We start from the raw sequence: 55,817 nt of genomic DNA, 5'->3' as shown, positions 1-55,817 counted from the left end.
GAGCCGGGTGTACAAGCGCCCGGTCGGCGTGGTCGGCGTGATCAGCCCGTGGAACTTCCCGCTGCACCTGTCCAACCGCTCGGTCGCGCCCGCGCTGGGCTGCGGCAACGCGGTCGTACTCAAACCCGCAGGGGACACCCCGGTCACCGGCGGCCTCCTGCTGGCCCGCATCTACCAGGAGGCCGGGCTGCCGCCCGCCGCGCTGTCGGTGGTCATCGGCCGCGGCAGCGAGATCGGCGATCCCATGGTCGCCCACCCGACGCCCCGGCTCGTCTCGTTCACCGGCTCCACGCCGGTGGGTCAAGGGATCGCCGCCAAGGCCGGGCTCAAGAAGCTGTCCCTGGAGCTGGGCGGCAACAACCCGCTGCTGGTGCTCCGCGACGCCGACCTGATCCCCGCGGTGGACGCGGCGATCTTCGGCAGCTACCTGCACCAGGGCCAGATCTGCCTCGCCCTCAACCGCATCATCGTCGACGCCGCGATCCACGACGAGTTCGTCGACCTGTTCCGCAGCCGCACCCAGCGGCTGGTCGCGGGCGACCCCCGCGAGCAGGGCACCCAACTCGGTCCGATCATCAACCCCAGCCAGCTGCAGTCCATTCAGGACACCATCGCCCAGGCCCGAACCGACGGCGCGACCCTGCTCGAAGGTGGCGACCCGACCGGCCCCACCGGCCGGGTGCTGCCCGCCCACGTGCTCACCGGCGGCAACCACGTCGCCACCGCTGCCCGTGAGGTGTTCGGCCCGGTCGCCACGATCATCCCCGCGGACGGCGACGATGCCGCCGTCCGGATCGCCAACGACACCGAGTACGGGCTGACCAGCGCGGTGTTCAGCGGGGACGCCGAGCGCGGCGTCCGCGTCGCGCACCGGCTGCAGGCGGGGTCGACCCACGTGGGCGACATGACCGTCAACTACGAACCCAACACGGCCTTCGGCGGGGAGAAGGCCTCCGGGCTGGGCCGCTTCGGCGGCGAGTGGGGCATCGCCGAGTTCACCACCGACCAGTGGATCAGCGTGCAGCACAGCCCACGGGCGCTGGAATTCTGAGGAAGTAGAGGTCGTCATCGAGCTGCCGTGAGGCGACCCGTAGACCGAAGGAGGAGCCGTGCGCGGCCACATCACCGACCCCGGCGCCGAGGGTGGCCTCGCGCTGCGCGAGCTGCCCGAGCCCGAACCGTCCCCCCACGATGTGGTGGTGGGCGTGGGCGCCTACGGGCTCAACCGCGGTGAGCTGGCGCTGCTGCAGCAGCGCACCGACGGCTGGCGCCCCGGCCAGGACGTCGCCGGCACCGTGCTGACCGAGGCCGCCGACCGCAGCGGCCCACCGGAGGGGTCCCGAGTCGTCGGTATCGCCGACGGCGGCGGCTGGTCGGCGCGGGTGGCCGTGCCCAGCCACCGGGTCGCGGTGCTGCCCGAACAGGTGACGTTCGAGCAGGCGGCGGCGCTGCCGGTGGCCGGTCTGACCGCGCTGCGAACCCTGCGTCAAGGCGGTGCCCTGCTGGGCGCGCGGGTGCTGGTCACCGGGGCCAGCGGCGGTGTGGGCAGCTTCGCCGTGCAGCTGGCCGCCGCCGGCGGCGCCGAGGTCACCGCCCTGGTCAGCGGCAAGCACCGGATCGGCGCTCTTCGCGGACTCGGCGCCGGAAACGTCGTCACCGGGATCGGCGAGGACGCCGGCCCGTTCGATCTCGTGCTCGACGGCGTGGGCGGCCCGGTGCTGGCCGAGGCGATCCACCGGCTCGCGCCAGGCGCCACCCTGGTCGCCTACGGGATCGCGGGCGGGGCCGACCGCACCCCGCTCGCCTTCTACGACTTCGCCGCCGCACCGCTGGCACGCCTCGTCGGGTTCTTCGTCTACGCCAGCGGCGAGGACACCTTCGGCCGCGACCTCGGCGTCCTCGCCACGCTGGTCGACCGCGGCAGGCTCGACCCGCAGCTGGGCTCGGTCCGTGACTGGGCAGAAACCACCGACGCCGTCGAGGCGCTGCGCCGGCGCACCGTCACCGGGAAGACGGTACTGACCGTGCCGAACTGACCGTGCCGAACTGACCGTGCCGAACTGACCGTGCCGAACTGACCGTGCCGAACTGACTGTGCCGAACTGACAGCGCGGAAGGACGCGGAACGAGTAGTGAACAGCAGGGAGGAGGGATCTCTGTCATGTCAATCCAGCAGGAGTCGGTCCCCCCTCCGTCGTCGACGCGGGCGGCTACCGGCGCCCTGACCGCGGATGAGGGGCGCGGCGTCTCCCGGGATGTCGCGGCCGGCATCCCGCCCGAGGACACGGAAGGGACGTGATCGCGGATGCGACGGATCGCGCTGGCGAGGGGGGAGTCCGTGCCCGTGCTGGGCCAGGGCACCTGGGGCTGGGGCGAGGACCCCGATCGCCGCGGCGACGAGGTCGCGGCCCTGCGCACCGGCCTGGACCTGGGCATGACCCTGGTCGACACCGCCGAGATGTACGCCGACGGCGGCGCGGAGGAGGTGCTCGGTGAGGCACTGGCGGGCCGCCGCGACGCGGCGTTCGTGGTCAGCAAGGTACTGCCCTCGAACGCGTCCCGCGCCGGCACGATCGCGGCCTGCGAGCGCAGCCTGGAACGCCTGGGCACCGACCGGATCGATCTCTACCTGCTGCACTGGCAGGGCCCGCACCCGCTGGAAGACACCCTCGAGGCCTTCCAACACCTGATCGAGGTCGGGAAGATCCGGTACTGGGGCGTCAGCAACTTCGACCACGCCGCCCTCGCCGAGCTCCGAGACCTACCGGGCAGCGGCGGGCTGGCCACCGACCAGGTGCTGTACAACCTGTCGCGGCGCGGACCGGAGTACGACCTGCTGCCGTGGTGCGCCGACCACGAGCTGCCGGTGATGGCGTACTCGCCGATCGAGCAGGGCCGCATCCTCGGCGACGCGACACTGGGCGAGGTCGCGGCCGCCCACGCCATCAGCCCCGCGGCCGCGGCCCTGGCGTGGGTGCTGCGCCGCGACTCGCTGTGCACCGCCTCCAAGGCGAGCAGCCCGCAGCACGTACGCGACAACGCCACCGCACTGGACGCGGAACTGACCCGCGAAGACCTGGACGCTCTCGACCGTGCGTTCCCGCCGCCGAGCGGACCGCGACCACTGGAAATCCTGTGATCCGGCAAGTCGGCGACCTTCTGGCGGATGGTGCGGACCTGGTGTGCTTCGCGAACGACACGACCAGGTGCAGGCCCGCCCGGCGCAGGATGCTGCCGGGCCCGGTCGCCGCCCGCGCCGATGCTCGATCGGGGTTTTCCCGTGCGGGCAGAGGGTAGGCCGACAGCCATGGCGAGCATCCCGGGCATCACGCTCAACGACGGTGCGACGATCCCCCAGTTCGGTCTCGGCGTGTGGCGGGTCCGGTCGGACGAGACCGCCGGCGTCGTGCGCACCGCAGTCGAGGCCGGCTACCGCCACATCGACACCGCACAGATGTACCGCAACGAGACCGGTGTCGGGCAAGGCATCCGGGACGCCGGCGTCGCCCGGGAGGACATCTGGGTCACCACGAAACTGGGCGGCGGCGACCACGGCTACCGACCCGCGATGGACGCGCTGGATGAGAGCCTGCGCCGACTCGGCATGGATTACGTCGATCTGTACCTGATCCACTGGCCGGGCCGCGACGGTGACGTGGACACGTGGCGCGCCTTCGAGAAGCTGCGCGACGACGGTCGGGTGCGTTCGGTCGGGGTGTCCAACTTCGACACGGCGCAGCTCGACCGGCTCGCCACCGAGACCGGCACCGTCCCAGCGGTAAATCAGGTCGAGCTCAACCCACGCAAGCCGCAACGCGCGTTGCGCGAGTACCACCAGCGCGCCGGCATCGCCACCGAGGCGTGGGCGCCACTCGCGGAGGGCGGACTGCTCGGTGACCGCACCGTGCAGGAGATCGGGCAGCGCCGCGACCACACCGCGGCCCAGGTCGTGCTGCGCTGGCACCTGCAGCACGGGTTCATCGTCTTTCCCAAGTCGGCGACCCCGGCACGGATCCGCGAGAACATCGCCATCACCGACTTCGAGCTCTCCGACGACGACATGGCCGCGATCGACGCGTTGGGGCCCTGACCCGGCCTGTTTGCCCGTAAGGGGTAGCGGGCGACACGTCCAAGCCCATCGAGATCACGCCGCGGCACCAACACCGCACCGTGGGATAAAGGAGACACCGATGAACAACCGTGGGCTGGCGTCCCCCGTCGACGCCGACGACCACAGCCGCGGCCCGGCCACCGCACCGGTGACCCTGGTGGAGTACGGCGACTACGAGTGCCCGTACTGCGGGCGAGCGTATGCGGTGCTGGAGGACCTCGTGGACCGGGCCGGGGACCGCCTGCGGTTCGTGTTCCGGCACTTCCCGCTGGTCGACCTCCACCCACACGCCGGTCCGGCCGCGCTGGCCGCCGAAGCCGCCGCCGACGCGGACCAGTTCTGGGTGATGCACGAAATGCTCTACACCCACCAGGACCGGCTGACCGAGGACGACCTCGCGCGCTACGCCCAGCGGCTGGGCCTGCCGGACGCGGGAGCGATCGGCTACCGTGCCCGCGACCATCGCCAGCGGGTGGAGCGGGACCTGGCCAGCGGGGAAGCGAGCGGTGTCCCGGGCACACCCGCGCTGTTCCTCAACGGGCGGCTCCATCGCGGTCCGGTCGACCTCGACAGCCTCACCGAGGCGGTACGGACGGCACCGGCCGGCTGACCGGCGGGTTCTCCCGCGCCGGCCATCGACCCCCGAGCATCCAGGCCAGGACCCGAACGTCGCGGGCCAGGCATCCGCGACGCCTTCGCGCAGGGCCGCGTAGGGTCGGCGACCGGTACCCGGATTTCGGCCGGGTGCTTCCTACCCGACTCACCCCGGTGGTGGCGGTCGTCGCGGCCGTGGTCGTGTCCTCTCGCTGCGAGTTCGGCGGGGTGCTCGGGCGGCTGACCCCGCGCGCCGGACACACTGACGTTGGTGGGGTCAGTGCTCGTGATCTGGTGGGGTGTGGGCTGCATCGACGGCCCGGGACAGGTGACGGTCGAGCCACCCGCCGATGACCGACGCCGTCGAGCTTCGGATGTCCTCCACCGATCCCGCCGCGACCACCCGGCCGCCTTCGTCACCGCCGCCGGGCCCCATGTCGACAATGTGGTCGGCGTTGGCGATCAGGTCCAGGTCGTGCTCGACGACGATCACCGTCGCGCCGGAGCGGACGAGCTCGGAGAACACGCCGAGCAGGGTGGCCACGTCCCGCGGGTGCAGGCCGACGGTGGGCTCGTCAAACACGAACAGCGTGCCCCGTTGCCCGCGTCGTAGCTCGGTGGCCAGCCGCAGCCGTTGCGCCTCGCCACCGGAGAGCTGCGGGGTCGGCTCGCCGAGGGTGAGGTAGCCGAGTCCGACGTCGTCGACGCTTTCCAGGATGCGGGCCAGCCGGGCGCTGCCGGACAGCGCGCCGCGGGCCTCGGCGACGGTGAGCGCCAGCACGTCGGCGATCGAGTGCTCGCCCAATCTCACCTGCAGGGTGTCGTCGGTGTAGCGGCGTCCCTTGCAGGTCGGGCAGGGGATCGGCAGGTCCGGCAGGTACTGCAGATCCAGCGCCAGCTCGCCCAAGCCCTCGCAGTCCGGGCACCGGCCGGCCGGGGTGTTGTAGGAGAACCGGCCGGCGTCCCAGTCACGGCGGCGGGCCTCCTCGGTGCGGGCGAACATCCGGCGGATCTCGTCAAACGCGCCGGAGTAGGTCGCCGGGGTGGAGCGGGCGTTCGCCCCGATCGGGGTGGCGTCGACCAGCACGGTCCGGGTGATCCCGGCCGGGTCCAGCGACACGACGTGACCCGGTAGCGGCCTTCCGTCCACACGGGCGCGCAGCGCGGGCACCAGCGAGTCGAGCACCAGCGCGGTCTTGCCCGCACCGGAGACCCCGGTAACCACGCTCATCCGGCCGGCCGGGAACGCTGCCCGAACGCTGTGCAGGTTGTACAGGTCGGTGACCGCGACGGCGAGCGTCCCCAGGCCGGGATCCGGGGGCCTGCGCTCGCGGACGACGATGCGGGCCTGGCCGGACAGGTACGGCCCGATCAGCGACGCCGGGTCCGCCGCGATCCGCTCGGGGGTGTCCTGGGCGACCAGCCACCCGCCACCGGCGCCCGCGTCCGGGCCCAGCTCGACGAGCTGCTCGGCGCGCTCCAGGACGTCGACGTCGTGGTCGACCACGACCAGCGAGTTGCCGCTGGCGACCAGCGACTCCAGCACGTCGACCAGCCCGACGACGGCCGACGGGTGCAGCCCGACGGTGGGCTCGTCGAGGACGTAGAGCATGCCGGTGGTCTGGCGCATGGCGGTCGAGGCCAACGAGATCCGCTGCCGCTCGCCGGTGGACAGGCTGCCCCCGGCCCGATCGGCCGACAGGTAGCCCAGCCCCAGGGTGAGCAGCGGCCGGGCCGCGTCGGTCAGATCGCCGGTCAGCTGCGCGGCGGCCTTCTCCAGGTCGGCGGGAGTCCCGGTGACGACGTCGTCGGCCAGCCCGTCGAGGTCGCGCAGCGGCAGCGCGGAGACCTCGGCGAGATCGTGCCCGCCCAGGGTGGAGGCCCGCGCGGTCAGGCTGAGCCGGCTGCCCTGGCAGGTGGGGCAAACCTGGGAGACGAGGAACCGGTCGGCTGACTTGCGCCCGGTGGTGGACCGGTCGGAGCGAGCCATCATCTGCACGCTGCGGGTCGCGTTCTCGTAGTCGGCGTTCAGCGGGAACGGCCGTCCGCTGCCGCTCTGGATCACGATGTGCTTGGTGACCTCCGGGCCGTGCAGCACGATGTCGCGCTCGTCCTCGGAGAGGTCCCGGTATGCGACGTCGGTGCGGACGCCGAGCTCGCGCGCGATCAGCGACATGTGCTGGCGGCCGAGCATCCGCCACGGGGCGACAGCGCCGTCGTCGATGCTCAGGTCCTCGTCGGGCACCAGCGTCGCCTCGTCAACCTGCTGGGTGATGCCGAGCCCCTCGCAGGTCGGGCAGGCGCCGAGGGTGTTGAACGCGAACGACTCCGCGCTCGGCAGCGCCGCGGTGGCACCGCAGGCCGGGCACGTCATCAGCTCGGTGACCGAGGCTTGCAGCGAGGCCGGCACCGGATGCCCGTTCGGACACGGGTGGGTGCCGAGCCGGGACATCGCCAGCCGCAGCACCGCCAGCACCTCGGTCATCGTGCCCACCGTGGAGCGCGGTCCCGGCACGGGCGGGCGCTGACGCAGCGCGAGCGCCGCCGGCAGGTAGCCGACCGACTCGACGTCCGGCCGGGCCTCCTGGCTGATCCGCCGGCGGGTAAACGTCGGCAGCCCGTCCAGGTACCGGCGGGAGCCCTCCGCATAGAGCACTCCCATGGCCAGCGACGACTTGCCGGACCCGGACACCCCGGTGAGCGCGACGAACCGGCCCAGCGGCAAGTCTACCGACAGGTTCTGCAGGTTGTTGACCCGGCCGCCGCGCACCTCGATGCAGCGGGACCCGTCGGTCCGGCGAACAGTCACGTGCCTACCGTCCCGCCCAGACGGCCGCCCCGCACAGCGACCTCGGAACGCGCTCAGGAGCGGCCCCGCGGCCAGGGACGCAGTCGCGTCGGCTCCGAACCCTCTCCCGGGCACACGCGGCGACCGGCGGACTGGAGGAGCCGCCTGTCCTCACCGCCCCAGCCATTGCCACCGGACAGGACGAGACCAGGACCCACACTGCCGAAAACGGGCCGTACAAGCTCTTACCTACCCCGGCAACGCGAGCTGGCAGGTTCGCTCGTCGACCGGCGCCGCGGCCACGGCGGCTCGGACCTGGTCAACATGGTGGAGAACTGGTGATACGCGCACAACGCACCCACCGGGGACGTCCCGGCAGCGGGGTCGATACCTGCCGTGGCTGCCGGCGTGGCCACGATGTCGCTGCAGCCGTCGGACCAGAGCCGCGCGGTCAGGATCTCGGTGTCGGCGGTGGTCGCCAGATCGAGTTGGCCGTTGACCCGCGCGAAGACCTCGACGAGCTCGACACCTGTTGTCGGGCTCGTTGAGTAGCTGGCCGGGTTCGCGGCCTCGACGCCGGCCTCGATCGCCTCGGCGAGTTCGCTGCCGGTGAGCGCGAGTGCGTGCCCGAGCCGGCCTGCTGTGGCAGCGAGTACCGCGAGGTCCTGCGGGGCGACCTCGACGAGGCGCAGCGGTCGGTGCTCGTGCTGGCCGTCCGGCCCAAACAGCCGCGGCAAATCGGCGGCCGACGGGTTCGAACGGGTCTGGGTCGGTGTCAGCTCGTCCTGAAGGTGGTGCAGCGCGTCGAGCGCGGGTCCGTGTCGGCCAGTGGCGCGGGGCGCTCTACACAGCCGTCAGGGTCGTCCTCGGCCCACGTCGCCAGGGTGAGCAGAAGCTCCTCGATCCGCCAGAGCGCGGCGACCAGCTCGTCGTCCAGGTCCGAGATCAGGCGGGTCACTGACGACGCGGTCGCCGGGTCCGGCCGCTGCTGCGGCTGTTCGGTCACCGACAATCGCCCCTGTCCATGTTGGTCTCTCGCCGCGCGGCGAGCTGCTGGCACGGTAGCCGTCGGCACTGACAACCCGGGCGAGATCCGGAACTTCGGGAGAACCGGGCCTGGTGGGGAAGCACCGGTCACCGACCTGCGTTGAGGTAGCCGACCCGGCCGCGACCAGCGGCGAGCAGCGCGCTTTGCAGCCCCTCTGCTTCGCAGCGCCATCGGATAGCTCAACGCGTGCGGGACCGATCCAACCACTCGTAGGCAGCCGACGTCGCGGCCGCGTAGACGGCGTGGTGCAGCACGTCAGTGGCGGTGGCACTCGCCCCGTAGGCCGGGGTCGGCCGGCCGGCCCCGGTGAACGGCATCACCACCTGCTCGCCGCCCCAGACCAGGCCAAAGTGCGCCAGCGTAGCGGCCGGGCCGCGCAGCCCGGCCGTGCTGAGCAGCCCACGCACGGCGCCCCACGCGGTTCCGTAACCCCAGTGCACCAACGTCCCGAAGCGCTTCTGCCCGGCCTCGCTCGACGGCTGGACCCCGAGCACTGTCCCGGCCGCATCCTCCGGGGAGGAACTCGCCCCGCGGCCGCTGATCGTCATTTCGGTCGTGCTGGACAGCGTCATCGCGACGGTGCCGAGGGCACCGGCCAGCACGCCGACGCCGATGTCGGCAGCGGCGTCCGCGGACCGTGCGAGCATCGTTGATCTCATGCCGGGGCCTGTACCCGCATCCGGGCCACCGACTCCCTCGCGGCGGCACCGGTCCGCGGACGGGACCGGCAGCTCCGGACGGTCACCGCTGGCCGTGGTGCCGGGTTCCGGCGGTGATCTCGGCGCAATGGGCGCCTTTCGGGGCGGCCGGGGATCTGGCACCCGCCGACCCGGCAAGCCGGGGCCCGGCAGGCCGGGACCCCGGCCGGGGCCCGGTCGGCCCGCCTGCGGCCGCGCACGGTGGCCTGATAGACGTGGAACAGGGCTTAACGGCGGGCGCCCGCTGTTGATCTTCAGGCTTGCCCGGTTCAAACCCGTGAGCCGGGCAAGCCGCCCCGGCCAGGCCGCCAGATCACCAAGCGGCCGCTGTACCGGCGCTCAGCATCGTCGTTGCCCGCCGCAGCCTGGCTCCCGTCGCCGCGGGTCGAGCGGGGCCGGTCGGAACGAGTGGGCGTGTGCGGCTCATGAAGGATCGCTCCGCGTTCGGGACCCGGCATGGGCGCCGGCCCGCGGGTCGAGGAGCCGGGAGGGGAGGCAGGCCGCGGACCGGCACCATCCCGTGGCCTGTGCCGGTCGGGGCGAGCAGGGTGGTGACCCGTACCGCCAGCGTCATCGCCGCGTTGGCGACCTGGTGCTGTTCGGGGTCGACGATCTCGGCGACCAGCGCCTGGAACGTGGGCTACAGCCTGCACGTCACCGCGCTACCCGAGCTACCCGAAACCCACCGCGCGCTGCTCGTCGCCGCGCGGCAGTGCTCGGCGACGTTGTGGCCTCCGCGGCCCAGCGCAAGGCCTACCGGATCTACGCGGAACGACTGCACAACGCCGCGGTGAGAGTGACACCTTGATTTGGCCCCACTTGGGGCCGGAGTGATGGCCTGATCTGGCCCCACCTCCGTCCGTCCGTTCCTACGTTCCGTGACGTCGCGCAGCGCGGCGTCACGGAGGCAGGGACGTGATGAAGAGGAGACAGAAGGTGGAGCTGTTCGAGCGGATCCGGCGGGACAGCCGGTTGGAGGAGTTGTCGATCCGGGCGTTGGCGCGCCGGCACGGGGTGCATCGACGTCTGGTGCGGGAGGCGCTGGCCAGTGCGGTGCCGGCGGAGCGCAAGACACCGGAGCGGACGCCGACGGCGTTGACGGCGAGGCATCGGGCCATGGTGCGCGGGTGGTTGGTCGCCGATCGGGTGGCGCCGCCCAAGCAGCGCCACACTGCCCGGCGGGTCTGGCAGCGGCTGGTCGACGAGCAGGGCGCGGTGGTGGCCGAGTCCACGGTGCGCGCCTATGTGGCCGAGGTGCGCCGCGAGCTGGGTGGTACTGGGCTGGTGACGGTGCCGCAGACCCATCCCCCGGCCGAGGAAGCCGAGGTCGACTTCGGCGAGTTCAAGGCCTGGATCGCGGGTGTGCTGGTGAAGCTGTGGATGTTCGTGCTGCGGTTGTCGCATTCGGGCAAGGCGGTGCACGTGGCCTATGCCAACGAGACTCAGGAGAGCTTCTTCGACGGGTTCGTCACCGCGTTCGAGACCCTCGGTGGGGTCCCGGGCCGGGTCCGGTTGGACAACCTGCGCCCGGCGATGGTGCGGGTGCTGCTGGGCCGGGCGCGGCTGGAGAACACCCGGTTCGTGTTGCTGCGCAGCGCCTATGGCTTCGACGCGTTCTACTGCCAGCCCGGCATCGACGGCGCGCACGAGAAGGGCGGGGTGGAGGGCGAGATCGGCCGGTTCCGCCGCCGGCATCTGGTGCCGGTGCCGGCGGTGGAGTCGCTGGCCGAGCTGAACGCGCGCCTGGTGGCGGCGGACGAGGCCGATGACGCGCGGCGGATCGCCGCGCGGGCCGAGACCGTGGGCCAGGCCGCGGCCCGGGAGCGCCCGCTGCTTGCGGCGTTGCCCGCCGAGCGGCTCGACATCAGCGCGACGCTGTCGTGTCGGGTCGATCCGAAGGCGCGGGTGTGTGTGCGCCAGTCCTACTACTCGGTGCCGGTGCGGCTGGCCGCGCGCAAGGTCACGGTCCGCCTCGGCGCCCGCGAGTTGCGGGTGCTCGACGGTGCCCGGGTGGTCGCGGTGCACGTGCGTAGCCTGCACAAGGGCACCGAGGATCTGGTGCTGGATCACTACCTGGAGGTGCTGGCCCGTAAGCCCGGGGCGCTGCCCGGGGCGACCGCGCTGGACCAGGCCCGCGCCGCGGGCAGCTTCACCGCGGGCCACCAGCGCTACTGGGACCTCGCGCGGCGCCGTCTCGGTGACGGGGCCGGGACCCGGGCGTTGATCGCGGTGCTGCTGCTGCACCGCAGCCTGCCCGCCGCCGCGGTCGCGGCCGGGATCAGCGCCGCCCTGGACGGTGATCGGATCGACGCCGAGCTGGTCGCGGTCGAGGCCCGCCGCCACCTCGAACACATCCGAGAGCCCAGCAGCCCGCCGACCACGCCGACCCCGGCGGGGACGACGGCGGGGACGACGGCGGGGACGACGGCGGGGCAGGGGCTGGCCTCGGTCGAGGTGCTCGACGCGCCGCGAGCTGGGTGCGGCGCAGATCCCCGGCCCGCGCCCAGCCTGACCGGCTACGACGAGCTGCTCGCCGCCGGGGGAGCCCGATGAGCCCGAGCGCACCGTCGGCCAAGACCCGCGCCACCGGCGCGGCCCGCGGCGCTGCTGAAGGTGGGGCCGGGCCGGCGGTGACGCGGCTGGCCGACCCGGCCGCCGAGGCCGCGATCGGCGCGGCCTGCCAGGCCCTGCACCTGCCCACGGTGCGCGCCGAGGCCGGACGTCTGGCCGATGCCGCCGCCCGCGAACGGCTCTCGCACCGGGCGTTCCTGGCCGAGGTGCTGGCCGCCGAGTGCGACGAACGTGACGCCCGCCGCCGGACCCGCCGGGTCCAGGAAGCGCGCTTCCCGCGGCTCAAGCGCCTGGCCGAGTTCGACCTCGCCGCGTTGCCCGAGCTGCCCCCAGCCACCCTGGCCGGCGGCGGCTGGATCGACGCCGGACAACCGGTGGTGCTGCTCGGCGACTCCGGCACCGGCAAGACCCACCTGCTGATCGGGCTGGGTATCGCCGCCGCCGAGGGCGGCCGCCGGGTCCGCTACGCGACCACCGCCGCGCTGGTCAACGAGCTCGCCGAGGCCGCCGACGAGCGTCAGCTGTCGCGGGTGCTGGGCCGCTACGCCCGCCTGGACCTGCTCTGCCTCGACGAACTCGGCTACGTCCACCTCGACCCGCGTGGCGCCGAGCTCCTGTTCCAGATCATCACCGACCGGGAAGAACGGGCCTCGATCGCGTGCGCCTCCAACGCCCCGTTCTCCGAGTGGGGTCAGACCTTCACCGACCCACGGCTGGCCGCCGCGGTGGTCGACCGGCTCACCTTCCACGCCCACATCATCAACACCGGCACCGCGTCCTACCGACTGCGCAGCACCCGCGCCGCCCGGCCCGGGCCGGGCGGAACCGAGCAGAACCAGGCGCGGTCATGACCGCCGACAAGCTGCCCGACCGCCGCACCGACGACGACACCTTCCACGTCATCGACGACGCCCTGGCCGCGCTCGCCGAGCGCAAGCAACTCTGGCTCGGCGACGACCTCATCCTGATCCACCTGCTCGACGCCCTGATCGTCCAGGCCGAACGCTGCCTGCCCGAAGCCGTGCACAACGCCCTCGAGGGCGGCGCCGACTGGGACGACATCGCCGCCCTGCTCGGCACCAGCCCGCACGAGGCCTGGCTGCGCTTCGGACCCGACTCGCCCATCGCGGACGGGAGGTGGCCGATCACCCCCACCGACTGATCATCGGCACAACTCCATACCGACCGACCCGGCGCCCGCAGCCACAACCCCAACCACCGCCGAGAGGAGCCGCCAGCAGACACGAAGGATCACTACATTCCGTCACTCACCGTCATCATCGGTAGCGGTGAGTCAACTAGCTAGGCGGCGATGATGATCTGTTCGTAGGCCCTCCAGGTGACCTCGACCGCGATGTGCTCGTCGAACGCGAACAACCGACTCGAAGCCTGAGCGCTGCCCCCGGACCCGGACGCGCCGGCGCTGGTCCTGATGGGCGAGGCGATGGTGGGCTGGCGTCTCCGATCGTTCGGGATATCCGGTCGATGGGCTCGGAACTTGGCGATTGATCGTGCAGAACCCGGTCGTCACGCTCAAGTTGCCCGCGTCCCCATCTGTGGAGGAGCTCGATGACCGCCGTTCCCGTCGTGCGAGCCGCTTTCGTCGACGAGATGGATTCTCGCCGCGCCGATCGCTTCACGTCCGGCGGTAGCCGGACCTGGTCGGTCTGCGGCCGGAACTTCGCAGTCGCCGTCACCGAGCTGAGGGCGGACGACGACCTCGTCGAGCACGACCTGCCCGACGAGTACATGCTCCTCCTCCCCGACGAGGTGACTGTCGTGGTGACCCACGACTCCGGGCAGATCGTGACGGTCACGGAGCCGTCGTTGCTGATCGTCCCCGCCGGCAACAGCGTCGTACGAGCCCAGGCTCCGACCACGGTCGTTCGGGTCTTCGCAGCTCACGCTGAAGAGCCGATGCAGCGGGCTACCAACTACACCGATCAGCACGACCCTGCCGTGGCCCCGCTGGTGACCCGGGCCCGCTCCGACACGGCACCGATGCAGGTCCACTGCATGTCGGACGTCCCCGACGATCCGAGCCGGCTCGGGCGGATATTCCGGGGCACGTCCCTGATGGTCAACTGGTTCCCGACGAGGGTGGGGCCGCGCGACACCGAGACGCTGACGCCGCACTCGCACGCGGACTTCGAGCAGATGTCGGTGACCCTCGAAGGGGACTTCGTGCACCACTTCCGTAGCCCGTGGACGCCGCGGATGAGCGAGTGGCGCGACGATCAGCACGTCGGCGTGGGCAGCCCTTCCATGGCGCTCATCCCCCCGAATCTCGTGCACACCACACGCTGGGTGGGCGAAGGCGACCACATGCTGATCGACGTCTTCGCCCCGCCCCGCGAGGACTTCCTGGCGAACGGCTGGGTCCTCAACGCCGACGGCTACCGAGCGGTGGCGGATGATCGCCGGTAGGACGCCTCAGCTCGGCGCCTGGGTCAAGCTCGCCGCGGCCGAGAGTGTCGAGCTGCTCGCGCTGGCCGGGTTCGACTTCGTCGTCATCGACACCGAGCACGCGAGCATCGACGTCCGCACCGTCTCGACGATGGTCGCCACCGCGCGAGGCTGCGGGATCGACCCGTTCGTCCGCGTCCCGGGCATGGCCCCGCGCGACGTGCAGGTACCCCTCGACGCCGGTGCCCGCGGCCTGTTCGTCCCGCAGGTCGAGGACGCCGCTGCCGCCCGGACCGCGGTGCGTTCGACCCGCTTCCCTCCGTTGGGGCAGCGGGGCGCGAGCAACACCGGACGCGCAGGGCGCTGGGGTCTCGACGACCTGGCGGACTACGTCGCCGCCGGCAACGATGACACCCTGCTGGTGGTCCAGGTCGAGAGCATGCGTGCGCTCGAGTCGATCGCCGACATCGGGTGCGTACCCGGAGTCGACGCGATCTTCGTCGGGCCGGCGGACCTTGCCGTCTCGAGCCGACGGACGCTCGCCGACCCGGACGTCGCCGCGCTGCTCGAGACGGCCGAGCGGAGCTGCTTGACGCAGGGTGTCCCGCTCGGCACCACGGCCTCTCGCGACGCCCCCGATCTCCTGACGCGTGGATACAACTTCCTCGTCCTGGGCAGCGACACCGCGTTCCTCCGCTCCGCCGGGGCATCGCTCGTCTCGGGTGCCCGGGTTCCCGTGAGAGGATCGGACCGTGCCTGACCTTTCCGGCTCGGCGCTCCTCCACATGGAGTTGACGATGCTGGTGACGGCGCTGTGGTACGAGATCGACCACGGTGACGGCACCGGAGCCTCCGGCTACTTCACCCCCGACGCCGACCTAACCTTCTCCCGCCGTGCGTTCCGAGGGCGCGCCGAGATCGACGAGGTGTACCGAACCCGAACCGCTCGCGGACCACGGGTCTCGCGGCACACCGTCACCAACCTGCACGTGCTGCGCCATGAGGACCCGTACGCGGAGGCCGTCTCGGCGCTCGTGCTCTATGCACAGGACGGGGAGCCGCCCATCCCAGCGACGGCTCCGGTCCTCGTCGCCGACGTGTACGACCGGTTCCTGCGCGTCGGAGAGGGCACCGAATCGCGCTGGCTGATCGCGTCCCGCCGCATCGAGAACCGGTTCCTGGCACCCGGCGACGTCCTCGCCGTCCCCACCGAGTGAGGAGATGCCCGATGACGAACACCCGGTCCCGACCCGCAGCGGAGTCGCCTTCGTTCCCGCTGCCGACCGCCCGTGGTGAGCTCCCCATCGTCGACTCGTTACTGTTCGACGACCTGCTCCCCGAGGTCCCCGCTTTCGAACTGACGGCCGGCTTCCGTCACCATCGCGACCCCTTCGTCGGGATCACCGAGGACGGTATCCCGCGCAGCGGCCTATATTCCCTCGACAACGCGGGCGGTCGTCCGCCTCGGGCCGCTGCGACCGCACAGGCCTACCTCGACGGTCTGGCGCCCCACCAGCGCGCCGTCGGTGCGCTCCCCATGGACGCACCCGAGTGGCGGCTGTGGACGAACGCCATCCCGACCTGGCTCCCGAAGGGCATGCGCCTGGAACGGCTCGAGGCGAGCGACCGGGAGCGAGCACTTGCGGTGATCGAAGCCAGCTTGAGCCCCGCCGGCTACGCCTCCGTGCGCGCCACCATGAAACTGAACGCGAACCTCGGGGAGCTCATCGACGACTACCGGGACACTCTCACCGAGTTCGCCTACTGGTTCACGGTCTTCGGTCGGCCCTCCTCGGACGAGCCGTGGGGTTGGCAGCTGATGGGCCACCACCTCGACCTGCACTGCGTGTTCATCGGTTCGCACGTGGTGCTCGCTCCGATGTTCCTCGGCGCCGAGCCGACGTCGGGTACCGGTCGGTTCCACGGTGTGACGGCTCTCGACGACGAGACAGAGGTCGCTCTCGCGTTCCGGCGAACCATCGCCGCGGACCGCGACGACGAGTTCGTGCTGAGCGCTTCGCTCCGCGCTGCTGACCTCCCGCCCGAGTTGGCCGGGCCGTGGAACGGTCGTCACGTCGGCGGAGCGGGACAGGACAACCTCGTACTTGCCCCCGAGGGGATCGTGGTCGCCTCTCTCCCCTCCGATCAGCAGGACGGTCTCCTCGACCTGGTCCGTGTCTACCTGGGACGTCTGCCCGCGCCGCAGGCCGAGCGCAAGCTCGCCCAGGTGCGCGAACACCTCGATGAGACTCGATTCGTGTGGCGGGGTGGTCACGACGACGAGTGCGCCTTCTACTACCGCATTCACTCGCCAGTATTGCTCGTCGAGTACGACAACCACCCCGGCGTCTTCCTCGCCAACCCCGAGCCCGCGCGGTTCCACGTCCACACCATCGTCCGCGAACCGAACGGAAACGACTACGGTCGAGATCTCCTCGCCCAGCATTACCACGCTCATCACCGCCCCTAGACGAGATCAGTTCAGCGCCCTCTCGAGATCGAGCGCCGCCACGATCATGTACAGGCTCTCGATGAGCGAGATGGTCGATGGCGAGCGCTCTCTCGAGTGGCTGATCGCGCAGATGCGGACGCGATCGGAGGCGTCGGCGATCGGGCGAAAGACGACAGAGGACAACGGGCTCGTGAGTGCGATCGGCCCCGGATGAATCCCTACGTGCCCGCGGGTGGCGACGTGCACGACGAGTTCGTCGTAGCGTGCCACCTCCTCGATGTGGGCGCGGGGAATGCCAGCCCGGGTCACATCGGCCTGTAGCTGACTGTCCAGGTACGGGTTGTCGGCGCGCGGAGTCACGAGAATCTGGCGTGACCGGATCTGGGTGAGCGACACCTCGGCGTGAGACGCCAGCGGGTCAGAGGACCGCAGCACGGCGACCAGCGGGAACTCACCGAGCACGACACTGTCGATCCCCGTTTGCTCCGGAACCGACCAGCACAGGCCGACGTCGATCTCGCCGTCGGCGACGGCGGTGAGCTGCCCAGGCGTGTGCATGGCGATAGGGCGCCAGGCCGGCAGAAGGCCCACCGCGTCGACCGTGTCGCCCGAACCGGCCGCGACCAGCCGGGGAAGGATCAAGTGACCCAGCTCGGGAGTATGAGCGATGACGGCGTCACGGTGACTCACCGCCTGTTGCCGGGCCGCCCCGTGAGCGCGGTGGAGATCGTCGATCGGTTGCCGGATCGAAGCGGCGAACTCAGCCCCCAGCGGGGTCAGTCGCACCCGCCGGCTCGTGCGCTCGAAGAGCCGCCCTCCGAGGCTGCGCTCGAGCGAGGAGACCGCCTCGCTGACGCTGGCGGGCGACAAGTGCAGCCGGTCCGCAGCCCGGCGAAAGTGCATATCCTGGACCACCGCGAGGAAACACTCCATCTGGCGCAGATTCACAGCGCCCTCCTCCTCATCTCGAAGTCCGGGACCCCGCGCCCTCGGCCACTTCCGTCTTACCACATTGTTCGGCTCGGCCTAACGATCTCTTCGGGAACCGCCCGTTGATAGCTCCAGGGGGGGGACTGAGGATGAAGTCACACCGACAGAGGAGCCGCAGCATCCGACCACTGCGAGGCAGTCGTCGGGACCCCAACGACGAGGAGCCTGTCCGTGACCATCACGCACAGCTGGATCGACGACATCGCCGCCGACCAGCTCGAGGACGACCCGCAAGCGATCCACGCGAAGCTGCGCGACCAGGCACCGCTGGCCTGGGTGCCCGAGGTCGGCATGTACGTGGCGTCGAGCTACGACATCAACCGGGAGATGACCTCGGACCCCGACACCTGGTACGGAGTGATCTCTCCCTCCGGACATCGAACCCACGGGGAGGGCACCGTCCTCAGCGCCAACGGCGAAGAACACACGAAGCTGCGCGCGATGATGGACCCGTACCTGCGGCCGTCCGCGGTCGACAGCTACATCGACGACATGGTGCGCCCCCACGCACAACGCCTTCTCGCGCAGATCGAGGACACCGGTGAGGCCGACCTGCAGGCGGCATACTTCGTGCCGATCAGTGTCCGCGCCGTCGGCGACGTCATGGGACTGCACCAGGTCAGCGAATCCAAGCTGACCGAATGGTTCAAGGCGTTGGCCCTGGGCGCACGTAACGTCGCGGTCAACGCCGACGGCTCATGGGCGAACCCCGAGGGCTTCGCCGCCGCCGACCAGGCCAAGCGCGAGATGCGCGGGATCGTCGACCCGCTGCTCGACGAGTGGACCGACCGGCCCGGGCACACCCTGATCTCGCACTGGCTCCACGACGGCCTGTCCGAGGGGGAGACGCGCGACCGCGAGCTCGTCTACTCCAACATGAACGTGTACATCCTCGGGGCGTTGCAGGAGCCGGGCCACCTGATGGCCACGACACTGGTCGGCCTGTTGCGTTCGCCCGATCAATTCGACCGCGTGGTCGACGACCCCTCGCTCATCCCCCGCGCCGTGTCGGAGAGCCTGCGCTGGGTCGCCCCGATCTTCGCGGCGGCCGCCAAGGTGGCCACCCGAGACGTCCATATCGGTGGACTCGACCTCCCCGCCGGCACCGCGGTGCTCATGGCCTATGGCGCCGCCAACTGGGACGAGAAGACCTGGCCCGGTCCGCAGGAATTCGACCTCGACCGTCCGCTGCAACCGCATCTGGGGTTCGGCGCCGGCCCCCACGCCTGCGCCGGCGCCTACCTAGGCAGCGCGATCGTGCGTATCGCCCTCGAGGAGCTGTTCCAGTCGATCCCCATGATGGAGCTCACCGAAGACGTCAAGTTCCACGGCTGGGCATTCCGCGGGCCCGAGCACGTTCGAGTGCGCTGGGAAGTGTGATGGTCGGTCACCACGTCAGCCTCAACGGAGGCCCCAGTTTCGACGCCCGCGAAGGCCAGACCATTCTCGATGCCGCACTACGCGCGAACCGGTGGATTCCGCACAACTGCTCCCAGGGAACCTGCGGAACCTGCCGGTTCAAGGTTCTCGAAGGCACCGTCGACCACGGTGACTCCACGGAAGAACTTCTCCCCCAGGCCGACCGTACCGACGGATTCGCCCTCGCCTGCCAAGCCTCACCGGTCACCGATCTGCTCGGCGCACTGCTCGGCGAGTCGGCGATCACTACACCACGACACCGGTTGCGTGATATCACGGGCACCGTAGTCGTCCGTGACGTCGTCGCGCGCGAGACGATCCGTCTTGTCATCGACCTCGACGAACCACTCGACTTCGACGCCGGGCAGTACGTCGAGCTGCGAATCCCCAACTCGCCCCTTCGCCGAGCCTACTCCATCGCGAGCCCTCCATCGCAGGAATCGTCGATCGAACTGCACATCCGTCTGACCCCGGGAGGACTCGCGACCGAGAGATGGGTCTTCGCATCGCTCGCCGTCGGAGAACGTGTTGCGATGCAGGGGCCGCTCGGGACATTCTCCATGATCGAACCCGAGGACGGGCCGGTTGTGCTGGTGGCCGGCGGGACCGGTCTAGCGCCCCTGAAGGCGATACTCCTGCACGCCGTCGAGCAGGGCCTGGCCTCGGAAATTCACCTCTACCACGGTGGCCGCCGTGAGGAGGACCTCTATGACGGGGACGTCTTCCAAGGTCTCGCCGGCTCCGGTGTCAGATACGTGCCGGTGCTCAGCGAGCAGACCTGGGACGGCGCCTGCGGCATGGTCACCGACGCAGTCGAGTCCGACTTCGCGAGCTGCCGCGGCATGAGCGCCTACATCTGTGGCCCACCGCCCATGGTCTCAGCGGCCGTACGAACGTTCAAGAGACGTCGGATGCGGCCGGCGCAGATCTTCAGGGAAGAGTTCACACCGGCACCGCTGCCGCCGGGGGTGGTCGGCGTGGGCGCGCCGGCGAGCTCCTAGTAGTACTTTGTTAGGTTGGCACGGAGTAGGGGCGTTTGCAGGTGTGGCAGGCGCCGGTCCAGATGCCGAGGAGGGTCTGGAGTTCGCGGAGGACGGCGTAGAGGGTCAGGCCGGCGCAGGGGCTTTTGGGTCGTAGCGCAGGCTGGTGCAGAAGGCCTGGGCCAGGGCGGCGAGGGTGACGTGGCGGTGCCAGCCGAGGTAGGAGCGGCCTTCGAAGTGATCGAGGCCGAGGCCGTCTTTGAGTTCGCGGTAGTCGTGCTCGATGCGCCAGCGGATCTTCGCCAGCCCGACGAGTTCACGTAGTGGTGTGTCGGCGGGCAGCGTGGACAGCCAGTAGTCGGTGGGCTCGGATGTGCCGGGCGGCCATTCGGCGATCATCCAGTACTCGGGCAGCACCCCGTCGGGGCCGCGAGGGATGGCCCGGTTGGCCGGTCGGACCCGCAGTGCGAGGAACCGGGAGGTCATCGCGGCGGTCGGGTTCCCGCGGCCCTTGCGGGTGCCGTGGCGCCAGGTGACCCGCCGCAGCGCGCGTCGCCCCGCGGCCAGCGCGAGTTCTGCGAGCGTGGACGGGCCGTCGGGGTAGCGCGGCACCGGCGGGCGGCCGTGACCGCGATACGGCGGGGTCACCGGCTCGGCCTCGCCGGCGTGAGCGCTGGTGGTGGCCTTGACCGCCAGCACGTAGGGCAGGCCACGTCGCTCGAGTCCCAGCCGGAACTCGGTGGCGTCGCCGTAACCGGCGTCGCCGACGACCGGGCGCGGATCCAGACCCCAGCCGCCTGCCTGCTCATCGGCGGTGATCTCGTCGAGCATGTCCAGGGCCTGGCGCCACTTCTCCCGGTGCCGCACCTGGTCGGGAATCCGGCTACGCGCCCGCCGGCGGCGGATCTGTGTAGCCATCTCGGGGTCGTCGGTCGCGGTGTCGTCCCACGACATCGGCAGGAACAGTCGCCAGTCGATCGCCGCCGAGGCCCAGTCGGTGACCGCGTGCACACTGACCCCGACCTGGCAGTTCCCGACCTTGCCCAGCGAACCGGAGTACATCCGAGCCACGCCAGGTGAATCCAGGCCGTCCTTCGGAAATCCGGTGTCGTCGACGACGAACGCGCGCGGGGCGATGAACGTCGCGGCCCACCTGGCCAGCCGACCGCGGACCTGCATGTAGTCCCAGGTCGAGGAGGTGACGAACTGCTGGAGCTGCTGGTGGTCGACCCCGAGCCGAGTAGCCATCGGCTGCATCGACTTGCGCTTACCGTCCAGTAACAGCCCGCGCAGATACAGGGCGCCCTTGGCTCGCTGATCCGACCGGGCCAGCCCGCCGAGCATCTCCGCAGCGAACGCCTCCAGCCGCGGTCGGACCTGCGCCATCTCCTCCGGAGTCACGACCCGGACAAGATCACACGAGAGGTCGAATCAGCGGGATCAACACACCTAACAAAGTACTACTAGGTGCGCGTCGAGACCGCCTGGGCCTCGAACGCGGCAACAACATGGGAATTTTGACGGTCCAACTAGGCTGTCGCTGGCTCAGTTTCGCAGGTCAGAGCGGCTATCGCCTGAATTGGCCGTAAGGCGGAGCCGTCGGGTTGCCTCGCTACTGCATCGGCGTTGCGTCTGCTGCAGCATGAAGCAGGGCCGAGATGCACCTGCCCTGGCCTGCCCTGCTGAGGCGACTGTCCCCTCGCTTCTTCAAGCACACCGCCGGAGGTCGATCGAGCGATCGACACGAGCCCCTGCGGTCGGCGATGTAGACGGTCCAGTCGCGGCGGTCGCGTTGGGAGCAGCGTTCGGCTGCCGACACGTGGATGTCGAGTAGGTCGGCGGGCAGCAGCAGCCCCTCCGCCGTTCCCCCAGCGTCCTGGCCGCATTGCTCGTCGTGTTGGCGGGAGCAAGGGTGGCGCAGCCATCGCGGAGCGACGCCGCAGGCTGCCGACCTGTCGGATCCGCACGCGTCCTTGCCGATCGAGCCGGAGCCAGCCTGCTCGCCGACCAGGCGCTCGGAGAGCGCAACCGTCTCGTCGGACTCCTCGGGGGACGTCCGGCGGATAAGCAGCGAGGTCAAACCCTCATACCGCCGCCGCCGCCGGCGCGACGGCGGCGGTAAACCACTGCGATAGGTAGTCAGTGAGCGCACGGGCGTCGGTGGGGACGACGGCTAGGCCGAGGTAGAGGTCGGGTCGGATGAGCAGTAGCCTGCCGCTGCCGTCGAGCTCGTAGCGCTCGGCGATCTCGCCTGTCTCGTCCGGTGTGCGATGGTCGAAGTCGAAGCGTTCGTCATCGGCGATCAGGTGCGTGTGCACGGCGCCGGGGAACTGCCGGTCCAGTTCGTCACCCAGTTCCAGGCCGGCAGTGATCGTGGGCTCGGGGTCGGCAGAGTTGGGCACCACGAGGAGAGTGAACTCGGGCCTGCGGCAGATGTCGTACACGCGCTTGCGCGGCTCGGCGGTCAGTAGGGCGTCCGGTGCCCGGTCTCCAGAGCGCGGGCCCGGGGTCGGGGTGAGGGCTGCCGGGACGACCACGACGTCCCGGTAGGTGTGTGCCAGCCCGGACACCAGGCGGGTGGTGTCGTGCTCCCAGCCCGGGGCCTGGGTGAGCTCCCACCGCTCCACTGGGTCCACCCCGAAGCCCATGACGATCTCGTGCGTGGCCAGCGCACCTTGGCTGACCTGCTGGCCGATCGGCTTACGCTCCGTCTCGTAGCTGTCGAGGATCGTGCTGTCGGCCCGGCCGTGCAGCACCGCGGCGAGCTTCCAGCCGAGGTTGAACGCATCTTGCATGCAGCCGTTCATGCCCTGTCCGCCTGAGGGCGAGTGCACGTGCGAGGCGTCCCCGCAGATGACCAGCCTGCCGTTGCGGTAGCGGTCAGCGATGTTGTTGAGGATCTCCCACGAGGTCGCCCATTCCGGCTCTCCCACGGTGAACCCGATCCCGATCCGGTCGGCCACCTCCTGGAACGCGGCCCGCTTGTCCTCGGCGTAGACGTACTTTTCGGTGGGCTCGCTCATGTAGATGCGCCAGTACTTTCCGGGGAGCCGGGTGCAGTTCATGAACAGGTCCTCGGTGAAGAAGTAGTTCATCCACCGGTCGTCGAAGGTCACGTTGTCTAGCTCGACGTCCATCATCGCCATGGCGGCGACTCGCTGGCCGACGAAGTCGATCCCGGCGGCCTCCCGCACGAAGCTGCGCACGCCGTCGCAGCCGACGACCCACTCGTACCGTGACCGCTCGACCTTCCCGTCGGGCAAGGCGATCTCGACCCCGACTTCGTCGGTGCCGTCGTCGATCCCGGTCACCTCGGTTCGGTACTCCGGGGTGAGTGAGTACAGCGCGTGCAGGTGCTCGCGCAAGACCTGCTCGAAATCGTTCTGGTTGATCTTGTAGTAGAACGGGAACCGGGTCGGCAGGCCACGGTAGTCCGTGCGGGGCTGCTCGTCCTCGGCGAGGTGCGGGAAGTGGTAGATGTTGCCCGGGCACTCCAGGCACACTTCCTCGAGCCGGTGGGCCAGCCCGAGGTGCTCGAACATCTCCATCGAGCGCGCATGGACGGTCATCGCGCGGGTCGTGTGGGACGGGCCGCGGCGCTTTTCCACGAGTCGGACAGGGATCCGCCGGCGAAGCAGCTCGTGGGCCAGGATGAGGCCGGTCGGGCCCGCTCCGACGATCAGAACGCGTGGTGCTTCCGTCATTGGAGGCATTTCCCTTCTCTCACTCATGTGTGGTGGCTGGCGACCCCTCGGAAAGGGCCGTCGTCAGTCCGGCCTGCTCGGCGAGGATTTCGGTCAGCGCCTCGGGCACGGACAGGAACGGCGAGTGGCCGCTGTCGAGCTCGTAGTGGTGGTCGGCCAGCGCCGCCCGTTCTCGCTGCCGGTCGACCCGGACCACGGCGTCCCGGGCGCACACGACATAGGCGCTCGGCAGGTGAGTCCAGGCGGGCGGGTCGACCGGGTCGGCGGGCACTGCGCTGCGCATCGGCCGGAGTCGAGCCATGGCCGCGGCGGCCGTGTCGGGGGCGCAGTCGGAGTAGAACGCTATCTGGGCGGCGGCCTCGACCCGCGACCAACCGTCCGGGTCGGTCGTGGTCGCCGCGTGCAGACCGGGGTGGACGTTCCAGCGGGGGGTGAGGGCGGCCTGAGACTCGCAAGGCAGTGGCAGCCGTGCGGCTACGAAGATCAGCCGGTCCGCCTGGTGGCCCGCGGCAGCTGCGACGATGCCCGCGTAGCTGTGCGCCACGAGAGTCACCGGGCCGCTGCGGCGCAGGTCCGCCACGGCAGACCGCAGCGCATCGACGTCGTTCCCGAACCCGGTCAGTGGGAGGTCCGGAGCGCGGCTGCGGATTTCCCGCTCGGCGAGCCCACGCTGCACGGCGTCCCAGCACCAGCCGCCGTGGTAGGCCCCGTGGACGAGTAGGACCGAGCTCCCCATCGCGATGGTTCCCAAGTCGAGGGTCAGCGCACGTCGTTGTTGGGCGAGTGATCGCCGGACAGCCAACGGTCCAGGTCCTCGCGGGCGGTGCGTAGCCGGACGGCGTTCAACTCCTCGACGTTCGCCGCGTCGGCGGTGAACTCGAGCAGCAGGCCATTGGGGTCGCGGGTGTAGAGCGAGCGGCAGTACCCGTGGTCGAGCACGTAGGTCTCGGCCGGGTCCCACTCCTCGGCGCGCAGCCGATCCTCGATGCCGCGCTGCACCGCGTCGGTGACCTTGAGCGCGATGTGGCTGAACGGTGAGCGCGGCATCTCCGGCCCGAACAGCGTCTGGTCCTCGGGGTCGGCGAACTGGAAGAACGCCAGCGCGCTGCCGTCACCCAGGCCGTAGAAGGTGTGGCAGTAGGTCCGCTCCTTACCGAACAGGTCTTCGACCTCGGTCCAGGTCGCGACCAGCGGCATCCCGATCAGATTCTCGTAGAAGGCCCGGGTGGCCTCTTGGTCGCGGGTGACAAAGGCGTTGTGGTGCAGTCGGGCGGGCAGCGTGGTGTGGTCGGCGTCCTCGGTGCGCTCGGCGACGGGGTGGGACGACATTTGTGGGGCCTCCTATGAACAACATCGTCGGACAGACGTCCGCTGCACGGACATACATACTTTTGAGCTCACTCGCCGCGGTGTCAAGTCCTTCCTGGCGCCTCCAGAGTGACTGCGATCTGTTGTTCGGTCCGTAGAACGGACGATGCGGCCACTGACCCACGGGAGTGGGCTTCGACTATGGTCGCGAGCTGTAGTTTCCTGATGAATCCGTTGTCCGCTAGACGGACAGAAGCTGTGGAGGTTCCCGTGGCCCGAGACGCCGGTCCCGATTTCATCGAGGCGCTTGCGCGCGGGCTGGACGTGTTGACCTCGTTCGGCACTCGGCGTGGTGCCCCGTCCCTGTCCGAGATCGCCGAGTCGGTGAACCTCACCCGGCCGACCACCCGGCGGATCCTGCTGACCCTGGCCGAGCTTGGCTACGTGCGGGCCGCCGACGGACGGTTCGCACTCACCCCGAGGGTGCTGGAGCTGGGCACGGCCTACGTTGCCTCCACCGGGCTCTGGGACATGGCCCAGCCGCACATGGAGGACTTGGGGCGATCGACCGACGAGTCCTGCTCGGTGGCTCAGCTCGACGGGTCCGACATTGTGTACGTGGCCAGGGTGGCGGCACCGAAGATCGTCGCGCTGCGGGTCGAGATCGGCACGAGGTTCCCCGCGTACGTCACATCGTTGGGCAAGGTCCTGCTCGCCGCGCTGCCGCCGGAAGAGGCCGACCGCACGCTGGCGCTACCCAGCCGCTCGGGCCTGACCGCCCGACACCCCGTCGACCCCGTCGAGCTCGGGCGCGAGCTGCGGGACGTCCGCGCCCGCGGCTGGGCCAGCACCGACCAGGAATTGGCCCTGGGTATCCGCTCGGTCGCCGCCCCGCTGCGGGACGGCACCGGCCGGGTCATGGGCGCGCTCAATGTCAACTGTCACGCCTCGGAAACGTCCATGGACACACTCCTGCAGACTCTTCTGCCCAGACTGCTCGAGGCCGCCGCCGCGATCAGCCTGGACTTCGCCCGAGCGTCCGCCCTGCCCCGCGCGGAGATCACCAGAGTGCATTGACGAAGGAGGCGCCCTCACGCAGAATCGGCCTTGGCGGACAGTTGTCCGTCAGTCGGACAGAGGGAGGATCCTGGTGACATCTACGGAGGCTGCCCCGCAGGGCGGAGCGCGCGGGCCTCTCTCGGGGCTGCTCGTGGCGGACTTCTCGCGCGTCCTCGCCGGCCCCTACGCGACCATGCTGCTGGCCGATCTCGGCGCCGACGTGGTGAAGGTCGAGAGCCCCGAGGGCGATGAGACCCGCAGCTGGACCCCGCCCCTACGCAACGGCCGGTCCACCTACTACCTCGGGGTCAACCGCGGAAAGCGTTCGGTCTCCCTGGACCTGCGGGACGCCGACGATGCGGCCGCCGCCCGCGAGCTCGCCCGCCGCGCCGACGTCCTGGTCGAGAACTTCCGCCCGGGCGGACTGGGCAAGTACGGCCTGGACTTCGACTCGGTGCAGACCACAAATCCCGCGCTCGTCTACGCGTCCATCTCCGGCTTTGGCTCCGGCCCAGGGCGACACATCCCTGGCTACGACCTCGTCGTCCAGGCGGTGTCCGGGCTGATGAGCCTCACCGGCGAGCCCGACGGCGACCCGCTGCGCGCCGGCATTTCGGTCTTCGACGTGATGGCGGGCAACCACGCGTTGATCGGGATCCTGGCAGCGCTCCGCCACCGGGACGCCACCGGCGAAGGCCAGCACGTGGAGGTCAATCTGCTCTCCTCCGCGCTGACCGGGCTGGTGAACCACAGCTCGGCCTGGGTCGCGGGGGATACCGTCCCCTACCGGATGGGCAACGCGCATCCCAGCGTCTTCCCGTATGAGCCGTTCCCGACCGCCGACAACGACCTGATCATCGCCGCGGCGAACAACGGCCAGTTCCGGGCACTGTGCAAGGTCCTCGACATCCCCGCCGTCGCGGACGACGTGCGCTTTGCGACCAACACCGAACGCACCGCGAACCGCGAGGAATTGCGCCCGCTGCTGGTGGACCGGCTGCGCACCCGAGCCGCGCTCGAGTGGTTCGACCTGCTGAACGATGTCGGAGTACCGTGCGGCCCGATCAACACCATCGACGGTGGCTTCGCCATGGCCGAGCGCTTCGGACTGGACCCGGTCGTCGAGGTCGGTGAGGGGACCGAGGCCGTGCCCACCACCCGCAACCCGATCCGCTTGTCGACGAGCCCGGTCGCGTACCGGCTGCCGCCGCCGCAGCACGACCAGCACGGCTCCAAGATCCGCGAATGGTTGGCGGACTCGGCGTGACCGGCACCGAGAATCGGACGATCGAGTACGAGACTGCGCTCGGGGCCTCCTCCCGCCATGCCATCACGCTGCTCGGGAAAGACCTCGCCGCGGACGTCATGGGCGAGGTCGGCTTCGGCGAGCTCGCCTTCTGGCTGGTCACCCAGCGACGTCCCGAGCCCGACGAGGTCCGGGTCTTCGAGGCAGTGCTCGCGGCGCTGGCCGACCACGGGTTCACCCCCACAGCGATCACCACCCGCCTGACCTACCTGTCTGCGCCGGACTCCGTGCAGGGCGCGCTCGCTGCCGGACTGCTGGGCGGGGGCTCCCGCTTCCTGGGCGTGACCGAGGACTGCGGCCGTTTCCTGCACGACGTGCTCGTAGCCGCCGCCGCACTGCCTACCACCGACGAGTGTTGGGATGAACTGGCCCGGGAGGCCGTCCGCACGCGGCAGGCCGCGGGCCGGTTCGTCCCCGGCCTGGGCCACCACGTGCACAAGGACGGCGACCCCCGGGTCCCGCGGCTATACGAGATCGCCCGCGAGGCGGGCCACTGCGGCCCGCACTTGCGGCTGCTCGAGGCGATCGGCCGAGTGCACCAGGAGATCGTCGGACAGAAGCTGCCGATCAACGGAGCCGGCGCCTGCGGCGCCGCACTTGCCGACCTCCGGCTCCCGCTGGAGCTGCTGCGCGGCTTCGCCCTGCTCGCCCGCACCGCTGGCCTGCTCGGCCAGCTCGCCGAAGAGCTGCGCAACCCCGTTGCAAACGAGGTCTTCCTTTCCGTAGACCAAAATAGCCGGCCGGTACCGCCGCAGCCCGACCTCGGCGACGACCTGCAGTGAGCCTGGCCCCCGGGGCCCCGCCGCGCTGACCGACTTCACGGACCGCTACCCGAAGCCGGCCTCGCCGAACGCTCGCAGCGCGGCGTTGAAGACGGCGGCCTCGTTCCGGTGCGCCGTGTCCGCGACGAGCGACGAGTCGGAAAGGGCGTTCATGAACTGAGATCTATCCGACCGGCCGAGGTTGGCCCCGGCACACTGCTGGCGTTACGGGAATCTACGAACGATCATTCGCGGACGCGGACGCGGACGCGGACGCGGGCAGGGCAGCGGCGGTCTTCGCCGCCGACCGCTTCGTCCGCCGGTAACGGACTCCGTGAAGTGCCCGGCCGCGGTCGACCGCGGCGCGCCGCCGGATACAGCCCGCATTCGCTGCGGGCCGCGTTCGTTACCTGGGCCCACCTACGCGGCGCCTTCGACCGCGAGATCGCCGCACAAACCCAGCACCGCTCACTCGCCTCGGCCGGCGGCTACGTGCGGGTCGAGAACGCCCGGGCCTCGAACGCAGCCACCAACATGGGGCATCTGATGACCCGGGCCCGAATGGCGTTCACCCTGTGAGTCGCGCAGAGGTACATGGCTCTAGGGTTCGAATCGCCCTGTCCGGCGTGCCAGCGACGGCGGGTGGCCATAGCGTCGTCGGTAAGCCGCCGCGAACCGGCTTGCGCTCGAGAATCCCCACCGGGCGGCGATCTCGCTGACCGATAGCCCGGTGTCGCCTTCGATGTCCGCGCGGCATGCTGCAGCCGGACACCGACGAGCTGCTCGGTCGGTGAGCAGCCTGCCCGCTCCTGGAAGCCCTCCTGCATCCGGCGCACGCTGGTCCCGGCCAGGCTCGCCATGTCCGCGGCGGTCCACCCGAGCCGGGTCGTCCCTGATTGCGTCGACGCCCCGCCCGATCGCGAGCGGACGAGGTGCTGGACCCAGAACCCAGGTCGGGGCAGCTTGCCAAGAGGAAGCCGGCCGTGACCGCGCCGGCGAGCTGCTCACGCACGACGGCCTGATCGGCAAACAATCATGGTCCACGGAGCTGTCCGGCCAGGCCCCCGACCAGCCTCCGCCAGTCCCTCCCGCTGTTCCCGGCCAATCCAAGCTGTTCGGGGAGCGCCCCGGCGGCGCGGACCGGCTCCAGGGCCAGGACCCGCTCGGCCTCACGGTCCAGCCAGTCCCGGTCGAACTTGACCCCCAGCACCGTGCAGGTCGCGTCCCAGTGGCTGATTAACGACGGTGTGTCCGCCCGAAACACAGTTGCCTGTCCGGTCACCGACGTAACGACACCGTGTCTGCCCCGGCTCACGAGCCACCCATCCTTGAGCGCTGTCCGTGACAGCGACCGCTGATCAGGCGAGGCCTAGGCCCGCGGTGCCGGAGTACCCGCGGCGTCGGGCGCGGGCGTATGTGCGTGGACCTAGTACTGCAACGGCGGCTGCCGCGGGCCTTCTCGAACCCGCGGCTGATGTACACCTGGCGCGCACCCGGTGTGCCTCGTTCCAGGTCGGACAGACGGGAAAGACGTCGCGACGCTCCGGCGCGCGCTTCGGTGCCTGCTTGCCGGACATGCCTCGCGAGATCCGCCTCCAGCAGCAGCGCCAGCTCCCGGTCCACTTCCTCGATCGCGGGAATCGCGGACTCGATCGCCGTCACCGCCGCGTCGGCTCGTGCCGACCGGGTCAGCGCGCTCGCCAGCTGCCGCACCGCCCGGACGCGCAGTTTCGGTTCAGTGGTCATCTCCGTCGCCGCACGCAGGTGGTCGATCGCCGCCCGGGAGCCGAGGCGCGGCTCGGCGACGCCCAGCTCGAGGAGCACCTCGCCGCGCTCGTCGAGCGCGGGCGGTTCGGCCAGCGCCCGCTGCAGCCACGCCACCGCCGCTGCGGGCGCCCCACGGGCCAGCCGCACGCGAAGCCGACGTCCGCAGCGACGTCGCTCTCGCGCGGAGCCCGGCCGTCCCGAACCCGGACGAGGCGTGGTCGTGTCGCCACCGGTCCTGTTCCCTCTCAGGCCCTTTCGTGACCCGCCCGCGGGCCGACCACCTCAGCTTCTGGTATATCGTATCTTGATACACCAAGGAGGATCATGACCAAAGAGATCACGTCCGTCGACCCCGCCGTGCTCGAGCTGCTGGGCCGCGCCAGTACCGCGACGTTGACCACCCAGCTGTTCGCCCGAGGGTTGCGAAATGCGTTCATGGTGGGGCTGGCGCCCGTCAACCCGAACCGCACCAAGTTCGTCGGCGAGGCCTTCACCCTGCGCAACATCCCGGCTCGCGAGGACCTCGACACCCTCGCCGTCTTCAAGGACTACGACCACCCGCAGCGGCTCGCGGTCGAATCCGTGCCCGCGGGGCAGGTGCTGGTGATGGACTGCCGTGGTGATTCACACGCCGCGTCGGCCGGACACATCCTGGTCACCAGGATGATGCGACGCGGGCTGGCCGGACTCGTGACCGACGGTTCGCTCAGGGACTCGCCCGCGATCAGCCAGACAGACTTCCCCTCGTTCTCGGCCGGCGCGTCCGCGTCGCCGAACCTAGCCCGCCACCACGCCGTCGACATGCAGGTGCCGATCGGCTGCGCAGGCGTGCCCGTCTACCCGGGCGACATCATGGTGGGCGACGACGAAGGCGTCGTCTGCGTGCCGCGGGAACTCGCCGCCGAGATCGCACAGGCCGCCGTCGACCAGGAGAAACTGGAGGAGTTCATCCTCGGCGAGATCGACAACGGCGCCCCGCTGCGCGGCACCTACCCCCCGGACGAGGCCACGCTGGCGCGTTACCGGGCCGCCGGCTGAGCTAGTCGGCCGGGATCTTCTCCAGCGAGTGGTCGATGTGTGCTCGCATCAGAGCCTCGGCGCCGTCGACGTCCCCGGCGGCGACGGCGCCGAGGATCTCCTCGTGCTCGGCGTACTCCGGCTCCCAGCTCGGGGAGTCGTCGCGCCACAGCATCGAGACGGCGAAGAGCGCGAGCTGGTCCTGCAGCTCGTCGAGCGCTGTGACGATCAGCGGGTTGCCGCAATGGGAGTACAGCAGCCGGTGGAACCGGCGGTTGGCCATGCTCAGCGCGGCGTACTCCCCGCCGTCGATGGCCTCGCGGGACTGGCGGAGAAGCTCCCGGGCCCGGTCGAGCTCCACCGTAGGGAAATCCGTCGTGGCGCGGCGGACCGCGTGCGGCTCCAGCAGGACCCGCATCTCGTAGACCGACCGCACGGCGGCTGCGTCGAGCACCCGCACCACCGATCCCCGATTCGGCGACATGGTGATCAGCCCGCTGCGAGCCAGACTGATGAGCGCCTCGCGCACGGGCGTCTTGGAGATCCCGAACCTCTCCGCGAGATTCCGTTCGACGAGCTCCGATCCCGGCGCCAGCGTGCCGGTGAGGATCGCCTCCCGGATCGCCTCCGCCACCAGGCTCGAACGGGAGCTGAGCAAGGGGAGCGGCGAAAGATCAGAAGCGGTCTGCACCATGTGTGGTCTCTCCCATGCCGTAGGCAGGCGTCGAACAGTGAACGGTACAGAATATACCAGTATACTACAGTTACCCTGCGCACGATCATGCCCGTGGATCAGCACACCGCGTGACGGCGCCGGACGGATCGACGGAAAGGTAGTCACCCGTGCCCACCCAGACCAGAACGGTCGAGACCGACACCGCGGCCGAGGAGCTGGAGTCGGCGCTCGCCGCCGCTGCCGCCGCGGCCGGGCCATTCGCGGCACTCCCACCGAAGGAACGGGCCGGCATGCTCGCCGCGGTGGCCGAGGGGCTCGATGCCGCCGCCGGGGAACTGGTCCCGATCGCGATGTCCGAGAGCGGCCTGCCGGAGGCCCGGCTGCGCGGCGAGCTGACAAGGACCGCCACCCAGCTCCGGATGTTCGTCGAGGTTCTCGCGGACGGTCACTACGCGGGGGTGGTCGTCGACCGCGCCGACCCGGACTTCGTGCTCGGACCGCGCCCCGAGCTGCGCCGGGCGAAGTTCGGGATCGGCCCCGTGCTGGTGTTCGCGGCCAGCAACTTCCCCTTCGCCTTCAGCGTGGCCGGTGGCGACACCGCCTCCGCGCTCGCCGCCGGGTGCCCGGTGGTCCTCAAGGCCCACCCCGGGCATCCGGAGCTGTCCGCGCGGACCGGGCGCATCGTGACCGAGGCGCTGCGCGGTGCGGGAGCCCCCGACGGCACCTTCGCCGTTGTGTTCGGCGTCGACACGGGGATCGCCGCGCTGCGTGACCCCCGGATCGCCGCGGCCGCGTTCACCGGATCGGTGCCGGCGGGCCGGGCGCTGGGTGACATCGCCGCCTCCCGGCCGGTGCCGATCCCGTTCTACGGCGAGCTGGGCAGCATCAACCCCGCGATCGCCACCCCGTCCGCGATCGCGGCCCGCGGCCCTGAGATCGCTGCGGGCTACGTCGGGTCCTTCACGCTCGGAGCCGGACAGTTCTGCACCAGCCCGGGGCTGTTCTTCCTGCCCGCGGGACACGGCCTGGAAGGCGCTCTCACCGACGGTGCGGCGGCGGTGCCGAATGCACGGATGCTGACGGACGGTGTGCACGCCGGCTACGTCATGCGGCGCGCCGAGGTCGTCGCCGCCCCGGGGGTCCGGATCCTGGCCGAGGGCGCCACCGCGGACGGCCTCGCCGTGGCGCCGACCCTGGTCGCGACCGACATCCGGGCGCTCCTCGAGCACCGGGACGAGCTGCTTGACGAGGTTTTCGGCCCGCTGTCGATCGTCGTCGAATACCCCGACGTCGAGGACCTGATGACGGTCGTGGACCAGCTTCCCGGGAGTCTCACCGCCACCCTGCACACCGGTCCGGACGACGGCGCTGAGCTGGCCCCGTTGGTGCAGGCGCTGCGGTCCCGCGTGGGCCGGCTGCTGTTCAACGGCTGGCCGACCGGCGTCGCGGTGACTCCCGCGATGCACCACGGTGGCCCGTACCCGTCGACCACGGCGTCGCTGCACACGTCGGTGGGCGCCACCGCGATCGAGCGCTTCCTGCGGCCGGTGGTCTACCAGGACGCACCGGAGGCGCTGCTCCCGGCCGAGCTGCGCGAGGACAACCCGCTGGGGCTGCCCCGCACGGTCAACGCGGCCGGCGAGTCGTCCCGCTGGGGCCGGCCGGTGATCCCGGGCTGACGGCTCCGAGGGCGTCTGCCACCAGAACGGCCGCCGCGATACTCGCGGCGGCCGTTCTCGTGCGGCGGTGGGTCTGTCCGGGCCTGTCTCGGTCAGCTCACCGTCAGCGGCTCGACCTTGATCACGAAGGCGTAGATCGCCGCACCCAGGATCGTGACGGCTCCGATGACCAGTAGCGGGAGCACGTACCCGCCCGTGGCACTGACCATCACTCCGACCGCCAGCGGGGAGAAGATCCCACCGATCTGGGAGCCGAAGTTCTGCAGGCTGGCCAACGAGGCCACGTTCCGGGCACTGGGCGCCACGTCCGCGGGCAGGGACCAGACCGCGCCGCCGGCGAAGCCGAGGAACCCGTAGGAGATGGCGAGCAGGGCGATCGCCTGGCCGACACCCGGAGCGATCGCGGCGAGCGCGATGAGCGAGCCGCCCAGCATGCCGACGACGAGCGGGACCTTGCGGGCCAGGGCCAACCGCACGCCGCGGCGGACCATGAGGTCACCGAGCCAGCCGCCGGCCCACCCCATCGCGATCGAGGCGATGCCGGGGATGACGCCGTAGATCCCGATCTCGAGGAGCTCCATCCCCCGGGCCTCGACCAGGTAGCTGGGGAACCAGGTGACGAAGAAGTACACGACCGACGCCCGGCACACGTAGCCGACCACCATCCCCCACACGGTCCGGTAGCGCAGCAGGTCCCGCCAGCGCAGGGCCTTCTCCGCCGCCCTGTCCTCCTCGGCGACGAGGGTGTTGCCGCCCTCGATGTAGGCGACCTCCTCGGCCGAGGCGAGCCGGTGCTCGCGCGGCTTCCGGTAGAAGGTGAACCAGCCGATCGCCCAGAGCACCCCGAGCAGACCGGTAACGGCGAAGGACCACTGCCAGCCGAGCAGCCCGATCAAGATGGTGCAGATCGGCAACGCCAGCGCGGAGCCGGCCTCGGTGCCGGAGTTGAAGACGCTGGAGGCGAAGGCCCGTTCGCGGCGGGGGAACCATTCCGACACGACCTTGGTGTTGGACGGCATGATCGGTGCTTCGCCGAGGCCGAGCAGCATGCGCAGCCCGAGCAGCGAGGTGAATCCCCTTGCCACCGCGACGGCGGCCGTGAAGATGCCCCACCATGCGGCCGCCGCCGCGAACATCACCCGGGCGCCGAGGCGGTCGACGAGCCATCCCGACGGCAGCTGCGCCACCGCATACGTCCAGAAGAACGACGACAGGATGACGCCCTGCAGGGCCGGGTCCAGGTCGAGGTCGTCCTCGATGAAGGGGAGCGCGACACCCAGGTTGGCCCGGTCGATGTACGCGATGGCGGTGCCGATCGCCGCCATCGCGATGATCATCCAACGGACGCGGGTGCGGCGACGGGGCTTCCCCCCGGATGCGCCGGCCGGCCGCTCGTCGTGCATGAGCTGGCCCTCTTCCATGAGATCTCCTAGCTGCTCCGATAGGCGAGATCGACGAGCTCGAAACTCGGTGTAGGTTCGGTATATCAGCATATGATGTTCCAGTACCAGTCAACGGACCTGCGGAAGCACCGATCGCAGGTGCACGACCCCGAGGAGCGACATGTCCAACGGCTTCCTGACCTCCGCCGGCCCCCTAACCGAGTTCACGACGGCGCTCATCCAGCGGCTCGGATCGCCCGCCGACATCGCGGCCGAGGTGGCGTCGCACCTGGTGCGCGCCAACCTGTCTGGCCATGATTCCCACGGTGTCGCCCGGCTGCCGCAGTACGTGGGCCAGATCGACCAGGGCGCCTTGTCCCCGGCGGCCAGGCCCACGGTTCTGACCGACGCGGGAGCCGTCGCGGTCATGGACGCACAACGAGGCTTCGGTCAGTACTCCTCCGCGATGGCGCTCGACTGGGCCATGAAGCGAGCCGTGGAGCACGGGGTCGCGGCCGTGTCGATCCGGCGGTCGATGCACGTCGGACGGCTCGGTGAGTACTCCGAGCGGGCCGCGGACAAGGGCCTGATCGCGATGATCACGGCCGGCTCGGTCGGCGAGCAGGTCGGCGGCGTCGGGATGCCCGGAGCGCGCGGACGCTACTTCGGGACCAACCCCTGGTCGTTCGGGTTTCCGAGCACAGGCGACCCGGTGATGTTCGACGGTTCGATGTCCACCGTCGCCGAGGGCAAGGTCCGGCTGGCCCGGGCGACCGGCAAGACCCTTCCGCCCGACTGCATCGTGGACCCGTCCGGCGAGCCCAGCCAGAACCCCGACGACTTCTACGCCGGCGGAGCGCTACTGCCCCTGGGTGGGGACGTCGCGGGCCACAAGGGGTACGGGCTGGCGCTCACCTCGGCGCTGCTCGGCGGGCTGTCCGCGGTCGGGGACACCGACCCCACCGTGCTCGGCGCCCAGGTCGCAGCTGACGGCGACCCCCGGGGCCGAGTGTCCGGCATGTTCGTGCTGGTGCTCGACCCCGCCACGTTCTCCGGAGACGGTTACCCCGAACTGGTCGGGGCGGCCTCGGCCGGGATCAAGCGGGCCCCGGCGCGGTCGGTGGAGGCCGGTCCACTACTGCCCGGCGAGCCGGAACTGAGGGCGCGGGCCGCGCGCTCCGAGGCAGGGATCCCGCTCGCGGACGCCACGTGGAACGACCTCGTCGGGCTCTCCGAGCGTTTCGACGTCACCCTGCCCGCGTCCGCATAGACGGCCGGCAGGGGGCGCTCAGCCTGGATCCACCGCTGAAATATGCTGGTGACGGTGGGTCCCCGCCCCGATCCAGGTCGGCAAGCGCTGGCCGGTCGAGCGCACCCACTCGTGGATGAACGGCTACGGAAAGCTCCGCAGGTTCACCGACCAGCACAAGATCATCGTCGAGTTCTACCTGTACCTCGCCGCCACCCTGACCGTGATCCGCCGGCTGATCAACCGTGCGCGCAGCGGGTACCGCTGGCCGACCAGACCCACAACCCGGCGCCTCCGCTAACGATCATTTGCCGGTCGCTCTAAAGAGCAAGCTAAGGGGTCATGTCCTCCGCGGTGGCACCGACATGATCTTTACCACGAGCGCTTCGGTGATCCGCAGCCGCGGGGCGTACTCGCGCGCCCGTGCCGTGATCTGGCTCGGGCTGAGCCCCATCTCGTGGTACAGCCGGACGATCTTCTCCTGCTCGGCGGTCCACGGACGCCGGGCGGGCGCCCGCCGTTGCGCTGGGACCTTCGCCGGACCCGGCCGCGGCACCGGCGGGGCAGGCTGGCGGTAGTCCAGCCCCACCTCGGTGTCCTTGCGTCCGAACTCGCCGGCCCGTCCGGGTCGTCGGAGCTCGTCCGGATCGGCGACGATGATCTGGTCGGCGCTCTTGTTCACGCCGAACGTGGTGATTGCCAGCCCGGGATGGTGGATCTCCTGGCATGACCTCTTCGTGCAGTACCGGTAGCCGAGCTCCGCCCGCTCGGCGGGCAGCCGCTCACCACATTCGATGCATCGGACTTCTTCTTCGGTCACTCGCGCAACCACCTCCGCAGGTACAACGCCTGCAGCCGCCGGGCTCTTCCGGGAAGCACGTCGGCGACGCCGGCAACGGCCAGCGCGGCGCTGTAGCGGGCCAGCTCGAAGCGGCGCAGCCAGACCAGCACGAGGGTCGCGAGCCCGCCACGATCGACACGATCAGGGCGGACGCCGTCGCCGGTCACGAGTCCTGGGTAGAGCCGGCGGGCGTCCAGGCGCACGACCACCAGGCCGGCCACGGCCTCCCCGCCGACGACTACCCCGGCACCCAGCGTGCGCTGCGCCACCGGCACCGGCGCTCGAGGAACGAGAAGCCCTCGATCGCGAAGCCGAGCACGCTGCCGAACGTGCTAGTGAAGCCCGGCCACAGCAGACCTATCTCGACGCTCAAGATGGTCCCGGTGACCACTCCGGCCGCGAACGGAGCCACCAGAAACCTCGTCTAGCGGCGTGCCGGCGTCCGGTAGAGGTCATCACCCGTGTGCAGGTACATCCACTCCACGAACAGCACCATCGCGGGAAAGCGATCCCGAAGCAGACCAGCGGGATGTGCACGACGAAGGAGAGCGCCTGCATCTGCCGCGCCCGCAGCCAGATACTCCTGGCCGATCGGGGATGGCGCCGAAACCGGCGGCGACGATGAGATCCAGCATCTGCGCGCGGCACCGGCTCAGCTGCCTGCGGCCGGTCGCAGCAGTACGGGTCCGGCGTCGATCGGGGTCCGGAACACGTGGTACGGCCGTTCGCGGAGATCCTTGCCGCCCTGGTAGGCGGCTTGGCGGTGCAGCTGGTTGGCGGTGACGTAGAGGTGCCGGTCGGTGCCCACCGACAGGGTGTCCGGGAACAACAACCGGGGATCGTGCACCACCGTGTCCCACTGCCCGTCCGCCAGCCGGCGCAGGATCGCGTTGTGCTCGTATGCCGTGGCGTAGAGCCTGCCCGCATCGTCGGTCTCGAGGCCGTCCGACGCGCTGCCCTTGTCACCTTCGGCGATAACGGTGGCGGCCACCCCGTCGTCATCGAGGGAGGGGTCCAGCAGCGCGTCGACCGAGACGCTCCAGAGCCGCCGGGAGGTGAACGGGCAGTAGTAGAGCCGCGCGCCGTCGGAGGAGATCGCGATGCCGTCGGAACCGAGCCCGACCGGACGGGGCGGCCCGTCCGGCGGGCGCACCATCCACGGGCGTCCTTCGATCACCGGGCGGAAGGTGTCGAGGCTCTCGGGCTTGGTTGACGGGTGGTCGTGCAACCGCCGCAGGCTCTGCCCGGACGCCAGGTCGACCACGACGATCCCGTTCGCGCCGCCGTCGGAGGAGTCCGTGATGAACGCCGTGCCCGCCTCGCCGCGGCGCAGGTCGAACCGGATGTCGTTGAGGTAGGTGGCCTCGAGCGCCACCTCGCGCGGCGGGACGATCGTCTGCACCACGGTGTCGGTGGCCAGGTCGATGCACACCAGCTTCGGCCCGCCCACCTGCGTGCGCTGGAACTGCGGGCTGCCGGTGTCCAGCGCCCAGAGCCGGTCGAGCGGGTCCACCACCACGCTCTGAACCGACACCAGGGCCCGGTCGTCGGCGTCGTGGGCGGGATCGTTGCTCGCCTGGTCCGGATACGGCACGCACTCGCCGTCGCGGACCTCCATCACCGTCGCGGTGACGTCGTCGCCCCATTTCGGGAAGTTCACGAAGACCCTCCCGGTGTGCGACACCGTGACCCCGGTCGGCATCGGCCCTTCGAAGGTCGCGACGGTCTCCAGGGTGCCCAGCGGCTGGTCGGCGGCGGCAGTGCTCACGGGAACTCCTCGGCAAGCGCGCGAATGTGGACCCATCGCATACCCGGGTGGGCCCGGCACCAATCGTCACGGGTGCTAGCTAGGAGCGCAGCATCGGGGCAGCCACAGGCTGGTTCCCTTCCTGGCGGCGACAGGTCCGGCCACACCGTGGTTGCGGCCGCCCCACCTGGGGGTATGTGCAGGGTGGCACCCCACAGTCCGCCCCGGGGAGAACGTCACCGATGACCACCGAGAGCAATGAGTCGGACCGTCCGGCCATTGTCGTGCTGGGCCTGCTCGCCGATCCGGGCGACCCGCACCACGTAGCCGAGCAGCTCGCCGACGAGCTTCCCGCGCTGCTGGCCGAACGGGTGAGCGACCGGGTGTGCTGAAGTGTCGAGGTCGCCGCCGAACCCCTGGTGCTCAGCTGACCGACCTTCCCCGGCGGGACGGCATCAGACCGATCGTGTCCGACGAGAGCGACAGCCATGGGATCGGTCTGATCTCGTGGCTCGCGCGATCACGAGGTCCCAGCCGCGCCGGTCCTTGCCATCCCGCCCGAGTTCGATGATCGGCAGGTAGCCCTGCTCGTCGCCCGACCTGCGAGGTGCGACCTCGCCGAGTGGGCCCGGATGGCCATCGGGTGTGACGCGGCGTTCCAGCTCACGGTTGCCGCTCGACTCGACCGGCAGCGAGACCGCCGTGTGCTCATGGGACTCGGTCACCGGCCGGCCGGTTCAGCCGCATCGCCGAGTCGTTCCCGGGTCTGGCGCAGCGCCGCGGCCCGAGCCCGGTGCTCGTCCCGGTCGGCGGCGGTCTCGGCGCGCTCGGCCAGGACTTCGTGCACGGTCGCCTGCCGGCACAGCACCGCGATCCGCTCCGCCGAGGCCGGGCCGTGCTCGTCGGTATAGCGCCGCTCCAGACCCTGCAGGTGCAACAACTTGAGCAGCGGATGCTGACGCTGCACCACCGCCGACACCGGCGCCGCGCCGGCGCCGGGGTCGCCAGGCTCGCGATGCCGGGCCCGCGACCCGCTGCGGATCATCGCGGGTCTCGGGTCGGTCGGGGTGGTACTCCAGGGCGTGGAGCAGGCCGGTGACGGTGGCGCCGGCGTTCGCGTTGCACCGCCGGATCCACGAGCTGTCCGGGCGGCGCCGGCTGCTGCACACCTGGGAGACGATCAGCGCCCCACTGCTGCACATCTTCCGGCTCTCCCGCGATCTCTATCCCGCCATCGGCGACATCGCCACCAGCCACCAGGCGCTGCTCGACGACGTCGTCTCCGGCGACCCGGCCCGTGCCGAGGCCGCCGCCCGGGCGCACGTCACCCGGTTCGGACCCGACCTGTTGCGCCGCATGACCACCGAGGGGAACACATGACCGACACCGGGACGCCGACGATGTCGGCACGGCGGATCGCGGTCGCGAGCTTCATCGGCACCGCGATCGAGTTCTACGACTTCTACATCTACGGCACCGCCGCCGCGCTGGTGTTCGGCACGCTGTTCTTCCCGGACCTGTCCCCGCTGAGCGCGACGCTGGCCTCGTTCGCCACGCTCGGCGTCGGGTTCGTGGCCCGCCCGGTCGGCGCGGTCGCGTTCGGACACTTCGGCGACCGGATCGGGCGCAAGGCGACGCTGGTCGTCTCGCTGCTCGCGATGGGCATCGGCACCGTCGCGATCGGGCTGCTGCCCACCTTCGCCTCGATCGGGATCGCCGCCCCGGTGCTGCTGGTGCTGTGCCGGTTCCTGCAGGGCTTCGGCCTCGGGGGCGAGTGGGGCGGCGCGGTGCTAATGGCCACCGAGCACGCCCCGGAGGGCAGGCGCGGCCTCTACTCCAGCTTCCCGCAGGTCGGCCCGGCCGTCGGGTTCGTCATCGCGAGCGGCGGCTTCCTCGCGCTGTCCGCGGCCCTGTCCGAGGAGCAGTTCGCCGCCTGGGGCTGGCGGGTGCCGTTCCTGGCCAGCGCGCTGCTGGTGATCGTCGGGCTCTACATCCGGCTCAAGATCGCCGAGACACCGGTGTTCGAGAAGGCGGTGCGCGAGCAGGAGCGGACGAAGGCACCGATCGCTGAGGTCGTCCGACGCCAGCCGCGGTCGTTGCTGCTCGCCACCGGCGGCATGATCATCACGCACACGATCTTCTACACGGTGACCACGTTCAGCCTCGCCTACGGCACCGATCAGCTCGACCTGAGCCGGACGACGCTGCTGGTCGCGGCGATGGTCGCGGCCGCCGTCATGGGCGTCGCGACCCCGGTGCTGGCGGTGCTGTCCGACCGGCTCGGTCGCCGTCGGGTCTGCCTCTACGCCTGCGTGCTCGCCGTGCTGTGGGCGTTCCCGCTGTTCTGGCTGCTCGGCACCGGCAACGGCGTGCTGATCACGATCGGCTTCTCGGTCGCGATGATCGCCTTCGCCGGGGTGTTCGCGCCGATGGGCGCCTTCCTGCCGGAGCTGTTCGCCACCCGCTACCGCTACACCGGCGCGTCGATCGGCTACAACGCCTCCAGCATCGTCGGCGGCGGCATCGCCCCGCTGCTGGCGACCAGCCTCGTCGCCTCCGCCGGCTCCTCGTGGCCGGTGTCGGTGCTGGTCGCGGGCCTCGCGCTGATCAGCGGGCTCTGCGTGTACGGGTTGCACGAGACCCGCACGGCGGACCTGGCCGACGCCGGGGCCTTCACCCGGTGAGCCCCCGGCACGGGATCAGACCGTGCCGAGTCCCTGCTCGGTGGCGATCCCGCGGATCGTCAGCTCGGCCAGCTCGGCCCCGATCTGCTCCGGTGTGAAGGCGCCACCAGGGCGGAACCAGCGGTAGACCCAGTTCGTCGAGCCGAGCACGGACAGCGTCGCCAGCCGCGGGTCCAGGTCGGACCGGACGTCCCCGGCCTTCTGGGCCTGCTCGATCAGGTCCCGGAACACGCCCTGGTAGGCGTGCTCGCTGCCGAGCACCTCCTCCCGCCGCTCCAGCGGCAGCGCGGCGAGCTCGTGCAGGAACACCGCCGTCGGCACCAGGTTGCGGCAGGTGTGCTCCACGTGCCCGACGATCACCGAACGGAGCCGGTGCAGCGGCGAGCCGTCGACCTCGGCGCGGCCCCGGACCACCGCCAGGCCGTCCTTGTGCACCGAGGAGATGACGTCGAAGAGCAGGTCCTCCTTGGACTGGATGTAGTAGTAGAGGCTGCCCTTGAGCATCCCGAGGCGGTCCGCGATGTCCTGCAACGACGCGCCGTCGTAGCCCTTGTCGTAGAACACCTGGGTCGCGACCTCGATCAGCTCGGCCCAGCGCTCCTCGCGGGGCTTGCGCTCCCCACCGGAGCGCCGCGCGCTGCGTCCTGCCGGCTGTCGCACCTGGTCACGCCCCTTCCCGGCCGTGTCGAGGACCCGCGTGTCACGGGTCGGCGGAGTCTACCGTCCGGCCGGTAGAACACCTGACCGGTCCGGCCGCTCCGGAGGATCCGTCACCGGACGTTCGCGCCGGCGTCGACCGGCAGCGCGACCCCGGTGACGTAACGGGCCTCCTCGCTGGCCAGGAACAGCACCGCGTTGGCGATGTCGTCGACGTCGACCCAGGGCACCGGGAGCGCGTTGAGCGACCGGAAGCCGTCCATCGCCTTCTCCCGGGTGGGCTCCGGGTCGCCCGGCGCGAACATGCCCCAGGTCCCCGGATTCTGGATCATGTGGGTGTCCACGTTGGTCGGGTGCACCGTGTTCACCCGGATCCGCTGCGGGGCCAGCTCGTTCGCCATCGTGCGCATCAGCCCGACCAGGCCGTGCTTGGCCGCGACGTAGTGCCCGACCTGCTGGATCCCTTTCAGCCCGCCGATCGAGCTGGTGAAGACCATGCAGCCGCCGCCGCGCCGGCGCAGGTGCGGCACGGCTGCCTTCGCGGTGTGCCAGACCCCGGTCAGGTTCACGTCGAGCATGTCCTGCCACTGCCGCTCGGAGAGCTCCCAGGACATCCCGTAGCTGGCGATCCCGGCGTTCGCGACGACGGTGTCCAGCCCGCCCAGCTCCGCGACACCGGCGTCGAGCGCCTTGGCCAGGCCGTCGCCGTCGCGGACGTCGGCGACCGAGGCGACGATCCGCCGGCCCAGCCCCTCGACCTCGGCGACCGTGGCGTCCAGGTCCTCCATCGTCGCCGCCGGGTACTTGTCGACGCTGCCCACCGGTGCGCAGAGGTCGACGGCGATGACGTCGGCGCCCTCCAGCGCGAGCCGCACCGCGTGCGCGCGGCCCTGCCCGCGGGCGGCCCCGGTCACGAACGCGACCTTGCCCTCCATCCGTCCGGACATGCCCTACCTCCTACTGGATCGTGTAGCCGGCGTCGACGGGCAGCATCACGCCCGTCACGTACCGGGCCTCGTCGGACGACAGCCAGAGCACCGCGTTCGAGATGTCGGCCGGTTCCACCCACGGCACCGGCAACGCGTTCGTGGTCTCGAAGACCTTCGCCGCCTGGTCCCGGGTCGGGCCCTCGACCTCGGGCAGGAACAGCCCCCAGGTCTTCTCGTTCATGATCATGTCGGTGTCGACGCCGGTCGGGTGCACCGTGTTGACCCGCACGCCCTGCCCGGCGAACTCGACCGCGAGCGTCCGCATCACCCCGACGACACCGTGCTTGCTCGCCGTGTAGTGCACTGTGTTCGGGGTGCCCTTGATCCCGGCGGTGGAGCTGGTGATCACGATCGAGCCGCCGCCGGAGGCGGTCAGGTGCGGTAGCGCGGCCCGGCAGGTGTTCCAGACGCCGGTGAGGTTGATGTCGATGATCTCGCGCCAGTCGTCGTCGGTGACCTCCAGCGACGGCGAGATCTCGAAGACCCCGGCGTTGGCGCAGACGACGTCGAGCCGGCCGAGCTCGGCGACACCGGCGTCCACCACGGCGCTCAGCGCGGCACGGTCCCGGACATCGGCGACCTGCACGTGCACCCGCCGGCCCAGCGCCTCGATCTGCCGGACCGTCTCGTCCAGGTCATCGCGCGTCGCGGGCGGGTACATCCCGATCGCCGCGACCGGTCCACAGAGGTCCGCGGCGATGATGTCCGCGCCCTCCCCGGCGAGGCGCAGCGCGTGGCTGCGGCCCTGCCCCCGGGCCGCGCCGGTGACGAACGCGACCTTCCCCTCGACCCGTCCACTCACGCCGGTACCTCCTCGATCATCGTGGTCTCGAGGTACGGCGCGACGCCCTCGACGCCGCCGTCCGGGCCGAGGCCGGACTGCGTGACGCCGCCGAACGAGCGGACCATCGCCGAGCCTCCTTGCTCTACCGTTCGTTTGGTAGAAACTACGCAGGTCGCCGAGTCGCCGACAAGACCCGTGTGGAGTTCCGATGCCCGGATACGACAGCAGCGCGATCACCGTGCGGGACCTTGCGGCCTCGCTCGCCTACTACCGGGACGGGCTGGGCCTGGACGTCACCCGGGTCCGGGACGCCGACGGCCGGACCGTGACCGATCTGGCGCTGCCCGGCGGACGGACCTGGCGGCTGGAGGAACACCCCGGCGTGCCCCGCTACCCCGCGTCGGCGCGGCCGTGCGACCCCGGCTTCGCGCACCTGTGCCTCTACGTCGACGATGCCGCCACGGTCACCGCCCGGCTGCGGGCGGCCGGATTCGGGACCCGCGGGGACGTCGTCGCGATCACCCGCGGCCCGCACGCCGGGGCCGAGGCGGTCTACGCCGTCGACCCGGACGGGTTCGTCGTCGAGCTCTACCGTCCGGCCGGGCGCACCGGCGAAGGGCCGGGAGCGGTGACCGGGTTCTTCCACCACGGGATCACCGTGTCCGATCTGGACGACGCGCTGGCCTTCTGGACCGCGCTCGGTGCCCGGCTGCGGGATCGCGGCACCCGCTCCGGCGCCGCGGTGGCACGGGTGGTCGGGCTGACGCCGGAGTCGCTGGACACGGCGTTCCTGGATCTGCCCGGCGCACCGTCGTCGATCGAGCTGTTCGCCTACCACGGCATCGAACGGCACCCGGCGATCGCGCGCGACGCCGACCCGGCGTCGTCCCGGCTGGTGCTGCGGGCCGACGACCCGGCCGCACTCGCCGCGGCCGTGCCCGGCGGTGGCCGTCCCGATCGCGGCAGCGTCCCGGGTGCGCTGCGCGTGCACGACCCGGACGGCTACCCGGTCGTCCTGCGCCCGGGCCGGTAGCGCCGTGACCGGGCACCCGCTCAGTACCGCATCGTCCCGGCGAACGCCGGCAACCGGTCCCCCAGCACCGACTCGGCGGTGGTGATCCCGGCCCGGGCCGCCTTGTCGATGCCGATCCCGCGGGCCCGCACGGTGTCCCCGGTCAGCCACAGCCCCTCGATCCCACGCACCCGGGTGTCCGGCCGCACCGGGCCGACCAGGCCCGGCTTGGTGATCACGCCGTAGTTGTTCACCACGTGCGGCTTCCACCAGAGCGCCCCGCGCGCGGCGGGCATCATCTCCTCGATGTCGGCGCGCAGCTCGGCGAACTTGCGGTCCAGCCACGCCCGGTCGCCGTAGTGCTCGGTCGCGTCGAACGAGGCACCCACGCAGGTCAGATATTCCCCGGCCGGGGAGACGTCGGCGTCGTAGCCGGTGAAGTTCAGGGTGAACCCGGGCAGCCCGCAGCGCGGGGTGGACAGGAACGAGGCCATCTCCCGCTCGCTGGACGCGATCACCGGCTCCGGCGCCGCGATCCAGTAGCCGATCCAGCAGGCCCGGTTGCGGTTGCGGGCCAGCATCCGGACCCGCTCGGTGAGCTCCCAGGGCAGGACGTCGTCGTCGAACAGCCGCAGCAGGTCCCAGACCGGCGCCGACACCACGACCTGGGGTGCGTCGACGTCCTCCCCGCCGCCCAGCCGCACTCCGCGGACCGCGCCGGACTCGACCCGCACCCGGGAGACCGCGGCCGAGGTGCGGAGCTCGCCGCCCAGCGCGCGGAACCGGTCGGCCATCGCGTGCCAGAGCGCGTCCCACCCGCCCATCGGCCAGAACGAGTACCCGGCGGTGCGCCGGCTCCCGTAGTGCAGCTTGCGGGTGTAGAGGTTCTCCGAGGCCGAGTGCTCGTGCGGGCGCAGGGTGATCTGCTCCAGCACCGAGATGGCCTCCCAGACGGTGTAGACGCCCTCGTCGGAGGTGTGCCGGGCCATCCACTCGCGCAGCGAGGCGTGGTTCCAGGTCTCCAGCTCCTCGTAGGACGTCTCGGCCAGCGCGGTGATGCAGCGCTTGAGCCCCGCTTTCGACGTCCCGGCATACTGCTCCTGGATCGGCGCCCAGCCGGAGCCGTTGCTCCAGAACGGCATCGAGTCGCTCTGCGGGGAGTGCACCAGCTCGTGCCCGATCTGCTCGCACACCCGGGTCAGCGAGTCCCCCGGGTCCTCGACGAGGTGACTGCCCAGCCCGATCCGGTGTCCACGATGGACGAACTCGCGGGCTCGCCCGCCCAGGTCCGCGCGACGCTCCAGCAGCAGCACCCGCTTCCCGCGCTCGGCGAGCAGGCAGGCGGTCACCAGCCCGGACGCCCCCGCCCCGATCACGATCACGTCGTGCGTCACGGACCCTCCCGACTACCGTTCGTTTGGTAGAACGGTGGCACGATACCCATCCACGGGCAAGGAGCAGTCATGAACGGCAGGCTCGACCAGAAGTGCACGGTCGTCACCGGGGCGGCGTCCGGCATCGGGCGGGCGGCCGCTGCACTGTTCGCCCGGGAGGGCGCGCGGGTGCTGTGCGTGGACCGGGATCCGGACGTCGAGGCGACGGCCGCCGCGATCACCGACGCCGGTGGCAGCGCGCTGGCGACGACCGCCGACCTCACCGATCCGGAACAGGCCCGCACGGCGGCCGAGCGGGCACAAGCGGAGTTCGGCCGGATCGACGCCGTCTACGCCTGCGCCGGGATCGCCGGTGCCGGCACCGCCGCGGACACCCCGCTCGAGCAGTGGGATCGGGTGCTCGCGGTCAACCTCACCAGCAAGTGGCTGTCGTTCCGCTGGGCTCTGCCGGCGATGGTCTCCCAGGGCGGCGGGTCGGTGGTGGTGCAGGCCAGCGTCGGCGGGCTGCGCGGGGTGCCGGGGATCTTCCCGTACGCGGCGGCCAAGGCGGGTTGCATCGGGATGGCCCGGCAGGCCGCGGTCGACTACGGGCCGCACGGGATCCGGGTGAACGTCCTCGCGCCCGGGACCGTCCCGACACCGCTGGTCCGGGACACGTACGCCGCCGGGGCGGGCACCGGCGCCGGCCTCGCTCTCGACGAGGCCGCGGACCGTATCGCCGGTGCCTACCCGCTGCGCCGGCTGGGCGCCGAGGAGGAGGTGGCATCGCTGGCCCTGCACCTGTGCTCCGACGAGTCCCGCTGGACCACCGGTCAGGTGTTCACCGTGGACGGCGGCATCACCGCCGCGCTCCCCCGTCCCGGGACCTGACCCCGGGCACCACGGTGTCCGGCACTCCGGTCGGGCCGAGTGCCAGCAGGAGCAGCACCGCTGCGGTGGCGAACGCGGCGAAGAAAGCGAAGTTCCAGCCCACACCCACCCCGGACGCCAGCACCAGTCCGGCCACCAGCGGCCCGGCGATCCCGCCGAGCCGGCTGAACCCGACCACCCAGCCGAGCCCGGTGGCCCGGATCCGGGCGGGGTACGAGGCCGCGACGAACCCGTTCACCAGGATCTGCGCACCCATCGCCCCGAACCCGACGAGCGCCACCAGCAGGTAGAGCACGACCGCGGGCGGGGAGAGCGCCATCAGCACCAGGCACACCGCACCCGTCGCGAACGCCGCGGGCACCACCCGGCGCGAGCCCACCCGGTCGGCGATCCGGGCGACCAGCAGGCTCCCGACGATGTTGCCGAGGTTGAGCACGAGCAGGAACGACAACGCCGACCCGAGCGCGAAGCCGGACGAGCGCATGATCTCCGGCAGCCAGGTGCCGACCCCGTAGGTGAGCAGCAGGCCGCAGAAGCCGACCAGCGCGAACACGACCGAGCGGCGCCGGTAGCCGGGACCGAACAGCTCCCCCAGGGTGGCCCGCAGCCCCGGTCCCGTCGTGGCCGTGGTCGTCGCCGCGGGAGCGGACTCGCGGCCGAGGACGTCGTCGGGGTCCAGGCCGTGCCGCAACGCCAGCGCCCGGGCCTCGTCGTCGCGGCCGTGCGCGACGAGGAACGCCGGCGACTCCGGCAGGTACCGGTAGGCCAGCGGCAGCAGGACGAGCGCGGGCACCGCCCCGATCAGGTACATGACCTCCCAGCCGACCGCCGGCAGCACCGGGATCGCGACCAGGGTGGCCACCACCCCGCCGGTGGAGTAGCCGACGTGCACCACCGAGTTGTAGACCTGGCGCCGGGCGGCCGGGGCGTACTCCGAGGTCAGCGCGATCGCGGTGGGCAGCATCCCGCCCAGGCCGATCCCGCAGAGGAACCGCAGCAACCCGAACACCTCCGGGTTCGGCGCCACCGCGCACAGCCCGGCCGAGACGCTGAACCAGGCGGTCGTGGCCAGCACGACCTTGCGGCGGCCGAGCCGGTCGGTCAGCGCCCCCACCGCGAGCGCCCCGACCAGCATCCCGACCAGGGCGTAGCTGCCGATCGCGCCGGCCTGTGCGGTCGTCATGTCCCAGGTCGGGTCGCGCAGCATCACCGGCAGCGTCGCGCCGAACACGACCAGGTCGTAGCCGTCGAGCACGATCGTCGCGAAGCACAACGCGACGACGGCCGGCCCGCCGCCGCGCCCGGGCGGCGCGGACCCGCTCACGGCCCGCTCACCGTCGCTCCCTGGGCGAGCCGGAACACCAGCGGGTCGAAGTACTCTGTGAACGCCGCGAGCTTGCCGGCCCGCACGGTGAAGAGGCTGATGTAGTCGTTGCGGTACGGCAGGCCGGTGGCCAGCATCGTGGAGTCGCTGCGGTAGGTGGCCAGGAAGTCCTCGGCCCGGCCCTCCTCCGCGGCGCCGAGCGGGCGGACCGTGACGTCGTGGAAGCCGAGCGGGGCCACCAGCGACGGGAACCCGCCGTAGAGCGCCACCACCGCCGCCTTGCCCTCGGTGCGCTGCGGCACCGGGTCCGGCGCGTAGGGCAGGGCGACGACGACGTCGTCGGTGACCAGCTCGGCGAACGCGTCCATGTCGAGCCGGTTCATGATGTCGAGGTAGGCGCGGACCACGTCCCCGCCGGTGGCCGACGAGGTCATGCGTCGAACCCCTCCATCTGCGGTGTGGTGAGCGGCGAGATGGCCCGCCCGGAGATCTTCCAGTCGTCACCGACCCGGCGGTAGGTGTCCCGGTTCAGCGCGACCGCCTTGATCGACGCCCCGGCCTTCGTCGTGCCCTCGGAGAACACGTAGTTCGTGCCGTGCGCGGTGTCCGGACCGTCGAACTCGACGATGTGGTTGGTCATGATGTGGAACTGCTCGTCCATCGCGCCCGCGTCGGCGGTGAAGAAGCCGAGGATCTCCTCGTGCCCCTCGAACCGCTTCAGCCCGACCGCGGTGGCGTCCCAGGAGGCGTCCTCGGTGTAGGCCGAGAGCGCCTCCTGCGGGTCGGACAGGTCCAGGCCGCGCGCGTACCGCAGCGTGGCGTTGATGATCTGCTGGACGTCGGTGGCCCGGTCGGTCATCGTGGCTCCCCAGTGGACGGTCGAGGTCAGTAGACGATCAGGCCGCGCAGGTTCTTGCCGGCCTGCATGTCGGCGAAGGCCTGGTTGATGTCGTCGAGCGAGTACCGGCGGGTGATCAGCTCGTCGAGCTTGAGGTCGCCGTTGCGGTACAGCTCGGCCATCAGCGGGATGTCGTTGCGCGAGTTCGTGGTGCCGTAGAGCGAACCCTGCAGCCGCTTGCCCGACATCGCGAACGTGAACAGGTCGAACTGCATGTCCCGCTGCATGACCGGGGCGGCCGAGGTGAGCACCATGACGCCGCCGCGGCGGGTCATCTCCTGCGCCGGCTGGAGCAGGTCCCCGGTCGCGACGCCGACGGTGATGATCACACGGTCCGCGCCCTGGCCGTTCGTGAGCTGCTCGACGATCTTCGCTGCATCCTCATAGGACCCGACGGCGTGCGTCGCGCCGAACTCCTGGGCCTGCTCCTGCTTGTACGACACCGGGTCGACGGCGACGATGTTTCGAGCTCCCTTGTGGACTGCGCCCTGCACCGCGTTGATCCCGACGCCGCCGATCCCGACGATCACGACGGTGTCCCCGAGCTGCATGTCCGCGGCGTAGACCGACGATCCCCAGCCCGTCGGCACGCCGCACCCGATCAACGCGGCCTTGTCCAGCGGGATGTCCTCGGCGATCTTCACGGCGGCGTCCACCGGCACCGTGACGTGGGGCGAGAAGGTGCCCAGATACGACATGCAGCCGACACCCTTGTCGCGGGCGTGCACCCGGTGCGTGCCGTCCGGCGCGGTACCGCCCAGCACCCCGTTGCCCAGGTCGCACATGTTGGACCGACCCGAGACGCACATCCGGCAGCGCCCGCAGGAGGGCAGGAACGACAGCACGACGTGGTCGCCGACCTTCAGGTCGTGGATCTCGTCGCCGACCTCGGTCACCACCCCGGCACCCTCGTGCCCGCCGAGCACCGGCGCCCACGGCAGCGGGATCACGCCGTCGTCGAGGTGCTGGTCGGAGTGGCACACCCCGGACGCCGCGAGCTCGACGGCGATCTCCCGTCGCTTCGGCGGGTCGACCTCGATCTCCTCGACGGTCCAGCCCGAGTTCGTTCCGGGCTCCCACAGCAGTGCGCCCCGTGTCTTCATACGTGCTCCCCGAGTTCGGTGGCGATCCGCGCTCGCAGCGGACCTTTCTGGATCTTGGTGGCGGACATCGGCCACTCCGTGACGAACCGGATGTGGCGCGGGACCTTGAACCGGGCGAGCGAGGCCGCGCAGTGTTCCTGCAGCACCGCTTCCGTGACCTCGGCACCCGGCCGGAGCTCGACGAAGGCGGCGGGCACCTCGGTGTAGCGCGGGTCCGGCGCCGCGACGATCGCCGCCACCAGCACCGCGGGGTGCGCGGCGAGCACCGCCTCCACCTCGAGCGCCGCGACGTTCTCGCCGCCGACCTTGACCATGTCCTTGAGCCGGCCGCGGTAGTGCACCCGCCCGTCGGCGTCGACCAGTCCGAGGTCGCCGCTCGAGAACCAGTCGTCCGGGCCGTGCGGGGTGCCGCCGTGGTAGCCGGTGAACATCCCGGCCCCGCGGATCAGCAGCTCGCCGGCCGTCCCCGCCGGCAGCGCCACCCCGGTGTCCGGGTCGGCGGCGACGATCTCCATGCCCGGCAGCGGGCGCCCGTTGGTGCCCAGCCGGGTCTCCACCGGGTCCTCCGGGTGCGTGGTGGCGGCGATGCCCGCCATCTCGGTGCTGCCGTAGGAGGTGAGCTGCACGGTGCCGTGCAACCGGGCCTGTACCGCGTGCAGCACGTCCGGCGGGCCGACGTTGAGCATCAGCCGGACCCCGGCGAAACACCGGTCCACCTCGGGGTGCGCCAGCAGCGCGTCCATCACCGTCGGGAAGCAGGTGAAGGCGACCGTGACACCCTCGTCCCGGATCTGGGTGAGCGCCCGGCCGGCGTCGAACCGGCGGTCGGTGACGAAGGTGCCGCCGGCGTCCAGGATCGCCAGCAACGGGTTGACGAAGCTGAGGTGGAACAGTGGCAGCACGTCCCACAACACGTCGTCGGCGGTGCAGCGGAACCGGTCGCGGCCGACCGCGCGCCCGGCCCGGACCAGCACCTCGTGGGTGAGCCCGCAGCCGCGCGGGTGCGCGGTCGTGCCGGAGGTGTAGACGAGCAGCGCGACGTCCTCCGGCGCGGCCTCCCGGTCCGGTGCGGCGGGCCCGGGTGTGTCGTCGATCGGGTACAGGCGTCCGTGATCGTCGTCCGGGTGTCGATCGGTGCCGTCGATGGCACCGATCGGTACCGAGTCCGCGATCACCGCGCGACGCAGCTCCGGCAGGCCGTCCGGCCGCAGGTCGAGCGGGTCGGTGGCGGCGGCGAGGTCCGGGACGGCGCCGTGCAGCAGGGCGCGGTGCTCCGGCTCGTCGGCGGTGACCACCACGGTGTCCGCCCCGGAGTCGGCCAGCAGGTGCCGGACCTCGGGCGGGCCGAACCGGGTGTTGACCGGCAGGCAGACCGCCCCGAGCAGGCCGCACGCGAACAGCAGCTCGATCCCGGTCGTCGAGTTCGACGCCAGCACCGCGACCCGCCCGCCGCGCGGGACGCCGAGCTCGGCCAGCCGGGCGGCGAGTGCCGCCGACCCGACCAGCACCCGGGCCCACGAGGTCCGCCCGTCCGTGGTGACGACGCCCGGCGCGGACACCTCCGACGACCCGGCGGTCGCCGCCGCCACGGCGCGCCGCAGCATCCCGGGCAGGGTCAGCGCGGTGCCCGAGGCGTGCGGATCGTCGGGCGTCGCACCGGGCGCCGGACCGGGCCGGGCACCGGGAGCTGCAGCGCCGGGCCCCCCGTCGACCGGCCTCGGAACCGCCCGACCGGCGCTCACCCGCGCACCCCCGCGGCGTGCCGACCGGCCCGGTACCCGAAGACCATCGCGGGTCCGAGGGTGCCGCCGGCGCCGCCGTAGACCATGCCGGTGGTCCCGGCCATCGCGTTGCCCGCGGCGTACAACCCCGGCATCGGCGCACCCGTCACGTGCCGCACCTGACCGTCCACGGTGGTCCGCGGGCCGCCCTTCGTGCCGAGGCAGCCGGAGTGCACCGGCACCGCGTGGAACGGTGGTTCGGTCAGCGGTCCGAGCGTCGCGGCCGGGCCCGGGTAGTGATCCTGGTCGCCGTTCCAGCCGTCGTAGGCGCTGGTGCCGCGGCCGAAGTCGGCGTCGACGCCGTCGGCGGCGAACCCGTTGAACCTCTCCACAGCGGCCGCCAGCGATCCGTCCGGCAGGCCGAGCGCCCGGCCGAGCCCGTCGAGGGTGTCCGCGCTGGTGAACCAGTCCGGCGCCGGCGCGCCGGGGGGCAGCGAGAGGAAACCGTAGCGGCGCAGGAAGGCCGCATCGAGGACCAGCCAGCACGGCAGGTTGGCGTAGCGGAACGCACCCGGGTCGAACTGGTGGAACGCGCCGCCGAGCGCGTTGTAGTTGGCCGCCTCGTTGGTGAACCGGCGCCCGGTGGCGTTGACCAGGATCGATCCGGGCCGGGTGCGCTCGGCCAGCACCAGCTGCGCGCGTTGCCGGTCGAACGCGGTGTCGCCGGGGATCTCGACGGTCGGGACCCACCAGGCCTCGCGCATGGTGCCCAGTCCGGCCCCGGCCGCCATCGCCATCCGCAGCCCGTCCCCGGTGTTGGTCGGCACCGACGCCGGGCTGGTCATCGGTCCGCGCAGGTGCGCCGCCACCAGCTCCGGGTCCCACTCGAAGCCGCCGGTGGCGAGCACGACGGCGTCCGCGGCGATCTCGGTGCCGTCCGCGGTCCGGACCCCGGTGACCGCGCCGTCGCGCAGTGCCAGCTCGGTGGCCGCGACCCCGGTGCGCGGCGAGATCCCGCGCTCCAGCAGCGCGGCGAGCAGCCCGCCGACCAGCGCGTGCCCGCAACCACGCCAGTCCTCGGCCTTCCGGGTGGCCCGGTCCGGGGTGCCCGGCGCGGTGCTGCCGTCGCCGCCGCCGAGCGGAGCCTCGGTGAGCATCAGCCGGGGGGTGCGCTCGGGGCGCACGATCCGGTCCGCCCACTCGCCCAGCGCGCCCACCCGGAACAGGTCCGGGTCCAGCGAGCGGCCGCCCTTCGGCTTCCCGCCCGGGTGTTCCGGCTGGTAGTCGGGCAGCCCCGGCACGACGTGGAACCGCACCGGCGTGCTGCGCTGCACCCAGTCCAGGAACTCCGGGCCGGTGTCGACGAAGGTCTCCGCCGTCGTGGGGTCGATCAGGCCGTGCGAGAGCGAGCCGAGGTAGGCCAGCGCGTCGTCCCGGCCACCCTCGACCGCAGGCAACCAGGTGGTGCCGCCGGACAGCGCGGTCGTCCCGCCGACCCGCTCCCCCTTCTCCAGCACGGTGACCTCGGCGCCGGCGTCCGCCGCGGCGACGGCGGCGGTGAGCCCGGCGCCACCTGTCCCCAGCACACACACCCGGCTCATACCGAACGCTCCCGATCGGCCCAGTGCCCGTCCCGCAGCGCGCGCTTGAGGATCTTGCCGGTGGGCGCCTTGGGTAGCGCGTCGACGAACTCCACCGAGCGCGGCTTCTGGTACGAGGCCAGGTGCAGCTTGGCGGTCTCGACGATGTCCTCGGCGGTCGCGCTCGTCTCCGGCTTGAGCACGACGTAGGCCTTCACAGCCTCGCCCCACTCGTCGTCCGGGACGCCGATCACGGCGCACTCCAGCACCGACGGGTGCTGGTTGACCGCCTCCTCGACCTGGATCGAGTAGATGTTCTCGCCACCCGAGATGATCATGTCCTTGGCCCGGTCGACGATGAACACGTAGGAGTCGGCGTCCCAGGTCGCGACGTCGCCGGTCCACATCCAGCCGTCCCGCAGGGTCGCGGCGGTGAGCTCCGGCCGGTTCAGGTAGCCGAGCATGTTCGCCTCGGACCGGACGACGATCTGGCCCGCTGTCCGGCCGTCCCGGGGGACCTCGTTGCCGTCCGGGTCGACGATCCGGATGCTGGTCACGAACCCCTCGCGCCCGCACGACATCAGCCGTTCCGGGCGCACACCCCGCACCGCGTCCGCGTGGTCCTCCTGGGACAGGAAGCACATCGTGGTGCCCTCGGTCTGCCCGTAGCCCTGGATCAGGGTGCACGGGAAGTGGTCCAGTGCCGCCTTCACCACCGACGACGGCATCGGCCCGCCGCCGTACTGGATGTTGCGCAGCGAGGAGATGTCGAAGTTCTCGAAGCCGGGCACGGCCATCATCCAGTTGAGCATCGTGGTGATGCCCAGGAACGCCGAGACCCGCTCGGCCTCGATCAGCTCCAGCGCCCTGCGAGCCTCGAAGTTCATCAGCACCAGCGGGCAGCCGTGCCGCATGTAGTTCATCGAGAGCACGACTGGGATATGGTACATCTGCCCGGTCAGCATGTAGACGTCGGTCGGCACGATCCGCTCGGCCACGGTCTGGTTGAGCATCCCGAACGACGTCGAGGTGTGGCTGTGCAGCGCGCCCTTCGACTCCCCGGTGGTGCCGCCGGTGTAGAGGATGAAGAACGGGTCCGCGTCGCCGACGTGCGCGGAGCGTTCCGGTTCGGTGTCCGGGCTGCGCGCGATCAGGTCCTCGAAGCTGCCGTCCGAGCCGTCGCCGTAGGACAGCCGGTGTCCGACGTCGACCTCGCGCAGCACCCGGTCCGCGGTCGGTGACCACTCGTCGGCCACGACCAGCGCGCTCGGCGTGGCGTCGGCCAGGATCCGGGTGAGCTCGGACTCGCCGAGCCGCCAGTTCAGCGGCTGCGCGACCAGCCCGGCGCGGCCCGCGGCGTAGTACAGCTCCTGGTACTCGCATGAGTTGCGGGAGAGGATCGCGACCCGATCCCCCTTCTGAAGGCCGAGGCCGCCGTCCCCGGTGCCGGCCAGGCCGTTCGCCAGCCGGCGGACCCGCTCGTCCAGGGTCCGCCAGTCGGTACGCCGGCCGTTCGTGGAGTCGACGACGGCGTCCGCCCGCGGGGTCAGCGCCGCCCACTTCGCCGGGATCCGTCCGATGTTGACCATCCGCCGGCCCCGCTCAGTACGGCAGGTCGAGGTAGATGTGGCGGCGGGCGATCCGCCAGCCGTCGCTCTCGCGGCGCAGTTCGTCGCGGTACCAGCCGGACGAGATCGTCCGCAGCGCGCCGTTCTCGATCGAGAGCAGGGTGAGGTTGGTGGTGGTCTCCGCGGCGTCCGCGGACTCGGAGACGACGACCAGGTTGCTCAGGTTGTGCCGGCGCTGGTCGGTCTGCCCGGCCAGCGAGTCGGCATGCATCTTCCGGATCGCGGCCCGGTTCTCGAACGGGCCGATCGGGTCGCCGTCCCGGCCGATCTGCAGGGTCATCACCGCGTCCTCGGTGAACTGCGCGGCGATGAGGTCGACGTCATCCTCGTCGTAGCCCCAGGCCGCGCGGCCCAGCACGTTCTCGATCTCGGCACGCGCCGTCATCGTGTTCCTCCGGTCGGGGTGAAGGTGAGCCGTAGCTCGGACGGGGCACGGGTGAAGACCCCGTGCTCGGGAGGGGGCACGCCATCGGCGAACGCGATGTCCTCCATCGCGTCCAGCAGGTCGGCGATCCCGGTCTCCAGCTCGGTGCGGGCGAGCAGCGCGCCCACGCAGAAGTGCCGGCCCAGGCAGAACGACGTGTGGTTGGCGCCCGCGGTGTAGGCACGTCCCTGGTCCA

The 55,817-nt window shown here is 71.2% G+C and carries 58 protein-coding genes and 1 pseudogene (2 of these 59 only partly in view); 27 read left to right on the top strand and 32 right to left on the bottom strand.

Annotation, left to right across the window (positions count from 1 at the left end; translation table 11 throughout):
* The 5 genes from ACLFMI_RS11390 to ACLFMI_RS11370 form a co-directional block, all read left to right on the top strand.
* Positions 1-1,051 carry the 3' portion of an aldehyde dehydrogenase family protein gene (locus ACLFMI_RS11390; protein ID WP_410947757.1) on the top strand. 437 nt of this gene lie to the left of the window's left edge, so 1,051 of the gene's 1,488 nt are visible here — the last part of the coding sequence; its start codon lies beyond the left edge, outside the window; the stop codon is at positions 1,049-1,051.
* Positions 1,052-1,109: 58 nt separating this feature from the next.
* Positions 1,110-2,036, top strand: a complete 927-nt coding sequence (locus tag ACLFMI_RS11385) for a zinc-binding dehydrogenase (RefSeq protein WP_410947756.1) — start codon at positions 1,110-1,112, stop codon at positions 2,034-2,036.
* 302 nt (positions 2,037-2,338) lie between these two features.
* Positions 2,339-3,139: an aldo/keto reductase gene (locus tag ACLFMI_RS11380; protein ID WP_410947755.1), complete on the top strand. Its 801-nt coding sequence runs from the start codon at positions 2,339-2,341 to the stop codon at positions 3,137-3,139.
* Positions 3,140-3,307: 168 nt separating this feature from the next.
* A complete protein-coding gene (locus ACLFMI_RS11375; RefSeq protein WP_410947754.1) occupies positions 3,308-4,090 on the top strand; it encodes an aldo/keto reductase in 783 nt (260 codons plus the stop codon).
* A gap of 100 nt (positions 4,091-4,190) precedes the next feature.
* Positions 4,191-4,721, top strand: a complete 531-nt coding sequence (locus ACLFMI_RS11370) for a DsbA family protein (protein ID WP_410947753.1) — start codon at positions 4,191-4,193, stop codon at positions 4,719-4,721.
* Between the two features lie 261 nt (positions 4,722-4,982).
* Here the strand turns inward: ACLFMI_RS11370 and ACLFMI_RS11365 are convergent, their stop codons facing one another.
* The 4 genes from ACLFMI_RS11365 to ACLFMI_RS11350 all read right to left on the bottom strand — a co-directional run bounded on the left by ACLFMI_RS11365 (position 4,983) and on the right by ACLFMI_RS11350 (position 9,188).
* On the bottom strand, positions 4,983-7,514 hold the full coding sequence (locus ACLFMI_RS11365) for an excinuclease ABC subunit UvrA (RefSeq protein ID WP_410947752.1): 2,532 nt from the start codon (positions 7,512-7,514) through the stop codon (positions 4,983-4,985).
* 224 nt (positions 7,515-7,738) lie between these two features.
* Positions 7,739-8,230 carry a hypothetical protein gene (locus ACLFMI_RS11360; RefSeq protein ID WP_410947751.1) on the bottom strand — a complete coding sequence of 164 codons (492 nt, stop codon included), beginning with the start codon at positions 8,228-8,230 and terminating at the stop codon, positions 7,739-7,741.
* Between the two features lie 38 nt (positions 8,231-8,268).
* Positions 8,269-8,499: a hypothetical protein gene (locus ACLFMI_RS11355; protein WP_410947750.1), complete on the bottom strand. Its 231-nt coding sequence runs from the start codon at positions 8,497-8,499 to the stop codon at positions 8,269-8,271.
* A 221-nt stretch (positions 8,500-8,720) separates the two neighbouring features.
* Positions 8,721-9,188: a hypothetical protein gene (locus ACLFMI_RS11350; RefSeq protein WP_410947749.1), complete on the bottom strand. Its 468-nt coding sequence runs from the start codon at positions 9,186-9,188 to the stop codon at positions 8,721-8,723.
* A 969-nt stretch (positions 9,189-10,157) separates the two neighbouring features.
* On the opposite strand from ACLFMI_RS11350, the gene istA reads away from it, so the two are divergent.
* The 7 genes from istA to ACLFMI_RS11315 all read left to right on the top strand — a co-directional run bounded on the left by istA (position 10,158) and on the right by ACLFMI_RS11315 (position 16,686).
* On the top strand, positions 10,158-11,792 hold the full coding sequence (gene istA, locus ACLFMI_RS11345) for an IS21 family transposase (RefSeq protein ID WP_410947748.1): 1,635 nt from the start codon (positions 10,158-10,160) through the stop codon (positions 11,790-11,792).
* Positions 11,789-12,661: an IS21-like element helper ATPase IstB gene (gene istB, locus ACLFMI_RS11340; RefSeq protein WP_410947747.1), complete on the top strand. Its 873-nt coding sequence runs from the start codon at positions 11,789-11,791 to the stop codon at positions 12,659-12,661. The genes istA and istB overlap by 4 nt, the downstream gene beginning before the upstream one ends.
* On the top strand, positions 12,658-12,972 hold the full coding sequence (locus ACLFMI_RS11335; RefSeq protein WP_410947746.1) for a hypothetical protein: 315 nt from the start codon (positions 12,658-12,660) through the stop codon (positions 12,970-12,972). The genes istB and ACLFMI_RS11335 overlap by 4 nt, the downstream gene beginning before the upstream one ends.
* 407 nt (positions 12,973-13,379) lie before the next feature.
* A complete protein-coding gene (locus ACLFMI_RS11330) occupies positions 13,380-14,237 on the top strand; it encodes a cupin domain-containing protein (RefSeq protein WP_410947745.1) in 858 nt (285 codons plus the stop codon).
* Positions 14,224-14,976 carry an HpcH/HpaI aldolase family protein gene (locus ACLFMI_RS11325; RefSeq protein WP_410947744.1) on the top strand — a complete coding sequence of 251 codons (753 nt, stop codon included), beginning with the start codon at positions 14,224-14,226 and terminating at the stop codon, positions 14,974-14,976. The genes ACLFMI_RS11330 and ACLFMI_RS11325 overlap by 14 nt, the downstream gene beginning before the upstream one ends.
* Positions 14,969-15,433 (top strand): nuclear transport factor 2 family protein, encoded by a 465-nt coding sequence (locus tag ACLFMI_RS11320; RefSeq protein WP_410947743.1) that lies wholly within the window; start codon positions 14,969-14,971, stop codon positions 15,431-15,433. Before ACLFMI_RS11325 ends, ACLFMI_RS11320 begins: the two co-directional genes overlap by 8 nt.
* A gap of 11 nt (positions 15,434-15,444) precedes the next feature.
* Complete coding sequence (locus ACLFMI_RS11315; RefSeq protein ID WP_410947742.1) at positions 15,445-16,686, top strand: DUF3500 domain-containing protein; 1,242 nt, start codon at positions 15,445-15,447, stop codon at positions 16,684-16,686.
* Positions 16,687-16,692: 6 nt separating this feature from the next.
* Here ACLFMI_RS11315 and ACLFMI_RS11310 read toward each other — a convergent pair whose 3' ends face one another.
* Complete coding sequence (locus tag ACLFMI_RS11310) at positions 16,693-17,616, bottom strand: LysR family transcriptional regulator (RefSeq protein WP_410947741.1); 924 nt, start codon at positions 17,614-17,616, stop codon at positions 16,693-16,695.
* Positions 17,617-17,829: 213 nt separating this feature from the next.
* Between ACLFMI_RS11310 and ACLFMI_RS11305 the strand changes: the two genes are divergently transcribed.
* The gene (locus ACLFMI_RS11305) at positions 17,830-19,038 is read left to right on the top strand and encodes a cytochrome P450 (protein WP_410947740.1); all 1,209 of its coding nucleotides are present in this window, start codon (positions 17,830-17,832) and stop codon (positions 19,036-19,038) included.
* Complete coding sequence (locus tag ACLFMI_RS11300; protein ID WP_410947777.1) at positions 19,038-20,078, top strand: 2Fe-2S iron-sulfur cluster-binding protein; 1,041 nt, start codon at positions 19,038-19,040, stop codon at positions 20,076-20,078. The genes ACLFMI_RS11305 and ACLFMI_RS11300 overlap by 1 nt, the downstream gene beginning before the upstream one ends.
* Positions 20,079-20,183: 105 nt before the next feature.
* Here ACLFMI_RS11300 and ACLFMI_RS11295 read toward each other — a convergent pair whose 3' ends face one another.
* From ACLFMI_RS11295 to ACLFMI_RS11280, 4 genes are all read right to left on the bottom strand, one after another.
* Positions 20,184-21,458 (bottom strand): IS701 family transposase, encoded by a 1,275-nt coding sequence (locus tag ACLFMI_RS11295; RefSeq protein WP_410947739.1) that lies wholly within the window; start codon positions 21,456-21,458, stop codon positions 20,184-20,186.
* Between the two features lie 683 nt (positions 21,459-22,141).
* Positions 22,142-23,761 (bottom strand): FAD-dependent monooxygenase, encoded by a 1,620-nt coding sequence (locus ACLFMI_RS11290; RefSeq protein ID WP_410947738.1) that lies wholly within the window; start codon positions 23,759-23,761, stop codon positions 22,142-22,144.
* A gap of 19 nt (positions 23,762-23,780) precedes the next feature.
* Positions 23,781-24,497, bottom strand: coding sequence for an alpha/beta fold hydrolase (locus ACLFMI_RS11285; RefSeq protein ID WP_410947737.1), 717 nt, complete (start codon positions 24,495-24,497; stop codon positions 23,781-23,783).
* A 23-nt stretch (positions 24,498-24,520) separates the two neighbouring features.
* On the bottom strand, positions 24,521-25,090 hold the full coding sequence (locus ACLFMI_RS11280; protein ID WP_410947736.1) for a VOC family protein: 570 nt from the start codon (positions 25,088-25,090) through the stop codon (positions 24,521-24,523).
* Between the two features lie 249 nt (positions 25,091-25,339).
* Between ACLFMI_RS11280 and ACLFMI_RS11275 the strand changes: the two genes are divergently transcribed.
* From ACLFMI_RS11275 to ACLFMI_RS11260, 4 genes are all read left to right on the top strand, one after another.
* The gene (locus ACLFMI_RS11275) at positions 25,340-26,146 is read left to right on the top strand and encodes an IclR family transcriptional regulator domain-containing protein (RefSeq protein WP_410947735.1); all 807 of its coding nucleotides are present in this window, start codon (positions 25,340-25,342) and stop codon (positions 26,144-26,146) included.
* A 73-nt stretch (positions 26,147-26,219) separates the two neighbouring features.
* Positions 26,220-27,395, top strand: coding sequence for a CaiB/BaiF CoA transferase family protein (locus ACLFMI_RS11270; protein ID WP_410947734.1), 1,176 nt, complete (start codon positions 26,220-26,222; stop codon positions 27,393-27,395).
* On the top strand, positions 27,392-28,216 hold the full coding sequence (locus tag ACLFMI_RS11265) for a citryl-CoA lyase (protein ID WP_410947733.1): 825 nt from the start codon (positions 27,392-27,394) through the stop codon (positions 28,214-28,216). The genes ACLFMI_RS11270 and ACLFMI_RS11265 overlap by 4 nt, the downstream gene beginning before the upstream one ends.
* A gap of 318 nt (positions 28,217-28,534) precedes the next feature.
* Positions 28,535-28,774 carry a site-specific integrase gene (locus ACLFMI_RS11260; RefSeq protein WP_410947732.1) on the top strand — a complete coding sequence of 80 codons (240 nt, stop codon included), beginning with the start codon at positions 28,535-28,537 and terminating at the stop codon, positions 28,772-28,774.
* A 21-nt stretch (positions 28,775-28,795) separates the two neighbouring features.
* Here the strand turns inward: ACLFMI_RS11260 and ACLFMI_RS11255 are convergent, their stop codons facing one another.
* From ACLFMI_RS11255 to ACLFMI_RS11245, 3 genes are all read right to left on the bottom strand, one after another.
* Positions 28,796-29,071 carry a helix-turn-helix domain-containing protein gene (locus tag ACLFMI_RS11255; protein WP_410947731.1) on the bottom strand — a complete coding sequence of 92 codons (276 nt, stop codon included), beginning with the start codon at positions 29,069-29,071 and terminating at the stop codon, positions 28,796-28,798.
* Positions 29,072-29,228: 157 nt separating this feature from the next.
* The gene (locus ACLFMI_RS11250) at positions 29,229-29,510 is read right to left on the bottom strand and encodes an AraC-like ligand-binding domain-containing protein (protein ID WP_458788580.1); all 282 of its coding nucleotides are present in this window, start codon (positions 29,508-29,510) and stop codon (positions 29,229-29,231) included.
* Positions 29,507-30,076, bottom strand: coding sequence for a hypothetical protein (locus ACLFMI_RS11245; protein ID WP_410947729.1), 570 nt, complete (start codon positions 30,074-30,076; stop codon positions 29,507-29,509). Before ACLFMI_RS11245 ends, ACLFMI_RS11250 begins: the two co-directional genes overlap by 4 nt.
* 210 nt (positions 30,077-30,286) lie before the next feature.
* Between ACLFMI_RS11245 and ACLFMI_RS11240 the strand changes: the two genes are divergently transcribed.
* Positions 30,287-31,000 carry a ribonuclease activity regulator RraA gene (locus ACLFMI_RS11240; RefSeq protein WP_410947728.1) on the top strand — a complete coding sequence of 238 codons (714 nt, stop codon included), beginning with the start codon at positions 30,287-30,289 and terminating at the stop codon, positions 30,998-31,000.
* 1 nt (position 31,001) lies between these two features.
* Here the strand turns inward: ACLFMI_RS11240 and ACLFMI_RS11235 are convergent, their stop codons facing one another.
* On the bottom strand, positions 31,002-31,613 hold the full coding sequence (locus ACLFMI_RS11235) for a GntR family transcriptional regulator (protein WP_410947727.1): 612 nt from the start codon (positions 31,611-31,613) through the stop codon (positions 31,002-31,004).
* Positions 31,614-31,822: 209 nt separating this feature from the next.
* On the opposite strand from ACLFMI_RS11235, the gene ACLFMI_RS11230 reads away from it, so the two are divergent.
* On the top strand, positions 31,823-33,334 hold the full coding sequence (locus tag ACLFMI_RS11230; protein ID WP_410947726.1) for an aldehyde dehydrogenase (NADP(+)): 1,512 nt from the start codon (positions 31,823-31,825) through the stop codon (positions 33,332-33,334).
* Between the two features lie 92 nt (positions 33,335-33,426).
* Here the strand turns inward: ACLFMI_RS11230 and ACLFMI_RS11225 are convergent, their stop codons facing one another.
* Positions 33,427-34,755 (bottom strand): MFS transporter, encoded by a 1,329-nt coding sequence (locus ACLFMI_RS11225; RefSeq protein ID WP_410947725.1) that lies wholly within the window; start codon positions 34,753-34,755, stop codon positions 33,427-33,429.
* A gap of 142 nt (positions 34,756-34,897) precedes the next feature.
* Here ACLFMI_RS11225 and ACLFMI_RS11220 point away from each other — a divergent pair, with 142 nt between their 5' ends.
* On the top strand, positions 34,898-35,986 hold the full coding sequence (locus tag ACLFMI_RS11220; protein WP_410947724.1) for an Ldh family oxidoreductase: 1,089 nt from the start codon (positions 34,898-34,900) through the stop codon (positions 35,984-35,986).
* Between the two features lie 58 nt (positions 35,987-36,044).
* A pseudogene (locus tag ACLFMI_RS11215) lies at positions 36,045-36,266 on the top strand (IS5/IS1182 family transposase); the annotation flags it as partial.
* 39 nt (positions 36,267-36,305) lie between these two features.
* Here the strand turns inward: ACLFMI_RS11215 and ACLFMI_RS11210 are convergent.
* The 4 genes from ACLFMI_RS11210 to ACLFMI_RS11195 form a co-directional block, all read right to left on the bottom strand.
* Positions 36,306-36,785, bottom strand: a complete 480-nt coding sequence (locus ACLFMI_RS11210) for a hypothetical protein (RefSeq protein ID WP_410947723.1) — start codon at positions 36,783-36,785, stop codon at positions 36,306-36,308.
* Entirely contained in the window at positions 36,782-37,075 is a 294-nt protein-coding gene (locus ACLFMI_RS11205) for a hypothetical protein (protein WP_410947722.1), read from the bottom strand. Before ACLFMI_RS11205 ends, ACLFMI_RS11210 begins: the two co-directional genes overlap by 4 nt.
* The gene (locus tag ACLFMI_RS11200) at positions 37,045-37,218 is read right to left on the bottom strand and encodes a cytochrome ubiquinol oxidase subunit I (protein WP_410947721.1); all 174 of its coding nucleotides are present in this window, start codon (positions 37,216-37,218) and stop codon (positions 37,045-37,047) included. The genes ACLFMI_RS11205 and ACLFMI_RS11200 overlap by 31 nt, the downstream gene beginning before the upstream one ends.
* A gap of 240 nt (positions 37,219-37,458) precedes the next feature.
* Complete coding sequence (locus ACLFMI_RS11195; RefSeq protein ID WP_410947720.1) at positions 37,459-38,574, bottom strand: L-dopachrome tautomerase-related protein; 1,116 nt, start codon at positions 38,572-38,574, stop codon at positions 37,459-37,461.
* Between the two features lie 221 nt (positions 38,575-38,795).
* Between ACLFMI_RS11195 and ACLFMI_RS11190 the strand changes: the two genes are divergently transcribed.
* Positions 38,796-38,945: a hypothetical protein gene (locus ACLFMI_RS11190; protein WP_410947719.1), complete on the top strand. Its 150-nt coding sequence runs from the start codon at positions 38,796-38,798 to the stop codon at positions 38,943-38,945.
* Between the two features lie 329 nt (positions 38,946-39,274).
* Here ACLFMI_RS11190 and ACLFMI_RS11185 read toward each other — a convergent pair whose 3' ends face one another.
* Positions 39,275-39,523, bottom strand: a complete 249-nt coding sequence (locus tag ACLFMI_RS11185) for a hypothetical protein (RefSeq protein ID WP_410947718.1) — start codon at positions 39,521-39,523, stop codon at positions 39,275-39,277.
* Positions 39,524-39,648: 125 nt separating this feature from the next.
* Between ACLFMI_RS11185 and ACLFMI_RS11180 the strand changes: the two genes are divergently transcribed.
* A complete protein-coding gene (locus ACLFMI_RS11180; protein ID WP_410947717.1) occupies positions 39,649-39,933 on the top strand; it encodes an FCD domain-containing protein in 285 nt (94 codons plus the stop codon).
* Positions 39,930-41,237 carry an MFS transporter gene (locus ACLFMI_RS11175; RefSeq protein WP_410947716.1) on the top strand — a complete coding sequence of 436 codons (1,308 nt, stop codon included), beginning with the start codon at positions 39,930-39,932 and terminating at the stop codon, positions 41,235-41,237. Before ACLFMI_RS11180 ends, ACLFMI_RS11175 begins: the two co-directional genes overlap by 4 nt.
* A gap of 15 nt (positions 41,238-41,252) precedes the next feature.
* Here ACLFMI_RS11175 and ACLFMI_RS11170 read toward each other — a convergent pair whose 3' ends face one another.
* From ACLFMI_RS11170 to ACLFMI_RS11160, 3 genes are all read right to left on the bottom strand, one after another.
* Positions 41,253-41,897: a TetR/AcrR family transcriptional regulator gene (locus tag ACLFMI_RS11170; RefSeq protein ID WP_410947715.1), complete on the bottom strand. Its 645-nt coding sequence runs from the start codon at positions 41,895-41,897 to the stop codon at positions 41,253-41,255.
* Between the two features lie 110 nt (positions 41,898-42,007).
* Complete coding sequence (locus ACLFMI_RS11165; protein ID WP_410947714.1) at positions 42,008-42,841, bottom strand: mycofactocin-coupled SDR family oxidoreductase; 834 nt, start codon at positions 42,839-42,841, stop codon at positions 42,008-42,010.
* A 10-nt stretch (positions 42,842-42,851) separates the two neighbouring features.
* Positions 42,852-43,685 carry a mycofactocin-coupled SDR family oxidoreductase gene (locus ACLFMI_RS11160; RefSeq protein ID WP_410947713.1) on the bottom strand — a complete coding sequence of 278 codons (834 nt, stop codon included), beginning with the start codon at positions 43,683-43,685 and terminating at the stop codon, positions 42,852-42,854.
* Positions 43,686-43,875: 190 nt separating this feature from the next.
* On the opposite strand from ACLFMI_RS11160, the gene ACLFMI_RS11155 reads away from it, so the two are divergent.
* A complete protein-coding gene (locus tag ACLFMI_RS11155) occupies positions 43,876-44,700 on the top strand; it encodes a VOC family protein (protein ID WP_410947712.1) in 825 nt (274 codons plus the stop codon).
* A gap of 20 nt (positions 44,701-44,720) precedes the next feature.
* Here the strand turns inward: ACLFMI_RS11155 and ACLFMI_RS11150 are convergent, their stop codons facing one another.
* On the bottom strand, positions 44,721-46,073 hold the full coding sequence (locus ACLFMI_RS11150; RefSeq protein ID WP_410947711.1) for a phytoene desaturase family protein: 1,353 nt from the start codon (positions 46,071-46,073) through the stop codon (positions 44,721-44,723).
* Between the two features lie 69 nt (positions 46,074-46,142).
* Here ACLFMI_RS11150 and ACLFMI_RS11145 point away from each other — a divergent pair, with 69 nt between their 5' ends.
* A complete protein-coding gene (locus tag ACLFMI_RS11145) occupies positions 46,143-46,943 on the top strand; it encodes an SDR family NAD(P)-dependent oxidoreductase (RefSeq protein WP_410947710.1) in 801 nt (266 codons plus the stop codon).
* Here ACLFMI_RS11145 and ACLFMI_RS11140 read toward each other — a convergent pair.
* The 9 genes from ACLFMI_RS11140 to ACLFMI_RS11100 form a co-directional block, all read right to left on the bottom strand.
* Positions 46,912-48,267, bottom strand: a complete 1,356-nt coding sequence (locus tag ACLFMI_RS11140) for an MFS transporter (protein ID WP_410947709.1) — start codon at positions 48,265-48,267, stop codon at positions 46,912-46,914. The two genes, ACLFMI_RS11145 and ACLFMI_RS11140, sit on opposite strands and share 32 nt — an antisense overlap.
* The gene (locus ACLFMI_RS11135) at positions 48,264-48,701 is read right to left on the bottom strand and encodes a nuclear transport factor 2 family protein (RefSeq protein WP_410947708.1); all 438 of its coding nucleotides are present in this window, start codon (positions 48,699-48,701) and stop codon (positions 48,264-48,266) included. The genes ACLFMI_RS11140 and ACLFMI_RS11135 overlap by 4 nt, the downstream gene beginning before the upstream one ends.
* Positions 48,698-49,126 carry a nuclear transport factor 2 family protein gene (locus tag ACLFMI_RS11130; protein ID WP_410947707.1) on the bottom strand — a complete coding sequence of 143 codons (429 nt, stop codon included), beginning with the start codon at positions 49,124-49,126 and terminating at the stop codon, positions 48,698-48,700. Before ACLFMI_RS11130 ends, ACLFMI_RS11135 begins: the two co-directional genes overlap by 4 nt.
* Before the next feature lie 26 nt (positions 49,127-49,152).
* Positions 49,153-50,268: an NDMA-dependent alcohol dehydrogenase gene (locus ACLFMI_RS11125; protein ID WP_410947706.1), complete on the bottom strand. Its 1,116-nt coding sequence runs from the start codon at positions 50,266-50,268 to the stop codon at positions 49,153-49,155.
* Positions 50,265-51,872 carry a class I adenylate-forming enzyme family protein gene (locus tag ACLFMI_RS11120; protein WP_410947705.1) on the bottom strand — a complete coding sequence of 536 codons (1,608 nt, stop codon included), beginning with the start codon at positions 51,870-51,872 and terminating at the stop codon, positions 50,265-50,267. The genes ACLFMI_RS11125 and ACLFMI_RS11120 overlap by 4 nt, the downstream gene beginning before the upstream one ends.
* 134 nt (positions 51,873-52,006) lie before the next feature.
* Entirely contained in the window at positions 52,007-53,590 is a 1,584-nt protein-coding gene (locus ACLFMI_RS11115) for an FAD-dependent oxidoreductase (protein ID WP_410947704.1), read from the bottom strand.
* Positions 53,587-55,158 carry an AMP-binding protein gene (locus ACLFMI_RS11110; protein ID WP_410947703.1) on the bottom strand — a complete coding sequence of 524 codons (1,572 nt, stop codon included), beginning with the start codon at positions 55,156-55,158 and terminating at the stop codon, positions 53,587-53,589. Before ACLFMI_RS11110 ends, ACLFMI_RS11115 begins: the two co-directional genes overlap by 4 nt.
* Before the next feature lie 13 nt (positions 55,159-55,171).
* Entirely contained in the window at positions 55,172-55,582 is a 411-nt protein-coding gene (locus ACLFMI_RS11105) for a nuclear transport factor 2 family protein (RefSeq protein ID WP_410947702.1), read from the bottom strand.
* On the bottom strand, positions 55,579-55,817 hold the 3' portion of the coding sequence (locus tag ACLFMI_RS11100) for a cytochrome P450 (RefSeq protein WP_410947701.1). Its footprint extends 994 nt past the window's final position; the window shows 239 of its 1,233 coding nt (coding positions 995-1,233); the start codon falls outside the window, past its right edge; it ends in the stop codon at positions 55,579-55,581. Before ACLFMI_RS11100 ends, ACLFMI_RS11105 begins: the two co-directional genes overlap by 4 nt.

Origin of the sequence: Pseudonocardia nantongensis (assembly GCF_046546495.1) — a bacterium.
Lineage (GTDB): Bacteria > Actinomycetota > Actinomycetes > Mycobacteriales > Pseudonocardiaceae > Pseudonocardia > Pseudonocardia nantongensis.
Note: the sequence above shows the minus strand (reverse complement) of the source record. Positions and strands in the feature narration are given on the sequence as shown.

Bases quoted from the DNA above. Each gene is read 5' to 3' on its own strand.
- ACLFMI_RS11165 (WP_410947714.1), bottom strand. From the start codon at position 42,841: ATGTCCGGACGGATGGAGGGCAAGGTCGCGTTCGTGACCGGGGCCGCC.
- ACLFMI_RS11290 (WP_410947738.1), bottom strand. From the start codon at position 23,761: ATGACGGAAGCACCACGCGTTCTGATCGTCGGAGCGGGCCCGACCGGC.
- ACLFMI_RS11280 (WP_410947736.1), bottom strand. From the start codon at position 25,090: ATGTCGTCCCACCCCGTCGCCGAGCGCACCGAGGACGCCGACCACACC.
- ACLFMI_RS11130 (WP_410947707.1), bottom strand. From the start codon at position 49,126: ATGACCGACCGGGCCACCGACGTCCAGCAGATCATCAACGCCACGCTG.
- ACLFMI_RS11125 (WP_410947706.1), bottom strand. From the start codon at position 50,268: ATGAAGACACGGGGCGCACTGCTGTGGGAGCCCGGAACGAACTCGGGC.
- ACLFMI_RS11335 (WP_410947746.1), top strand. From the start codon at position 12,658: ATGACCGCCGACAAGCTGCCCGACCGCCGCACCGACGACGACACCTTC.
- ACLFMI_RS11375 (WP_410947754.1), top strand. From the start codon at position 3,308: ATGGCGAGCATCCCGGGCATCACGCTCAACGACGGTGCGACGATCCCC.
- ACLFMI_RS11350 (WP_410947749.1), bottom strand. From the start codon at position 9,188: ATGCTCGCACGGTCCGCGGACGCCGCTGCCGACATCGGCGTCGGCGTG.
- ACLFMI_RS11330 (WP_410947745.1), top strand. From the start codon at position 13,380: ATGACCGCCGTTCCCGTCGTGCGAGCCGCTTTCGTCGACGAGATGGAT.
- ACLFMI_RS11105 (WP_410947702.1), bottom strand. From the start codon at position 55,582: ATGACGGCGCGTGCCGAGATCGAGAACGTGCTGGGCCGCGCGGCCTGG.
- ACLFMI_RS11175 (WP_410947716.1), top strand. From the start codon at position 39,930: ATGACCGACACCGGGACGCCGACGATGTCGGCACGGCGGATCGCGGTC.
- ACLFMI_RS11300 (WP_410947777.1), top strand. From the start codon at position 19,038: ATGGTCGGTCACCACGTCAGCCTCAACGGAGGCCCCAGTTTCGACGCC.
- ACLFMI_RS11155 (WP_410947712.1), top strand. From the start codon at position 43,876: ATGCCCGGATACGACAGCAGCGCGATCACCGTGCGGGACCTTGCGGCC.
- ACLFMI_RS11135 (WP_410947708.1), bottom strand. From the start codon at position 48,701: ATGACCTCGTCGGCCACCGGCGGGGACGTGGTCCGCGCCTACCTCGAC.
- ACLFMI_RS11315 (WP_410947742.1), top strand. From the start codon at position 15,445: ATGACGAACACCCGGTCCCGACCCGCAGCGGAGTCGCCTTCGTTCCCG.
- ACLFMI_RS11325 (WP_410947744.1), top strand. From the start codon at position 14,224: ATGATCGCCGGTAGGACGCCTCAGCTCGGCGCCTGGGTCAAGCTCGCC.
- ACLFMI_RS11225 (WP_410947725.1), bottom strand. From the start codon at position 34,755: ATGGAAGAGGGCCAGCTCATGCACGACGAGCGGCCGGCCGGCGCATCC.
- ACLFMI_RS11240 (WP_410947728.1), top strand. From the start codon at position 30,287: ATGACCAAAGAGATCACGTCCGTCGACCCCGCCGTGCTCGAGCTGCTG.
- ACLFMI_RS11145 (WP_410947710.1), top strand. From the start codon at position 46,143: ATGAACGGCAGGCTCGACCAGAAGTGCACGGTCGTCACCGGGGCGGCG.
- ACLFMI_RS11285 (WP_410947737.1), bottom strand. From the start codon at position 24,497: ATGGGGAGCTCGGTCCTACTCGTCCACGGGGCCTACCACGGCGGCTGG.
- istA (WP_410947748.1), top strand. From the start codon at position 10,158: ATGAAGAGGAGACAGAAGGTGGAGCTGTTCGAGCGGATCCGGCGGGAC.
- istB (WP_410947747.1), top strand. From the start codon at position 11,789: ATGAGCCCGAGCGCACCGTCGGCCAAGACCCGCGCCACCGGCGCGGCC.
- ACLFMI_RS11370 (WP_410947753.1), top strand. From the start codon at position 4,191: ATGAACAACCGTGGGCTGGCGTCCCCCGTCGACGCCGACGACCACAGC.
- ACLFMI_RS11190 (WP_410947719.1), top strand. From the start codon at position 38,796: ATGACCACCGAGAGCAATGAGTCGGACCGTCCGGCCATTGTCGTGCTG.
- ACLFMI_RS11220 (WP_410947724.1), top strand. From the start codon at position 34,898: ATGTCCAACGGCTTCCTGACCTCCGCCGGCCCCCTAACCGAGTTCACG.
- ACLFMI_RS11110 (WP_410947703.1), bottom strand. From the start codon at position 55,158: ATGGTCAACATCGGACGGATCCCGGCGAAGTGGGCGGCGCTGACCCCG.
- ACLFMI_RS11120 (WP_410947705.1), bottom strand. From the start codon at position 51,872: ATGCTGCGGCGCGCCGTGGCGGCGGCGACCGCCGGGTCGTCGGAGGTG.
- ACLFMI_RS11115 (WP_410947704.1), bottom strand. From the start codon at position 53,590: ATGAGCCGGGTGTGTGTGCTGGGGACAGGTGGCGCCGGGCTCACCGCC.